Origin of the sequence: Phytohabitans maris, assembly GCF_031085175.1 — a bacterium.
GTDB lineage: Bacteria > Actinomycetota > Actinomycetes > Mycobacteriales > Micromonosporaceae > Phytohabitans > Phytohabitans maris.
Window position 1 is genome coordinate 115,344 of sequence record NZ_JAVHUY010000018.1, and the last position, 56,475, is coordinate 171,818.

Annotated in this window: 52 protein-coding genes and 1 pseudogene (2 of these 53 running past the window's edge); 33 read left to right on the forward strand and 20 right to left on the reverse strand. The window is 72.6% G+C overall.

From position 1 onward, the window contains the following. On the reverse strand, positions 1-95 hold the 5' end (the start) of the coding sequence (locus tag RB614_RS20575; protein WP_308714239.1) for a TetR/AcrR family transcriptional regulator. Its footprint begins 484 nt before the window's first position; 95 of the gene's 579 nt are visible here — the first part of the coding sequence; the start codon lies at positions 93-95; its stop codon lies off the left edge, out of view. 165 nt (positions 96-260) lie between these two features. Next, the gene (locus RB614_RS20580; RefSeq protein ID WP_173057568.1) at positions 261-938 is read right to left on the reverse strand and encodes a Crp/Fnr family transcriptional regulator; all 678 of its coding nucleotides are present in this window, start codon (positions 936-938) and stop codon (positions 261-263) included. A gap of 140 nt (positions 939-1,078) precedes the next feature. Between RB614_RS20580 and RB614_RS20585 the strand changes: the two genes are divergently transcribed. The 6 genes from RB614_RS20585 to RB614_RS20610 all read left to right on the forward strand — a co-directional run bounded on the left by RB614_RS20585 (position 1,079) and on the right by RB614_RS20610 (position 6,263). Next, on the forward strand, positions 1,079-1,744 hold the full coding sequence (locus tag RB614_RS20585) for an adenosylcobinamide amidohydrolase (RefSeq protein WP_308714187.1): 666 nt from the start codon (positions 1,079-1,081) through the stop codon (positions 1,742-1,744). A gap of 129 nt (positions 1,745-1,873) precedes the next feature. Further along, positions 1,874-2,971, forward strand: a complete 1,098-nt coding sequence (locus tag RB614_RS20590; protein ID WP_308714240.1) for a CapA family protein — start codon at positions 1,874-1,876, stop codon at positions 2,969-2,971. A gap of 78 nt (positions 2,972-3,049) precedes the next feature. Next, positions 3,050-3,778, forward strand: a complete 729-nt coding sequence (gene nth, locus RB614_RS20595) for an endonuclease III (protein WP_308714241.1) — start codon at positions 3,050-3,052, stop codon at positions 3,776-3,778. After that, the gene (locus RB614_RS20600; protein ID WP_308714188.1) at positions 3,775-4,368 is read left to right on the forward strand and encodes a TlpA family protein disulfide reductase; all 594 of its coding nucleotides are present in this window, start codon (positions 3,775-3,777) and stop codon (positions 4,366-4,368) included. Before nth ends, RB614_RS20600 begins: the two co-directional genes overlap by 4 nt. Beyond that, the gene (locus RB614_RS20605) at positions 4,365-5,030 is read left to right on the forward strand and encodes an NUDIX hydrolase (protein ID WP_308714189.1); all 666 of its coding nucleotides are present in this window, start codon (positions 4,365-4,367) and stop codon (positions 5,028-5,030) included. The genes RB614_RS20600 and RB614_RS20605 overlap by 4 nt, the downstream gene beginning before the upstream one ends. Before the next feature lie 54 nt (positions 5,031-5,084). Next, the gene (locus tag RB614_RS20610; RefSeq protein WP_308714190.1) at positions 5,085-6,263 is read left to right on the forward strand and encodes a MarP family serine protease; all 1,179 of its coding nucleotides are present in this window, start codon (positions 5,085-5,087) and stop codon (positions 6,261-6,263) included. A 123-nt stretch (positions 6,264-6,386) separates the two neighbouring features. Here the strand turns inward: RB614_RS20610 and mycP are convergent, their stop codons facing one another. Continuing rightward, a complete protein-coding gene (mycP, locus tag RB614_RS20615; RefSeq protein WP_428983071.1) occupies positions 6,387-7,751 on the reverse strand; it encodes a type VII secretion-associated serine protease mycosin in 1,365 nt (454 codons plus the stop codon). Between the two features lie 232 nt (positions 7,752-7,983). After that, complete coding sequence (eccCa, locus tag RB614_RS20620) at positions 7,984-11,814, reverse strand: type VII secretion protein EccCa (protein ID WP_308714192.1); 3,831 nt, start codon at positions 11,812-11,814, stop codon at positions 7,984-7,986. A 70-nt stretch (positions 11,815-11,884) separates the two neighbouring features. On the opposite strand from eccCa, the gene eccD reads away from it, so the two are divergent. Next, positions 11,885-13,225, forward strand: a complete 1,341-nt coding sequence (gene eccD, locus RB614_RS20625) for a type VII secretion integral membrane protein EccD (RefSeq protein ID WP_308714193.1) — start codon at positions 11,885-11,887, stop codon at positions 13,223-13,225. Between the two features lie 22 nt (positions 13,226-13,247). On the opposite strand, the gene RB614_RS20630 is transcribed toward eccD, so the two are convergent. After that, positions 13,248-13,754: an inorganic diphosphatase gene (locus RB614_RS20630; RefSeq protein ID WP_308714194.1), complete on the reverse strand. Its 507-nt coding sequence runs from the start codon at positions 13,752-13,754 to the stop codon at positions 13,248-13,250. 282 nt (positions 13,755-14,036) lie between these two features. On the opposite strand from RB614_RS20630, the gene dacB reads away from it, so the two are divergent. The 4 genes from dacB (at position 14,037) to RB614_RS20650 (ending at position 19,228) form a co-directional block, all read left to right on the forward strand. After that, positions 14,037-15,551, forward strand: coding sequence for a D-alanyl-D-alanine carboxypeptidase/D-alanyl-D-alanine endopeptidase (dacB, locus tag RB614_RS20635; RefSeq protein WP_308714242.1), 1,515 nt, complete (start codon positions 14,037-14,039; stop codon positions 15,549-15,551). Positions 15,552-15,635: 84 nt separating this feature from the next. Next, complete coding sequence (locus tag RB614_RS20640; protein ID WP_308714195.1) at positions 15,636-16,688, forward strand: zinc-dependent metalloprotease; 1,053 nt, start codon at positions 15,636-15,638, stop codon at positions 16,686-16,688. A gap of 3 nt (positions 16,689-16,691) precedes the next feature. Continuing rightward, entirely contained in the window at positions 16,692-17,660 is a 969-nt protein-coding gene (tilS, locus tag RB614_RS20645) for a tRNA lysidine(34) synthetase TilS (RefSeq protein WP_308714196.1), read from the forward strand. Then, the gene (locus tag RB614_RS20650) at positions 17,657-19,228 is read left to right on the forward strand and encodes a gamma-glutamyltransferase family protein (protein ID WP_308714197.1); all 1,572 of its coding nucleotides are present in this window, start codon (positions 17,657-17,659) and stop codon (positions 19,226-19,228) included. The genes tilS and RB614_RS20650 overlap by 4 nt, the downstream gene beginning before the upstream one ends. A gap of 17 nt (positions 19,229-19,245) precedes the next feature. Here RB614_RS20650 and RB614_RS20655 read toward each other — a convergent pair whose 3' ends face one another. Further along, on the reverse strand, positions 19,246-20,208 hold the full coding sequence (locus tag RB614_RS20655) for a GlxA family transcriptional regulator (RefSeq protein ID WP_308714198.1): 963 nt from the start codon (positions 20,206-20,208) through the stop codon (positions 19,246-19,248). 162 nt (positions 20,209-20,370) lie between these two features. On the opposite strand from RB614_RS20655, the gene RB614_RS20660 reads away from it, so the two are divergent. The 4 genes from RB614_RS20660 (at position 20,371) to folE (ending at position 24,179) form a co-directional block, all read left to right on the forward strand. Next, positions 20,371-20,511: a hypothetical protein gene (locus RB614_RS20660; protein WP_308714199.1), complete on the forward strand. Its 141-nt coding sequence runs from the start codon at positions 20,371-20,373 to the stop codon at positions 20,509-20,511. 52 nt (positions 20,512-20,563) lie between these two features. Continuing rightward, on the forward strand, positions 20,564-21,139 hold the full coding sequence (gene hpt / locus RB614_RS20665) for a hypoxanthine phosphoribosyltransferase (RefSeq protein WP_308714200.1): 576 nt from the start codon (positions 20,564-20,566) through the stop codon (positions 21,137-21,139). A 332-nt stretch (positions 21,140-21,471) separates the two neighbouring features. After that, positions 21,472-23,493, forward strand: a complete 2,022-nt coding sequence (gene ftsH / locus RB614_RS20670) for an ATP-dependent zinc metalloprotease FtsH (protein WP_308714201.1) — start codon at positions 21,472-21,474, stop codon at positions 23,491-23,493. A gap of 59 nt (positions 23,494-23,552) precedes the next feature. Continuing rightward, on the forward strand, positions 23,553-24,179 hold the full coding sequence (gene folE, locus RB614_RS20675; protein WP_308714243.1) for a GTP cyclohydrolase I FolE: 627 nt from the start codon (positions 23,553-23,555) through the stop codon (positions 24,177-24,179). Between the two features lie 668 nt (positions 24,180-24,847). Here folE and RB614_RS20680 read toward each other — a convergent pair. The 3 genes from RB614_RS20680 to RB614_RS20690 are packed head-to-tail and all read right to left on the reverse strand — an operon-like array spanning position 24,848 to position 28,286. After that, positions 24,848-25,108 carry a hypothetical protein gene (locus RB614_RS20680; RefSeq protein WP_308714202.1) on the reverse strand — a complete coding sequence of 87 codons (261 nt, stop codon included), beginning with the start codon at positions 25,106-25,108 and terminating at the stop codon, positions 24,848-24,850. 5 nt (positions 25,109-25,113) lie between these two features. Continuing rightward, complete coding sequence (locus RB614_RS20685; protein WP_308714203.1) at positions 25,114-25,758, reverse strand: hypothetical protein; 645 nt, start codon at positions 25,756-25,758, stop codon at positions 25,114-25,116. Continuing rightward, on the reverse strand, positions 25,755-28,286 hold the full coding sequence (locus tag RB614_RS20690) for an FtsK/SpoIIIE domain-containing protein (protein ID WP_308714244.1): 2,532 nt from the start codon (positions 28,284-28,286) through the stop codon (positions 25,755-25,757). The genes RB614_RS20685 and RB614_RS20690 overlap by 4 nt, the downstream gene beginning before the upstream one ends. Positions 28,287-28,580: 294 nt before the next feature. Between RB614_RS20690 and RB614_RS20695 the strand changes: the two genes are divergently transcribed. After that, the gene (locus RB614_RS20695; protein ID WP_308714204.1) at positions 28,581-29,084 is read left to right on the forward strand and encodes a hypothetical protein; all 504 of its coding nucleotides are present in this window, start codon (positions 28,581-28,583) and stop codon (positions 29,082-29,084) included. 5 nt (positions 29,085-29,089) lie between these two features. On the opposite strand, the gene RB614_RS20700 is transcribed toward RB614_RS20695, so the two are convergent. The 7 genes from RB614_RS20700 to RB614_RS20730 form a co-directional block, all read right to left on the reverse strand. Continuing rightward, entirely contained in the window at positions 29,090-29,692 is a 603-nt protein-coding gene (locus RB614_RS20700) for a hypothetical protein (protein ID WP_308714205.1), read from the reverse strand. Further along, entirely contained in the window at positions 29,689-30,813 is a 1,125-nt protein-coding gene (locus RB614_RS20705; protein ID WP_308714206.1) for a M23 family metallopeptidase, read from the reverse strand. The genes RB614_RS20700 and RB614_RS20705 overlap by 4 nt, the downstream gene beginning before the upstream one ends. Further along, complete coding sequence (locus RB614_RS20710; RefSeq protein WP_308714207.1) at positions 30,810-31,358, reverse strand: hypothetical protein; 549 nt, start codon at positions 31,356-31,358, stop codon at positions 30,810-30,812. The genes RB614_RS20705 and RB614_RS20710 overlap by 4 nt, the downstream gene beginning before the upstream one ends. Positions 31,359-31,364: 6 nt before the next feature. Continuing rightward, positions 31,365-33,263, reverse strand: a complete 1,899-nt coding sequence (locus RB614_RS20715; protein ID WP_308714208.1) for an MFS transporter — start codon at positions 33,261-33,263, stop codon at positions 31,365-31,367. A gap of 1 nt (position 33,264) precedes the next feature. Beyond that, complete coding sequence (locus RB614_RS20720; protein ID WP_487379831.1) at positions 33,265-36,585, reverse strand: ATP-binding protein; 3,321 nt, start codon at positions 36,583-36,585, stop codon at positions 33,265-33,267. 88 nt (positions 36,586-36,673) lie between these two features. Continuing rightward, a complete protein-coding gene (locus tag RB614_RS20725) occupies positions 36,674-37,036 on the reverse strand; it encodes a hypothetical protein (protein WP_308714210.1) in 363 nt (120 codons plus the stop codon). 16 nt (positions 37,037-37,052) lie between these two features. Next, the gene (locus tag RB614_RS20730; protein ID WP_308714211.1) at positions 37,053-37,367 is read right to left on the reverse strand and encodes a hypothetical protein; all 315 of its coding nucleotides are present in this window, start codon (positions 37,365-37,367) and stop codon (positions 37,053-37,055) included. A 309-nt stretch (positions 37,368-37,676) separates the two neighbouring features. Here RB614_RS20730 and folP point away from each other — a divergent pair, with 309 nt between their 5' ends. From folP to RB614_RS20765, 7 genes are all read left to right on the forward strand, one after another. Further along, complete coding sequence (gene folP / locus RB614_RS20735; protein WP_308714212.1) at positions 37,677-38,549, forward strand: dihydropteroate synthase; 873 nt, start codon at positions 37,677-37,679, stop codon at positions 38,547-38,549. Next, positions 38,546-38,908, forward strand: coding sequence for a dihydroneopterin aldolase (gene folB / locus RB614_RS20740; RefSeq protein WP_308714213.1), 363 nt, complete (start codon positions 38,546-38,548; stop codon positions 38,906-38,908). Before folP ends, folB begins: the two co-directional genes overlap by 4 nt. Beyond that, complete coding sequence (gene folK / locus RB614_RS20745; RefSeq protein ID WP_308714214.1) at positions 38,905-39,429, forward strand: 2-amino-4-hydroxy-6-hydroxymethyldihydropteridine diphosphokinase; 525 nt, start codon at positions 38,905-38,907, stop codon at positions 39,427-39,429. Before folB ends, folK begins: the two co-directional genes overlap by 4 nt. A gap of 47 nt (positions 39,430-39,476) precedes the next feature. After that, positions 39,477-39,944: a DUF3180 domain-containing protein gene (locus RB614_RS20750; RefSeq protein ID WP_308714245.1), complete on the forward strand. Its 468-nt coding sequence runs from the start codon at positions 39,477-39,479 to the stop codon at positions 39,942-39,944. Positions 39,945-40,088: 144 nt separating this feature from the next. Next, positions 40,089-41,420, forward strand: coding sequence for an ABC transporter permease (locus RB614_RS20755; protein WP_308714215.1), 1,332 nt, complete (start codon positions 40,089-40,091; stop codon positions 41,418-41,420). 9 nt (positions 41,421-41,429) lie between these two features. After that, positions 41,430-41,735: a hypothetical protein gene (locus RB614_RS20760; protein WP_308714216.1), complete on the forward strand. Its 306-nt coding sequence runs from the start codon at positions 41,430-41,432 to the stop codon at positions 41,733-41,735. Between the two features lie 43 nt (positions 41,736-41,778). Then, on the forward strand, positions 41,779-42,276 hold the full coding sequence (locus tag RB614_RS20765) for a hypothetical protein (protein ID WP_308714217.1): 498 nt from the start codon (positions 41,779-41,781) through the stop codon (positions 42,274-42,276). Between the two features lie 45 nt (positions 42,277-42,321). Here RB614_RS20765 and RB614_RS20770 read toward each other — a convergent pair whose 3' ends face one another. Beyond that, positions 42,322-43,323, reverse strand: coding sequence for an ABC transporter ATP-binding protein (locus RB614_RS20770; RefSeq protein ID WP_308714218.1), 1,002 nt, complete (start codon positions 43,321-43,323; stop codon positions 42,322-42,324). Between the two features lie 2 nt (positions 43,324-43,325). Here RB614_RS20770 and RB614_RS20775 point away from each other — a divergent pair, with 2 nt between their 5' ends. From RB614_RS20775 to RB614_RS20790, 4 genes and pseudogenes are all read left to right on the forward strand, one after another. After that, positions 43,326-44,015: an ABC transporter permease gene (locus RB614_RS20775; protein WP_308714219.1), complete on the forward strand. Its 690-nt coding sequence runs from the start codon at positions 43,326-43,328 to the stop codon at positions 44,013-44,015. Further along, complete coding sequence (locus RB614_RS20780; RefSeq protein ID WP_308714220.1) at positions 44,012-44,743, forward strand: ABC transporter permease; 732 nt, start codon at positions 44,012-44,014, stop codon at positions 44,741-44,743. The genes RB614_RS20775 and RB614_RS20780 overlap by 4 nt, the downstream gene beginning before the upstream one ends. Positions 44,744-44,756: 13 nt before the next feature. Further along, positions 44,757-45,906: pseudogene (locus tag RB614_RS20785) on the forward strand (glycine betaine ABC transporter substrate-binding protein). A gap of 222 nt (positions 45,907-46,128) precedes the next feature. Continuing rightward, positions 46,129-47,388 carry a hypothetical protein gene (locus RB614_RS20790; protein WP_308714222.1) on the forward strand — a complete coding sequence of 420 codons (1,260 nt, stop codon included), beginning with the start codon at positions 46,129-46,131 and terminating at the stop codon, positions 47,386-47,388. A gap of 12 nt (positions 47,389-47,400) precedes the next feature. Here the strand turns inward: RB614_RS20790 and RB614_RS20795 are convergent, their stop codons facing one another. Together RB614_RS20795 and RB614_RS20800 are read right to left on the reverse strand one after the other, a co-directional pair. Then, positions 47,401-48,552, reverse strand: coding sequence for an NADH-quinone oxidoreductase subunit D (locus RB614_RS20795; protein ID WP_308714223.1), 1,152 nt, complete (start codon positions 48,550-48,552; stop codon positions 47,401-47,403). Further along, entirely contained in the window at positions 48,549-49,487 is a 939-nt protein-coding gene (locus RB614_RS20800; RefSeq protein WP_308714246.1) for an SAM-dependent methyltransferase, read from the reverse strand. The genes RB614_RS20795 and RB614_RS20800 overlap by 4 nt, the downstream gene beginning before the upstream one ends. Before the next feature lie 173 nt (positions 49,488-49,660). Between RB614_RS20800 and RB614_RS20805 the strand changes: the two genes are divergently transcribed. The 6 genes from RB614_RS20805 to RB614_RS20830 all read left to right on the forward strand — a co-directional run bounded on the left by RB614_RS20805 (position 49,661) and on the right by RB614_RS20830 (position 55,748). After that, positions 49,661-50,527 (forward strand): Rossmann-like and DUF2520 domain-containing protein, encoded by an 867-nt coding sequence (locus tag RB614_RS20805; RefSeq protein WP_308714224.1) that lies wholly within the window; start codon positions 49,661-49,663, stop codon positions 50,525-50,527. Further along, positions 50,527-51,387 carry a pantoate--beta-alanine ligase gene (gene panC / locus RB614_RS20810; RefSeq protein WP_308714225.1) on the forward strand — a complete coding sequence of 287 codons (861 nt, stop codon included), beginning with the start codon at positions 50,527-50,529 and terminating at the stop codon, positions 51,385-51,387. Before RB614_RS20805 ends, panC begins: the two co-directional genes overlap by 1 nt. Before the next feature lie 105 nt (positions 51,388-51,492). After that, on the forward strand, positions 51,493-52,401 hold the full coding sequence (locus RB614_RS20815) for a septum formation family protein (protein WP_308714227.1): 909 nt from the start codon (positions 51,493-51,495) through the stop codon (positions 52,399-52,401). A 74-nt stretch (positions 52,402-52,475) separates the two neighbouring features. Next, entirely contained in the window at positions 52,476-54,107 is a 1,632-nt protein-coding gene (locus RB614_RS20820) for an L-aspartate oxidase (protein ID WP_308714228.1), read from the forward strand. Next, positions 54,104-54,979 carry a carboxylating nicotinate-nucleotide diphosphorylase gene (nadC, locus tag RB614_RS20825; RefSeq protein WP_308714229.1) on the forward strand — a complete coding sequence of 292 codons (876 nt, stop codon included), beginning with the start codon at positions 54,104-54,106 and terminating at the stop codon, positions 54,977-54,979. The genes RB614_RS20820 and nadC overlap by 4 nt, the downstream gene beginning before the upstream one ends. A 10-nt stretch (positions 54,980-54,989) precedes the next feature. Next, complete coding sequence (locus tag RB614_RS20830) at positions 54,990-55,748, forward strand: type III pantothenate kinase (protein ID WP_308714230.1); 759 nt, start codon at positions 54,990-54,992, stop codon at positions 55,746-55,748. On the opposite strand, the gene RB614_RS20835 is transcribed toward RB614_RS20830, so the two are convergent. Continuing rightward, positions 55,730-56,475 carry the 3' portion of a class I SAM-dependent methyltransferase gene (locus RB614_RS20835; protein ID WP_308714231.1) on the reverse strand. Its footprint extends 10 nt past the window's final position, so the window shows 746 of its 756 coding nt (coding positions 11-756); its start codon lies off the right edge, out of view — the gene reads right to left on this strand; the stop codon is at positions 55,730-55,732. The genes RB614_RS20830 and RB614_RS20835 overlap by 19 nt on opposite strands.

Genomic DNA, 56,475 nt, shown 5'->3' on the forward strand with positions numbered 1-56,475 from the left:
GTGGTCGTGCCGGACCAGCCCCGCTCGACGAGACACTCCACAGTGGCTTCGAGAAGGCGGGCCTGGGTGGCGCGACTGCGCTCCTGCTGCGGCATGCGTACCGGCACACCCCCAGCCTGCCCGCTCCCAAACAAACAGTCAAGACTGCTTGTTTTGCAACCCGAGGTTCGTCATGAGAGCGCGCTCGGCCTGTCGAGCATTCAGCCGGTGAGGCTTACGGCGCCAATAAGCCTCTTTGGGGCCCTCGCGTGTGGGTAATTTCAGACGCGGGCGCGGCGGGCCAGGCGCTCCGGGTCGAGGATGATCACGCTCTTGCCGTCGAGGCGCAGCCAGCCGCGGGAGGCGAAGTCGGCGAGGGCCTTGTTGACCGTCTCGCGGGAGGCGCCGACGAGCTGGGCCAGCTCCTCCTGGGTCAGGTCGTGCGTCACCCGCAGCACGCCGCCGTCGCGGGTGCCGAAGCGGCCGGCCATCTGGAGCAGGTTTTTGGCCACGCGGCCCGGGACGTCGGTGAAGATCAGGTCGGCCAGCGCGTCGTTGGTCCGGCGCAGCCTCCGGGCCAGCACCCGCAGCAGCTGCTCGGCGATCTCGGGCCGGTTGTTGAGCCAGGGGCGCAGGGCCTGCTTGCGCAGCCGGGCCAGGCGGGTGTCGGTGACCGCGGTCGCGGTGGCGGTGCGCGGGCCGGGGTCGAAGAGGGAGAGCTCGCCGAGCATGTCGGAGGGGCCCATCACCGAGATGAGGTTTTGCCGGCCGTCGGCGGCGCGGCGACCCAGCTTGATCTTGCCGGACAGCACGATGTAGAGACTGTCGCCGGGCTCGCCCTCGTTGAACACGACCTCGCCCTTGCGGGTCTCGATCGTCTCCATCTCCTTGGCGAGCGCCTCCGCCGCCTCGGGGTCGACACCCTGGAAGATCCCGCTACGGGCCAACACCTCATCCATCGCCGCACCTCCACCTGCGCATATCCCCACTGCGACGCACTCGCCCGCGTGTCGACGCGCGCAGTAAGTCTAGGCCCACCTGGGCGGCGACCGGGCGTCCACCCCCGGAAACTTGATCGGCGAGCCGTAGAGTGCGATGGATGTCCGCAGAGCCTGTGCTGACCGCCCGCCACGAGGACGGGCTGGACGTTCCCCTGCTTGTGTGGCGGCTCGCGGAGCCGCTGCTCGCGATCTCATCCGCTCCGCTGGGCGGCGGGATCGGCCTGCGTCACTGGGTGGTCAACGCGACGGTGCCGATGTCGTACCGCCGGGACGACCCGGACGCCCACCTCGCCGAGATGGCCGCGCGGGCCGGGCTCACCGGCCCCGGCGTCGGGCTGCTCACCGGCGTAGACGTCGCCGAGGTCGTCACCGCGGAGGACGGCGGCGTACAGGCGTGGGCCACCGTCGGGCTCGGCGAACCGATCTGGGCGGCCGCCCCGCCCGCCGCGGCCGTGTCCGGCCCGGGCACGGTCAACATCGTCGTGCGCCTGCCGGTCCGCCTCTCGCCTGCGGCACTGGTCAACGCCGTCGCCACGGCCACCGAGGCGAAGGCGCAGGCGCTGTGGGAGCTCGGCCTCCCGGCCACCGGTACCTCCACCGATGCGGTCTCGGTCCTCTGCCCGGCGGGCGGGCCCGAGGCGTCGTACGGCGGCCCGCGCTCGGCCTGGGGCGCACCGCTCGCCCGAGCGGTCCACGCGGCCGTCCGAACGGGTGGCGGCACCGGCCAAGGGTCCGGAATGCCCTGGTCAGAACGGCCTCGGTAGCTCGTTCCGGCTGGCCCGGGGAAGGTATGGTCCGGGGCGATGCCCCCACGACAGCAGTCCTCCGGTGCCCGCCAGCGGCGGCGAAGCGGCCTCGCGCGGCCGGCCGCCGTCGTGCTCGCGGTCGGGGCCATGCTGCTCGGCGGCGGCGTGGTCGTCCTCGCGGTCACCGACGATCCGCCGGTACTGGCGCGGTGGCGCGACAGCGCGCTCTCCGAGCCCTCCGGCCGGGCGGCCGCACCCCCCACCGGCGTGCCCGGCCGCACCATCTCGCTCTCCGCGACCGGCGACATCATCATGGGCAACGCGCCCGGCAAGCTCCCGCCCGACGGGGGCGATGGCTTCTTCGCCGCGGTGCGCGAGGCGCTCAGGGCCGACCTCGTGATGGGCAACCTCGAAGAGCCGATCACCGACGACACCGGTACCGGCAAGTGCGGCCCCACGTCCAAGAACTGCTTCCAGTACCGGGTGCCGCCGTCGTACGCGGGGCACCTGCGGGACGCCGGGTTCGAGCTGCTCAACCAGGCCAACAACCACGGGCACGACTACGGGCCGGCCGGCTTCCGCAACACCCAGCAGGCGCTGGAGGAGTACGGGCTGAAGCACACCGGCGCGCCCGACGAGATCACCGTGATCGACGTCGAGGGCGTACGGGTGGCGGTCGCCGGCTTCTCCTCGTACCCGTGGTCCAACCCGCTTGTGGACGTGGATGCCGCGGCCGCGGTGGTGGAGGAGGCGGCCGGCCTGGCCGACATCGTGGTCGTCCAAGTGCACATGGGCGCCGAGGGCGCGGCCATGACCCACGTGAAGCCCGGGACCGAGATGTACCTCGGGGAGAACCGGGGCGACCCGATCAAGTTCAGCCACGCCATGGTCGACGCGGGCGCCGACCTGATCGTGGGGCACGGACCGCACGTGCTGCGGGCGATGGAGTTCTACAAGGGGCGGCTGGTGGCGTACAGCCTCGGCAACTTCGCCGGCGGCGCCGGGACGCTCAACAAGGCCGGCGTGCTGGGGCTGGGCGGGGTCCTCAAGGTCTCGCTCGCGGCCGACGGCAGCTGGGGCGGCGGGCAGCTCGTCTCGACGTACCTGGACGCTGGTGGCAAACCCGCCATCGACGGCGACCACCGGGGCGCGGCGGCCGTGCGGCGGCTCAGCAGATCCGACTTCCCGTCGTCCGGGGCGGTCCTCGACGTCACCGGTAAGATCACCGCGCCGGCGACGGCCTGAGCTGTCGGTGGTCCGGCGTAGGCTTCGCGCGTGGCCCGTGTAGAGAGTGACCTTTCGCGCAAGCGTCGTGCGCGCAAGATGGGACGGATCCTGGAGGAGACCCACCCCGACGCGCACTGCGAGCTCGACCACGAGACCCCGCTCCAGCTGGCCGTGGCGACGATCCTCTCCGCCCAGACCACCGACGTCCGGGTCAACGAGGTCACGCCCAAGCTCTTCGCTCGATACAAGACCGCCGCCGACTACGCTGCGGCCGACCGGGCGGAGCTGGAGGATCTGCTCAAGCCGACCGGCTTCTTCCGCAACAAGACCGACTCGGTGATGAAGCTGGGGCAGGCGCTGGTCGAGCGGCACGGCGGCGAGGTGCCCGGCACCCTCGACGAGCTGGTCAAGCTCCCCGGCATCGGGCGCAAGACGGCCAACGTCATCCTTGGCAACGCGTTCGACGTGCCGGGCATCACGGTCGACACGCATTTCCAGCGGCTCGTGCGGCGTTGGGAGTGGACCGCGGAGAGCGACCCGGTCAAGATCGAGCACGCGATCGGCGCGCTCTTCGACAAGCGCGACTGGACGATGCTCTCCCACCGCGTGATCTTTCACGGCCGGCGGGTCTGCCACGCGCGCAAGCCGGCCTGTGGCGCCTGCACGCTGGCCAAGCTCTGCCCGTCGTATGGGACCGGCCCCACCGAGACGGCCGCCGCGGCCAAGCTGCTCAAGGGCCCCCGCGCCCGCGAGCTGGCCGTCGCCGCGGGCGTCGACCCGGATCTCGTGCCGGCCAAGGCGATGGTGGCTCCGGACGCACCGTGATTCGTTCTCTGCGGGCGGTGGCCGTGGTGCTCGTGCTGGCCGCCGCCGGATGTGGTGGGTCGGACGGCGGGCCGTCGCCGAGTCCTGAGCCGCCCGCGCCCTTCACCGACTGCGCCGCGCTCACCGCACCCCCGCCCGCCGCCGAGCCGGTCGCGCTGAGCGGCGAGGGCAAGCCGCTGCCCGAGGTGGCGCTCCCCTGCTTCACCGGCGACCAGGAGGTGACCGTGAGCGCGATCCGCGGCCCGGCGGTCGTCAACCTCTGGGGCTCCTGGTGCCCGCCCTGCCGGGAGGAGCTGCCGGCGTTCCAGCGCTTCGCCGACCGGGCCGCCGGCAAGGTCACGGTCATCGGCGTGGACACCCGCGACAGCCGCTCGGCGGCGGGCAGCCTCGCCGCGGATCTCGGGCTGACGTACCCCAACCTCTTCGACCCCGACGAGCGGCTCCGGGTCAAGGTCGGGGTGAGCGCCCTGCCGGCCACCCTCTTCGTCGACCGCGACGGGCGGGTCCGCCACCTCTACAACTCGACCGCGCTCGACGACGCCACCCTCGCGACGCTGGTCGCCCGCCACCTCGGGGTGACGCTGCCGTGAGTGCGCCTTCCTGGCTGAGACAGCTGCTCGACCGGCTCGGCACCGCCCGGGCCGAAGACTTCACCCGGGTGCCGACGCCGGAGGAGGGGGGCCGGGCCAGCGCGGTGCTCGTGCTCCTCGGCGAGCAGGACGGCGAGCCCGACGTGCTCATGCTGCAGCGCGCCGAGACCCTGCGTAACCACGCCGGCCAGCCGGCGTTCCCGGGCGGGGCGAGCGACCCCGAAGACGTCGACGCCGCCGCGACCGCGCTGCGCGAGGCGGACGAGGAGGTGGGGCTCCAGCCGGAGAGCGTCACGGTGCTCGCCCAGCTTCCGCCGCTGTGGATCCCGGTCAGCGACTTCGTGGTGACGCCGGTGCTCGCCTGGTGGCACGAGCCGCACGAGGTGCACCCCCGCGAGCCGGCCGAGGTGGCCCGGGTGGCCCGCCTGCCGGTGGCCGAGCTTGTCGACCCGGACAACCGGCTCATGGTCCGGCACCCGAGCGGCTGGGTCGGGCCGGCGTTCGAGGTGCGGGGGATGTTCGTCTGGGGCTTCACGGCGGGTGTGCTCTCGGCGTTGCTGGAGATGGGTGGCTGGTCCCGGCCCTGGCCGCGCGATCGGATCGCCGAGCTGCCCAGGCCCGCGCCGCAGCCCACGCCATCGGCGGGTGACGACGTCGGCTGAGCCCCGAGCCGCGAGTCGCACTCGGCGGTGGCCGGGTCCCCGTACCCTTGACGGGTGTCCGCCATCGATGTCGCTCTTGTCCTACTTATGGTGTTGTTCGCGATCAGCGGATACCGACAGGGATTCGTGATTGGCGCACTCTCCTTCGCCGGCTTCTTTGGCGGCGCACTGGTCGGTCTGCAGCTTGGTCCACTGGTGGCCCGGCAGTTCGCCGACGACGCCGTGCGCGTCGTCGTGTCCCTGATCGCCATCTTCGGGCTCGCGGTGCTGGGGCAGGCGCTGGCCGGCTGGCTGGGCACGCACCTGCGGCACGCCATCACCAGCCCGACCGGCCGCAAGCTCGACGACGCGGGCGGTGCCCTCGTCTCGGTGTTCGCGGTGCTGGTCGTCGCCTGGCTCGTGGCGGTGCCGCTCGGTTCGTCGTCGCTGCCGTGGCTGGCCAGCTCGGTGCGTAACAGCGCACTCCTCGACGGCGTCAACCGGGTCATGCCCCAGCAGGCCCAGGCCCTCTCCGACGCGCTGCGTAACACGGTGGACACCCGTGGCTTCCCCGAGGTCTTCGGCAACCTGGCGCCCACCCGCGCCCGCGAGGTCGCCGCGCCCGACCCCCGCCTCGCCAACTCACGCGTCGTGGTCAACTCGCGCCAGTCGGTGGTCAAGGTGCTCGGCTCCGCGCCGAGCTGCTCGCGGCGCATCGAGGGCTCCGGTTTCGTGTACTCACCCGAGCGCGTCATGACCAACGCCCACGTGGTCGCCGGCACCAGGTCGGTGACGGTGGAGCTCGGCGACGAGCGGCTGGACGGCCGGGTCACCGTCTACGACCCGGACCGCGACCTCGCCGTCATCTACGTGCCCGGCCTGGAGGCGCCGGTCATGCCGTTCGCGCCGCGCAAGGCACCGACCAACGCGGACGCCATCGTGCTGGGCTTCCCGCTCGACGGCCCGTACAACGCCCAGTCCGCCCGGGTGCGCGACGTCGGCGACATCACCGGCCCGGACATCTACAACGCCGGCGACGTGACCCGCGAGATCTACACGATCCGGGCACTGGTGCGCAGCGGCAACTCCGGCGGGCCGCTGGTCTCGACCAACGGCCAGGTGCTCGGCGTCATCTTCGCGGCGGCGGCCGACGACCGAAACACCGGCTTCGCGGTGACGGCCCAGGAAGCGGCCCCGGTCGCCACCGCCGGCCAGAGCCGCACCCGCGCCACCACGACCGGCGACTGCACCTGACAGTTCCTTTCTTGAGCTACCGCGACGTCCGCGGTGGTCCGGACCGTTGCGGCAGCCCAAATCTCATTCCGGGGTTGGAACCCCTCCCGGTTTGCGGCCTGGCTCGAGTGGCGGCGGGCGGGGTCAGGCGCGGGAGCGGGTGCGGCGGCGGACCAGGACGGCCGCGGCGGCCGCTACCAGTGTCACCAGCGCGCCGAAGCCGACCGCCCAGCCGCGCTTGGAGTGCTCGGGCTCGCCGGCCGGCTGCGCGGTCCAGTCGGTGTGGATGCCCTGCGCCCGCCCGCCGACCGGCTCGTGGCCGCTCGTCGCCCCCGAGCTTGCGACCGCCACGCCGGGGGCCGCGCCGAAGCCGGCCACGCCGTGCGGGGCGTTCGTGTCGAGGGGGTTGTGCGTCACTGTGGACACGCCGACGGTCAGCGCGGCGACCGGGTCGACCAGCCCGTAGCCGTAGCGGTCGTCGCGGCCCACCGCGCCCAGGTCGGTGGCCGTGGTGATCAGCCGGTTGACGACGGTGGCCGCGGACATCTCGGGCCACTTCGCCCGTACCAGCGCCGCCGTCGCGGTGACCAGCGGGGCGGCGAAGCTGGTGCCCTGCACCTTCCACGTGCCGCCCGGCCGGGCGCCGACCAGGCCGGTCGCCGGGGCGGAGAGCACGGTGGCGGAGCCGGTGATCGAGCCGGACCAGAGGCTCTCGGTCTCGCGGTCGAGGCCGGTGACCGCGAGGACGCCGGGCTCGCGGGCCGGGTACCACACCTCGGTGGCCGGGCTGGGCTGGCCGGCCGCGGGCGCCGGGTCGGAGGAGTGGTTGCCGGTGCAGGCGACCACCACGACGTCGCGGGCGAACGCGTAGTCGAGCGCGGCCGCCAGCGCCGGGCTGGTGCCGCTGCCGCCGAGTGACAGGTTGATCACCCGGGCGCCGTTGTCGACCGCCCAGCGCACGCCCTTGGCCACGATGAGCGCGTCGTCGTACCGGTTTTCCGCGTCCAGCACCCGTACCGGCAGGATCTTGGCGCGCGGGGCGAGCCCCATCACGCCGCTGTCGTCGTCGCTCCGCCCGGCGATCAGGCCGGCCACGGTGGTGCCGTGCCCGACCGGGTCGGTGCGGCCGTCGCCGCCGTCGGAGACCAGGTCGATGCCGGGCAGTACCTGGCCGGCGAGGTCGGGATGGCCGGCGTCCACACCGGAGTCGACCACCGCGACGGTCACGCCGTCGCCGGTTGAGTGCCGCCACGCGTGGGTGGCCCGCAGCTCGTCGAGCTGCCACTGCTCCTCGCGCACCTGGTCGCGGCGGGCCAGGGCGGCGGGGAGACCCCCGCCCGATCCGGCGGGCCGGGCCGGGGAACCGGCCTCGGGCGTCGCGGCCGAGGGACGCTCCACGCTGTCGGGGCTGTCGCCGGGCACGGCCGGGGCCGGGGCCACCAGCGCCGCGACAGTCACCAGCGCCGCCCCGGCCAACCTCGGAGCGGCGCCTCGCTGATGACGCGACAACCTCACAGCCGTCCTCGCTCCGCTGCGGGCGACCGCGAGGCTCCACGCGCACTGAGCCTGTCGATTCGCTCGCTACGCTCGCTCATGGCAGTGTGGCCTCCAGTTGTGGACAACGAGCCAGTCGCCGCTGGGTCGCTGTCCCTCTTCCGGGCGCGTTCGTACGACGCAGGTTACCGCGTCGATGTGTCCACTGGGTCCACCCCGAAAAGTTCGGGCGACTCCTTTGGGGGTTTCACCGAATCCCCGGTAGGTAGGCGAGTTGCACCAGCCGTACTCCCTCCTTGCGGGTCACCAGTCGGCCCCGGCCGGGCGGCAGCGGGCCCGGCCGCACGCTGCCGACCAGGGCACCCTCGTCCTGGTCACCGGACATCACCAGCCCGGGGGAGGCCAGCTCGCGCAGCCGCTGGATCACCGGCTCGTACAGGGCGCGGGAGGCTCCACCTGACCGTCGGGTCAGGACGAGGTGCAGGCCGACGTCGCGCGCCTGAGCCAGGTGCTCGACGAGCGGGAGCAGCGGGTTGACCGGTGCGGCGGCGACCAGGTCGTAGTCGTCGACCAGCACGAAGAGCTCCGGCCCACGCCACCACGACCGGTCGCGGAGCTGCTGCGGCGTGACGTCGGGGCCGGGCAGGCGCCGCCGCATGTACCCGTCGACCGACTCGACCAGCTGCCCGGCGGTGGCGGCGGTCGTGCCGTACCCGATCAGGTGTTCCGAGTCGATCGCGCCGAGCAGGCTGCGCCGGTAGTCGACGAGGATGAGCCGGGCCTGCTCCGGCGTGAAACGACGGGTGACCGACGTCGCGAGCGCCCGCAGAAACGACGACTTGCCGCACTCCGCGTCACCGAAGAGCAGCAGGTGCGGGTCGCTGGCGAAATCGACGTCGACCGGCCGCAGGTCGGCCTCGGCGATCCCGATCGGCAGCCCGAGCCCGCCCTCGCTCCCGACGGCGAGGTCGGCGTAGGGGAGCACCGGCGGCAGCAGCCGTACCCGCTGGGCGGGTGGCCCGGTCCAGCCCGCCGCGACGGCCCGGACCAGCTCGGCCGGGTCGCCGCCGAGCGCGGAAAGCACCGGCAGCGCGGCGAGCAGGTGGCGTCCCTCGGCGGTGATGCCGCGCCCGGGCACCTTCTCCGGGACGGTCAGCGCGGCCCGGCGGGACACGAGCGAGTCGGTCGGGTCGCCGAGCCGCAGCTCGACCCGGGAGCCGAAGAGGTCGCGGATCGCCGGCCGGAAGTCGAGCCAGCGCGAGGCGGCGGCCACCACGTGTACCCCGTAGGAGAGGCCGCGGGTGGCGATGTCGGTGACCATCGGTTCGAGGTCGTCGTAGTCGCCGCGGAGCGTGGCCCACCCGTCCACGACCAGGAAGACGTGCCCGTCGAGCGGCGCGCCCGCCTCCCGCTCGGCGAGGAGGGCGGCGACGTCGCCGACCGTGCGGCGTACCGCCTCGGCGTCCAGCCGCCCGGCCACCCCGCCGACGTGCGGCAGGTCGCGGAGGGTGGCGAGCGTGCCGCCGCCGAAGTCGAGGCAGTAGACCCGTACCTCGGTGGGGGAGTGGGTGAGGGCGAGGCCGCAGATCGCCGTGCGGAGGACCGTCGACTTGCCGCTCTGCGGCCCACCGGCGACCGCGACGTGGCCGGCGGCGCCGTCGAGGGCCAGCCACAGCACGTCGCGGCGCTGCTCGAACGGGTTGTCGATCACCGCTACCGGCACCTGGAGCGCGCCCCGCAGATCGGGGTTGGCGACCGTGAGGCCGCGCTCCGGGAGTGCGGCGACGGGGCCGAGCAGCTCGTCCAGCGCGGGCGGGCGGGACAGCGGTGGCAGCCACACCTGGTGGGCCGGCGGACCCTGGCCGGCGAGCCGCTCGACGAGCAGCTCCAGCAGGCTCGGTCCGTCTGCCGCGGGCGGAGCGGCCGGGCTGGGCGCCGGCACGTAGTGGGTGCCGTACGGCAGCACCCGGGGCCGACCCGCCCGCGCCGCCGGGAGCCGGTCGCCGGGGCGGCGGAACGGGCCGGATACGTACGCCGCCTTGAACCGCACCAGTGGCTCGGTGCCCGCCTTGAGGAAGCCGTGCCCGGGTGAGCGGGGCAGCTCGTACGCGTCGGGCACGCCCAGCACCGCGCGCGACTCCAGCGCCGAGAACGTGCGCAGCCCGATCCGGTACGACAGGTGGGTGTCCAGCCCGCGCAGCCGCCCCTCCTCCAGCCGCTGCGAGGCGAGCAGCAGGTGCACGCCGAGCGAACGCCCCAACCGTCCGATCTGGAGGAACAGCTCGATGAAGTCGGGCTTGGCGGCGAGCAGCTCGGCGAACTCGTCGCACACGATCAGCAGGTACGGCAGCGGGGCCCGCGCCTTGTCGTACTCGCGGATGCTGGAGCAGCCCGCGCGGCGCAGCAGCTCCTGGCGGCGGACGATCTCGCCGTTGAGCGCGTCGGTCATCCGGTCGACGAGCGGCAGCTCGTCGGCGAGGTTGGTGATGACGGCGGCGGTGTGCGGCAGCCGGTCGAGCGCCGCGAACGTGGCGCCGCCCTTGTAGTCGACCAGCACGAAGTTGAGCTCTTCGGAGGAGTGGGTGGCGGCCAGCCCGAGCACGAGCGTGCGCAACAGCTCGGACTTGCCCGATCCGGTGGCGCCGACGAGCAGTCCGTGCGGACCCATGCCGTCCTGCGCCGACTCCTTCAGGTCGAGCTCGACCGGGCGGCCGGCGGGAGTCGACCCGATCGGCACCCGCAGGCGGTCGCGGGCGGCCCTGGGCGGCGGTGCCGTTTCGAGGTCGCCGAGGCCCAGCAGCTCGGCCAGCGCCGGCTCGGCCGCGGCTGCCGGCTCGTCGGTGTCGGCTTGCGCCGCGAGGCGGTACGGCGCGAGCCGCCGGGCCACCGCCTCCGCCTCGACCGGGTCGACCCCGTCGGCACGCCCCACCTCGGCCGGCCCGTCGCCCGAGTCGACCAGCAGGCGTCCCCGCTCGCCGACCGTGAGCACGAGCGTGGACGGGTCGAGCAGGCGCGGCGGCGGGCCGCAGAGGTCCAGGATGGACACTCCGTCGATGCCGCCCTCCTGGCTCCAGGTGGCGGCGTCGAGCACGACCACCACGTGCGGCCCGTCCCGCGCCGGGCCGCCGCCGAAGCGCGGCCGGCTGCCCACCAGGTCACCGAGCAGCCGGTCCAGCTCGGCGCCGGAGCCGGCCACCAGCCGAACCGGGCCGAGCGCGTCGGTGCGCACCGGGTGCTGGGCGTGCGGCAGCCACTTGACCCACTCCCACGCCGCCCGCCGCTCCGGCCCGGCACAGACCGCGATCCGCAGGTCGTCGGGGGCGTGGAAGACCGACAGCTGGGTCAGCATCGCGCGGGCCAGGGCGGGCGCGCCGCCGGGCCCCGGCGGAAATGTGGAGCGAAGCGGAGCATTTTCGTTGGGTGGTTCACCGCGCAGGTGGATACGGGCGAAGCCGCGCAGCGACAGGGCGACCGGCAGGTCGGGCACCACCGAGTACGTGTCGAGGAAGCGCCGCAGCGCGCCGGCCGTCATCGGCTCCAGGTCGCCGGGCGTACCGGTCACCGGCGGCACGAGGGGAGTCGCCAGCGCCTGCGGGCCGGCGCCGACGCGGACCACCCCGAAGTCCGGATCGGTGGCCCGCCGCTCCCAGAGCCGGTGACTGGCCACTGTGGACCAGAGCTGCCCCGGCTCGGGATGGCGGTAGGCGAGCCCGGCCCGCTGGCGGGCGATCGTCTCGCGGGCCCGGCGGCGCAGGCCGGCCAGGTGGCGCAGGTAGTCACGGCGGGCGGCCAGCATCTCCGCCTTCTTCGGCGCGCCCGCGCCGCCCCAGGAGGCCAGCATCGCGAGGGAGGAGACGCCGAAGAGGGCGCCCACCACGTACGAGTACGCCCCGCCGCCGCGGCCCATCAGCATCGCCATCGCGACACCGCCGCCGAGCATCGGCAGCACCACCATGAGCTGCTGCCAGCGGGCGCCGGCGACCTGCGGGATCTCCGGAGGCGGCGCCGGGTGCAGCTCGCCGGAGGGGATCGGGGGCGCCGGCCGCCGGGACGACCGTCGCAAGAGGACCGTGGCCACGATGGGTCACCTCCCAGGCGCACATCGTAGGTAGAGTGCGGCAATCCGCGCTGCCCCGTGGAGGACGACGATGACCACAGGACTCGCCCGGGTCACGATCAGCACGCCGCGCCGGCGGCTCGACGTCGCGCTGCCCGAGCAGGTGCCGGTGGCCGAGCTGCTGCCGGAGGTGTTGCGGCACGCCGGCGACGGGCTCGCCGACGACGGCGAGCGGCACGGCGGGTGGGTGCTGCGCCGCGCGGACGGCGCGGCGTTGTCGGCTGGTCAGGCCCTTTCACCGCAAGGGGTACGCGATGGCGAGCTCCTGTTCCTGCTGCCGGCCCGGATCCGGTGGGCCGAGCCGGAGTACGACGATGTCGTGGAGGCGATCGCCGACGGTGCTCGGCGCCGGGGCGCGTCCTGGTCGCCGGCGGCCACCCGGATCGCCGGCCTGGCGGCGGCCGCCGTGCCGCTCGCCGCGGGGCTCGCCGCCGCGGTCCGCGCCGCTCCACAGTGGAAAGCCGTGCCACCGGTCGCCGCCGCGCTGCTCCTGGCCGCCGGTGTGGTGGCGGCGCGCTCGCGGCGGGACGGCCTGGCCGGTGCGACCCTCGCCGGATACGCCCTGCCGTACGCCTTCGTGGCCGCCGTGCTCCCCGTCACCGCCGGGCGGCCGGCACAGGTCGCGGCCGGCTCGGCGGCGCTGCTCGTCGCGTCCCTCCTCGGCGCGGTCGGTGTCGGCGCCTACCCGCGCGTCTTCGTCGCCGGCGGCGCGGTCGGGCTGCTCGGCGGGCTGGCGGCGCTGGCCGCGCTCGGTGGCCTGACGCCGCACGGCGCCGCCGCCGTCCTGCTGGCGCTGCTCGCCTGCGGCGTCGGGGTCCTCCCGCTGCTCGCGATCCGCCTCGGCCGCCTGCCGCTGCCCCCGGTCGCCCCGCCCTCCGGCGACAGCGGTCCGGTGCCCCGCCCGGAGCCGGCCCGCGTCGACGCCGCCGTCGGCCGCACCGAGGAGGCGCTCACCGGCCTGCTGCTCGGCCACGCCGCGCTCGCCGTCGCGGCGTCCGGGGTGCTGGTCGCCAGCGGCGGCCCGGCCGGGCGGCTGCTGGTCGGTGTGGTGGCGGCCGGCCTGCTGCTGCGCGCCCGGCTCTTCGCCGCGACGCACCACCGGGTGCCCCTGCTCGCCGCCGGGCTGGGCGGCACGGCCGTGCTCGGCGGCGCGCTGCTGGTGACCACCGGCCCGCCGGTGCTCCTCGCCCTCGCCGCCGGCGGCACGCTCGCCGCTCTCGCCGTCGCCGCCGCCGGCGTGGCGTACGCGCATCGGCCGCCCTCGCCCTACCTGGGCCGGGCGGCCGACGTGCTGGATACGGCGCTGGTGGTCTGCGTGGTACCGGTCGCCTGCGCGGTGCTCGACGTGTACGCCGCCGTGCGCGACCTGTGAGGCCGGCGCAGTCGGGTATCCGTCAGTGGGCCGCGTCACCCTCGGCCGCGGCCTCTTCCGCCCGCCGGTACGACGCACGGATCTCCGCCTCCGCCTCGGTGCGCCCCACCCATGTGGCGCCCTCGACCGACTTGCCCGGTTCGAGGTCCTTGTAGACCTCGAAGAAATGCTGGATCTCCAGCCGGTCGAACTCACCCAGGTGGTGGATGTCCCGCAGGTGCTCCTGCCGCGGGTCCTCGAACGGGACGCACAGCACCTTGTCGTCGCCGCCCTTTTCGTCCTTCATCCGAAACATGCCGATGGTGCGGCACCGGATGAGGCATCCTGGGAACGTCGGTTCCTGCACCAGGACCAGGGCGTCCAGCGGGTCACCGTCGGCGCCGAGCGTGCCCTCGATGAAGCCGTAGTCGGCTGGGTACTGCGTCGCGGTGAAGAGCGTCCTGTCCAGCCTGATGCGGCCCGTGGCGTGGTCCACCTCGTACTTGTTTCGGTGACCTTTGGGGATCTCAACCGTTACGTCGAAATCCATCTCGCGCTCCCCAATCTCGCCGCCCAAGTGTCGTGATGTTGCCCCATCAGATTGGGCTGGCGATCGCCGCATAGTGTTCGGACGCAAGTATCGTCGCCTAGACCGGATGACACGAAGAAGGAGGGGCCGGTGGCGAGGCAAGATTCACATCACGGCCCCGGAGACGAGACCATCCGGCTGCCGGTGACGCCGCCCGAGCAGACCCAGACCATCCGGCTGCCCTCCTTCTTCCCGCCGCCGGCCGCGCCGCACAAGCCGCAGCCGGCGCCGCCCGCCCCGCCGCTGGCACCGCCCCCGCCCGCACAGCAGCCACCGGAGCGCAAGCGCCGGCGCGGGCTGGCCGCGGTCATCGTGGTCGTGCTGCTGCTCGCCGGGCTCGTGGCCGGCGCGGCGATCGTCCGTCCCGGACCGGTCGACGACTGGCTGGGTGGCGACGCCAGCGATCCGACACCGACCCAGGCGGCCGTGGAGACGCCCGAGCCGCCGCCCGCGCCGGTGCTGGTCGCCTCGACCGACGACGCGCCCGAGCCGACCGCCGCAGGGGTGAAGGCGGCGCTCGACCCGGTCGTGGCCGCCGCCGGGCTGGGCGGCAGCCTCAACATCTCGGTGGTCGACGTGGCGACCGGCGACCAGCTCTACGCGCGCGGCCCCGAGGTCCCCACCGTGCCCGCCTCGACCACCAAGCTGGTCACCGCGGCCGCCGTGCTCGCCGCGCGCGGCCCGGCGTACCGGATCCCGACCCGGGTCGTCGCCGGCGCCAATCCGGGCGAAGTGGTCATCATCGGTGGCGGCGACGCCACGCTGTCGGCCGGCGCCACCGGCACCTACCCCGGCGCCGCCCGGCTCGACCTGCTCGCCAAGCAGGTCAAGGCCGCGCTCGGCGGCACCGCGCCGACCCGGGTGATCGTGGACTCGACGCTCTTCCCCGGCCCGGCGTTGGAGCCGAGCTGGGACGCGGACGTGCCGACCGGCGGCTTTGGCGCGGCGACGACCGCGCTGATGACCAACGGGGCGCGGGTCAACCCCAAGATCACCCACGGGTACGCCGAGCGCTACCCGCAGCCCGACCTCGCCGCCGGCCAGGCGTTCGCCCGCGCGCTCGGGCTGAAGGCGTCGGCGGTCACCCGCGGCACCGCCCCGGCCGACGTGCCGGTAGCCGCCGGGACGCCCAGCGCCGAAGCCACCCAGCCCGCGGCCGGCGCCGCCCCGGAGCCCGGCACCGAGCTGGGCAAGGTCGAGTCGCCGCCGATCCTCCGCCTCGTCGAGATCATGCTGGTCGACAGCGACAACGTGGTGGCCGAGTCGCTGGCCCGCCAGGTCGCGCTCGCCAAGGACCAGCCCGCGTCGTACGCGGGTGGGGCCGCCGCCACGAAGGCGGTGCTCGCCGATCTCGGCCTGCCGGCCGCGGAGATCACGCTCGCCGACGGCAGCGGCCTGTCCCGAAAGAACCACCTCACCCCGACGATCCTCACCGACGTGCTACGGCTCGCGGCCGGCGGCGAGCACCCGGAGCTCGCCGGGCTGATGGCCGGCCTGCCGGTCGCCGCCTGGTCGGGCACGCTGCGCGAGCGCTACCGCAGCCCCGCCGCCGACAACCGGGTCGGCGCGGGCGTGGTCCGGGCCAAGACCGGCACCCTCGGCGGGGTGAACGCCATCTCCGGCGTGGTGACCACCGCCGACGGCCGCCTGCTGGCGTTCGCCGTGCTGGCCGACAAGGTGCCGGTCGGCAAGGACCGCGCCGAATCCGGCCTCGACAAGATCGCTACGACGCTAGCCGGGTGCGGTTGCAGTACATAACCGGAATGCGGGTCGAGCGCCGTCGTGGTCGCCCGCGGCTCCCAGTCCGATTGGAAGGCGGCTCGGGACGAGTACCTTGGGGTGATGGCGCAGTTCGTGGACTGGGACCTGGCCGCCGCCACCGCGGGCGCGCTGGGCAAGGCGGGCCCGAGAGTCTCGTACGACGAGGCCACCGACGTTGTCGCCGATCTGCGGCGGCTCACTGACGAAGCGGCGGAGATCGTCTCGTCGTACACCGGGCTGCGGTCGCAGGTCGCCCACCCGCCCGTGCAGGTGGTCGACCGCAAGGACTGGGCGGCCATCAACATCGCCGGCCTCCGCGAGGTGGTCACCCCGCTGGTGAGCCGGCTCGCCGGCGACAAGCAGCCGGGCGCGTTGACCGACGCGATCGGCTCGCGCCTCACCGGTGTGCAGGCCGGCACCGTGCTGGCGTACCTGTCCGGTCGGGTCCTCGGGCAGTACGAGGTCTTCTCCGCCGACCCCGGCCAGCTGCTCCTCGTCGCGCCCAACATCGTCGAGGTGGAGCGCAAGCTCCAGGCCGACTCCCGCGACTTCCGGCTCTGGGTCTGCCTGCACGAGGTCACCCACCGCACCCAGTTCACGGCGGTGCCGTGGATGCGCGGCCACTTCTTCGGCGAGGTGCAGGCGTTCGTCGACGCCTCCCAGGCCGGCAGCGAGCACTTCCTGGAGCGGATCCGGCGCAGCGTGGCCACCCTCTCCGACGCCGTGCGCAACCCGGACAGCCGGGTCAGCGTCCTCGACCTGGTGCAGACACCCGGCCAGCGGGCCGTGCTCGACCGGCTGACCGCGCTGATGACGCTGCTGGAGGGGCACGCCGAGTTCGTGATGGACGGAGTGGGCCCCGAGGTGATCCCGAGCGTCGACCAGATCCGGGCCAGGTTCAACCGGCGCCGTGAGGCCGGCACGCCCCTGGAGAAGGCGATCCGCAAGCTCCTCGGCGTCGACGTCAAGATGCGGCAGTACGCGGAGGGGCGCAAGTTCGTCCACGGCGTGGTCGAGCGGGTCGGCATGGCCGGCTTCAACAAGATCTTCAGCTCACCGCTCACCCTGCCCCGGGTCGAGGAGCTCGGCGACCCGGACGCCTGGGTGGCGCGGGTCCACCCGCAGGCCGGCTGAGGCGTGGCCGCGCTCGCGCCGCCGGTCGCCGCCGTGCGTACGGCGGTCCGGCAGGCGTTGCGCGGGCTCGACGGCACCGTACTGGTCGCCTGCTCCGGGGGAGCCGACTCGCTCGCCCTCGCCGCGGCGGTCGCGTTCGTCGCCCCCCGCGCGGGACTCTCCGCCGGGCTGGTGACCGTCGACCACGGGCTGCAGGCGGGTTCGGGCGAGCGGGCCGTGGCCGTGGCGTCCTGGGCGGCCTCGGCCGGGCTGGCGCCGGTGGAGGTCGCGACCGTCGTCGTGTCGCGCGAGGGGAGCCCCGAGGCGGCCGCCCGGGAGGCGCGCTACGCGGCACTCGTCGCCGCGGCCACCCGGCTGGGCGCGAGCGCGGTCCTGCTCGGGCACACCCGCGACGACCAGGCCGAGACCGTGCTGCTCGCGCTGGCGCGCGGGTCCGGTCCGCGCGGGATGGCCGGCATGCCGCCGCGCCGCGTGGTCGAGGGGGTGGCGCTGCTCCGGCCGCTGCTCGACGTCTCCCGCGACGAGACCCGCAAGGCCTGCGCCGCGCTCGGCCTCAGCCCGTGGGACGACCCGCACAACGCCGATCCCGTGTACGCCCGGGCCCGGGTCCGGTCCACCGCACTCCCCGCCCTGGTCGATGCGCTCGGCGCGGGCGTGGTCGACAACCTGGCTCGTACCGCCCGCCTGCTCGCCGCCGACGCCGCCGCGCTGGACGGGATCGCCGCCGCCGCGCTCGATCGGGCCCGGCGCTCGGCGGGCGCGCTCGACGTCACCGAGCTGGAAGGGCTGCCCGACGCCGTGCGTACCCGGGTGCTGCACGCCTGGGCCCGCGAGCGCGGCGCCCCGCCCGCGGCGCTCTCCCACCGCCACGTCGCGGCGCTCGACGCGCTCGTCACCGCCTGGCGCGGCCAGGGTCCGGTGCACCTGCCCGGTGGCCTCCCGGTGGCCCGCCGGGGCAGGCTGATCATGTGACCCTCCACCGCCACAAGCCGCTGTACGCCCCGCGCGGCGCCGTCACCACCAGCCAGCCGCTCGCCGCCTCCGCCGGCCTCGACGTGCTCCGCCGCGGCGGCAACGCCGTCGACGCCGCGATCGCCACCGCCATCGCGCTGACTGTCGTCCAGCCCGGTTCCAACGACATCGGTGGCGACCTCTTCGCGATCGTGTGGGACGGCACCCGCCTGCACGGCCTCAACGCCTCCGGCCGCTCGCCCGCCGCCCTCACGCCCGACCGGGTGCCGGGCGGCATGCCGGAGCGCGGGTGGCTGCCGGTCACCGTCCCCGGCGCCCCGGCCGGCTGGCGTGACCTGCACGTCCGCTTCGGCGCGCTGCCCTTCGCCGACCTCTTCACCGATGCCATCGCGTACGCCGAGCACGGCTACCCGGTCTCCTCCGAGATCGCCCGTGCCTGGGCCGGCTCGGTCACCCAGTACACGCGGCTGACCGGCGAGGAGTACGCCGAGTGGGGCCGGATCTTCACCGTCGACGGTGGGCGGGCGCCGCGGCCGGGCGAGCGCTGGGCCAACCCCGGCGCGGCGCGGACGCTGCGGCTGATCGCCGAGACCGGGGCCGAGGCGTTCTACACCGGCGAGGTCGCTTCCGCGCTGGCCGCGCACGCCGCCCGTACCGGTGGGTTGATCACCGCGGCGGACCTGGCTGGGCACACCTCCAGCTGGGTCGATCCGATCTCGGTCAGCTACCGGGGGCACGAGGTCTGGGAGCTACCGCCCAACGGGCAGGGCGTGGCCGCGCTCGTCGCGCTCGGCATCCTGGACGGCGTCGACCTGTCCGCGATGCCGCCCGCCGAGCGGCTGCACTGGCAGATCGAGGCGATGAAGCTCGGCTTCGCCGACGCCTTCGAGTACGTGGCCGACCCCGACCGGGTCGTCGTGCCGCCGGCCGCGCTGCTCGCCCCGGAGTACCTGGCCGCCCGCCGTGGCGAGATCGGCGAGCGGGCCGCGGCGCCGGCGCCCGGTGACCCGGCCCGGGGCGGCACCGTCTACCTCTGCGCGGCCGACCCGGACGGGCTGATGGTGAGCCTCATCCAATCCAACTACCTGGGCTTCGGGTCCTTCGTCGCGCTGCCCGGCTACGGCTTCGGCCTGCAAAACCGGGGCCTCGGCTTCCGCCCCGAGCCGGAGCACCCGAACGGGATCGGGCCGGGCAGGCGCCCGTTCCACACGATCATCCCGGGCTTCCTGACCCGGGGCGGGGCGCCGGTCGGGCCGTTCGGGGTGATGGGTGGGCATATGCAGCCGCAGGGCCACCTCCAGGTGATCACGTCCACGGTGGACGGGCTGGACCCGCAGGCGGCACTCGGCGCACCCCGCTGGTACTGGCGGTCGGGGCGGGCGGTGCTCGTAGAGGAAGGGCTGGCCGGCGCCGCCACCCTCGCCGACCTGGAGCGCCGCGGCCACGAGCTCACCGTCGGGCGCGAGCCCACCGCCTTCGGGTACGGCCAGGCGATCTGGCGCCTCCCCGGCGGCGGTTATGTGGCCGGCTCGGAGCCGCGGGCCGACGGCTCCGCTGTCGGTTACTGACCACCGCGGACGGTTCCTCAGCCGGCGGGCTCGCGCTCGCGGAACGTCGTCCGGTATGCCTGTGGGGTCGCTCCCACCCGGCGGGTGAAGTGGTGGCGCATGGTGGCCGTGTCGCCGAAGCCGGCCCGGGCGGCGATCGCCTCGACGCCCAGGTCGGTGTCTTCCAGCAGCCGGCGGGCCAGCAGCACCCGCTGGTTGGTCAGCCAGTCGTGTGGCGTCGTGCCGGTCTCGGCCCGGAAGCGGCGGGCGAACGTGCGCGGCGCCATGTGCGCCCGCGCGGCCAGCTCGTCGACCGTGACCGCCTGGTCGAGGTGGGTCATCAGCCAGCTCAGCACCGGCTCCAGCGTGGGCACCTCGGGCGTCTTGGGGATCGGGGCCTCGACGTACTGCCGCTGGCCGCCGTCGCGGTGTGGCGGCACCACCATGCGGCGGGCCAGCTTGGTGGCGAGCGCCGAACCGTGCTCCTGGCGCACCAGGTGCAGGGCGGCGTCGATGCCCGCAGCGGTGCCGGCGCTGGTGAGCAGGTTTCCGTCCTGCACGTACAGCGAGTCGCAGTGCACCTTCGCCTTCGGAAAGCGCTCCTGCAGCTGGTCGACGTAGCGCCAGTGGGTGGTGCAGTCGCGCCCGTCGAGCAGCCCCGCCTCGCCGAGCACGAAGGAGCCGGAGCAGACGCTCATCACGTGCGCCCCGCGTGCGTCGGCCCGGCGCAGCGCGTCGAGCACGTCCGGCGGGATGAGGAACCCCTCCCGGTGCGCCGGGATCGCGACCAGGTCGGCGGTCTCGACCGGGGTCAGGTCGGCGGCGGGCGTGATCTGGAAGCCGGACCTGGTGGCCACCGGCTTGCCGTCCGAACTGCACACGTCGAAGCGGTAGCCGGGGAAACCGTCGTCGGTCCGGTCGGTGCCGAAGACCTCACAGAGCACGCCGAGCTCGAAGGCGGCGACCCCGTCGGACACGATCACAGCGACGTTGCGGAGCATGCCGCCAGCCTACTCCGGGGTTGGCAGGATTTTAAGGGTCAATGGCATTGCTGCCACTGGGCTGGGCGGGATGCCCGGCGGAAACTATCTACAGACGTCCGGTGCGCACCGGCGGCAGACCTCAAAGAGAGCCTCACATCCTTCGGGAAAGGTTGAGCCGCCATGGAAATCTTCGTACTCCTGTTGTTCTTCGTCCTCCTCGCGATCGCCTCGATCTTCGGGTGGACCGCCGACAGCCGCGACTCCGCGGACTGGAAGCCCTCCGAAAGCGGGCGCCGCCGCAGCCGGCCCCGGCTGCTCTGATGGTCATAGACCCCGGCGGCGGGCTGGTCGTCGCGTAGGGCAGTCTTAGGCCATGACCGACGGCTCCTGGTACGACGCCGACATCGATCGAGTGATCATCACCGAGGCACAGATCCGAGAAAAGACCGCAGAGCTGGCCAAGCAGGTGTCCGCCGACCACGCATCGGTCGAAGACGGACTCCTGCTTGTCTGCGTTCTCAAGGGCGCCGTGATGTTCATGGCCGACTTCGCCCGCGCGCTGGGCCGGCACGGTCCCGCCGCCGAGCTCGAGTTCATGGCTGTCTCCTCGTACGGCCAGGGCACCACGTCGTCGGGCGTCGTGCGGATCCTGAAGGATCTCGACCGCGACATCGCCGGGCGGCACGTGATCGTCGTGGAGGACATCGTCGACTCCGGGCTCACCCTCTCCTGGCTGCTCCGCTACCTGGCCTCGCGCAAGGCGGCGAGCGTCGAGGTCGTGACGCTGCTGCGCAAGCCGGAGGCGGTGAAGGTGCCGATCCCGGTCAAGTACGTCGGCTTCGACATCCCGAACGAGTTCGTGGTCGGCTACGGCCTCGACTTCGCCGAGCGCTACCGCGAGCTGCCGTACGTGGGCGTCCTCAAGCCCGAGGTGTACGCGCGCGCATAGCTGGACCGGCCAGATGTCCACCCGGACATGAACGCACAGCCTACTCTCAGGAAACACTTCTACCTGCGAAAATGTCTGCGGGAGCGGCGACGTTGCGCCTTGTTTGCGCAGTTTGCTAGGGCGGCGTCTGATCCGGGAGCCGCAGCGTGCCCTGCGGGGTGTACCTTCGAATGACCGATGGCGTGGCTCGTCGGCGCTGAGGCGAACACCACGAGGTGAGTGTCGCGATCGCCGAGGAGGCGGTCGCGGCGGCCGTGATCTCGCGGCACACGTAATCAGACGGTCAGGACGTCGATCAGGAGGGTCCGGGCGCCGCGGCGCTCGACAACAGTATGGAACGTACGCGTTTCTTCCGCCGCCCGGTGGTCTGGATCATCCTGGTGATCATCGGTGCGATTGCGCTTAGCTCGTTCTTCACCAGCGGCCCGAGCTACCACAAGGTCGACACCTCGGTGGCGCTCCAGCAGCTCAACCAGACGGGCGGCATAAAGAAGGCGGTCTTCAAGGACAAGGAGCAGACGCTCCAGCTCGACCTGCAGAGCCGGGCGAAGTTCGGCGACACCGAGACCGACAAGATCCAGGCGCAGTTCCCGTACGAGGTCGGCGACGACATCTGGAACGACGTCGTCGAGGCGCAGAACGCCGGCCGGATCCAGGGCCCGATCAACACCGAGGTCTCCGAAGACAGCGTCTTCCTCACACTGCTGGTCAACCTGCTGCCGATCGCCGTGCTGGTGATCCTGCTCCTGCTCTTCATGTCGCAGATGCAGGGTGGCGGCTCCCGGGTGCTCAACTTCGGCAAGTCCAAGGCGAAGATGATCACCAAGGACACGCCGAAGACGACGTTCGCGGACGTGGCCGGCGCCGAGGAGGCCGTCGAGGAGCTGCACGAGATCAAGGACTTCCTGCAAAACCCGGCCAAGTACCAGGCGCTCGGCGCCAAGATCCCGAAGGGCGTGCTGCTCTTCGGCCCGCCCGGCACCGGCAAGACGCTGCTGGCCCGCGCGGTGGCCGGTGAGGCGGGCGTGCCGTTCTACTCGATCTCCGGCTCCGACTTCGTCGAGATGTTCGTCGGTGTCGGTGCCTCCCGGGTCCGCGACCTGTTCGAGCAGGCCAAGTCGAACGCGCCGGCGATCGTCTTCGTCGACGAGATCGACGCCGTCGGCCGCCACCGCGGCGCCGGCATGGGCGGCGGTCACGACGAGCGCGAGCAGACGCTCAACCAGCTTCTGGTCGAGATGGACGGCTTCGACACCAAGGGCGGCGTCATCCTGATCGCGGCCACCAACCGGCCGGACATCCTCGACCCGGCCCTGCTGCGCCCCGGCCGCTTCGACCGCCAGATCGCCGTCGACACCCCCGACATGGAGGGCCGCAAGGCGATCCTGCGGGTGCACGCCAAGGGCAAGCCGTTCACGCCCGACGTCGACCTCGACGCGGTGGCCCGCCGCACCCCCGGCTTCACCGGCGCCGACCTGGCCAACGTGATCAACGAGGCCGCCCTGCTGACCGCCCGCCACGACAAGCGCGCGATCACCAACGACAACCTCGAAGAGTCGATCGACCGCGTGGTGGCCGGCCCGCAGCGCCGCACCCGGGTCATGAGCGACCACGAAAAGAAGATCACCGCGTACCACGAGGGTGGCCACGCGCTGGTCGCCTGGGCGCTGCCGCACTCGGCGCCGGTGCACAAGGTGACGATCCTGTCCCGCGGCCGCTCGCTGGGTCACACGCTGGTCCTCCCGACCGAAGACAAGTACACCCAGACCCGCGCCGAGATGATCGACACGCTGGCGTACGCGCTGGGTGGCCGGGCCGCCGAGGAGCTGGTGTTCCACGAGCCGACCACCGGCGCCGGCAACGACATCGAAAAGGCGACCGCTCTCGCCCGCGCCATGATCACGCAGTACGGCATGAGCTCCAAGCTCGGCGCCGTCAAGTACGGCACGAGCGGCGACGAGCCGTTCCTCGGCCGCACGATGGGGCACGAGCGGGACTACTCCGACTCGGTGGCCGCCGAGATCGACGCCGAGGTGCGGGCGCTGATCGAGCTGGCGCACGACGAGGCGTGGGAGATCCTGGTCGAGTACCGCGACGTGCTCGACAGCATCGTCCTGGAGCTGATGGAAAAGGAGACCATCTCCCAGAACGACATGGCCCGCATCTGCGCCCGCGTGGTCAAGCGCCCGCCGATGGCCCCGTACAACGGCTTCGGCAAGCGCCAGCCCTCCAACGAGCCGCCGGTCCTCACGCCGGGCGAAAAGGAGGCGCTGAAGGCGCAGGCCCAGGCCGACGGCGCGCAGGCGACCGTCGGGGGCGGGGCGTCGCCCAACTCCTCGGACGGCACCCACTGAGCAGCGAGCTCCGCACCGGGGCGTCGTCGACCGAGCCAGATGGCGACGGCGACGACGCCCTGGACTATCTTGCGGCCCGGCTGATCGACGGCAAGCTGAGCGGCGGTCCCGTCGAAGAAGCGGTCGACCTCGCCCGGATCGAAAAGGCCGTACGCGAGATCCTGATCGCCGTCGGCGAAGACCCCGACCGCGACGGCCTGCAGCGCACACCCGCCCGGGTCGCGCGGGCGTACGCCGAGCTTTTCGCCGGCCTCCGGGTCGACCCGGCCAAGGTGCTCACCACCGCGTTCGAGGCGAACCACGAGGAGCTTGTGCTGGTGCGCGACATCGAGGTGATGTCGCTCTGCGAGCACCACCTGCTGCCGTTCCGGGGGGTCGCGCACATCGGCTACATCCCCGGCGAAGACGGCCGGATCACCGGCCTGTCCAAGCTCGCCCGGATCGTCGAGGTGTACGCCCGGCGCCCCCAGGTGCAGGAGCGGCTGACCTCGCAGATCGCCGACCTGCTGATGGAAAGACTCCAGCCCCGCGGCGTGATCGCGGTGCTGGAGTGCGAGCACATGTGCATGGCCATGCGCGGCATCCAGAAGGCCGGCGCCAAGACCATCACCTCGGCCGTGCGCGGCCTCTTCCAGTGCGACGCCAAGTCCCGCTCCGAGGCGATGAGCCTCATCATCGCCGGCTGAGCCCCGGCCCGGCCCCTCCCGAATCCGGCGCCGGCCGCAACCTCCGGGGCCGCCAGGTCCGCGCGGCTTCCCGGGCCGGGCGTGTACGCGCGAAGCTCGCGACCTGCACGCACAAACGGGGCACCGAAGGCGAGAGACCAGGCGTGGAGGGTGAGGCCGCAGGAGCCAGCCGACTCCGGACGCCGATCAAGGGGGCGCACGGACCGCCCGTGGTGATCGCGGCCCGGCCAGCCCGGGCCGGTCGACGGCCTGACGCTCCTGAGTGTGCCCAGCCCAACCGCATTGATCGAACTGTGTCTTATTCTGGCGTGCTTTCCTGCGGGCACCGCTACGGCCGTCGGCGATCTGGCGCTCGCCGAGTTCCCCGACCTCCGCTGCCGGCGCCGCGGGACAAGCCCATCCCGGCGCGCCGGCTGGCTGCCGGCGCACGCACAGACGGGGCAGCTCGAGAGCTTCCCGCACGCACACATCCGTCCGGCGGCGGCGCGGTGGTGAGGTGCCGTGGACGCACAGACCGCCAGATGGCCACCGGGCTCCCCGCAGGGGCCGGGGTGACCGCGACCAATCGCGGAGGGTGAGGCTGCGGGAGCGACGGTCTGGACCACGGCGGACGTCGCGGTAGCCCAAATTCTCTTTCGGGGTTGGATCCGCTCGGGACCGCCACCTCTCTAGATGATCGCGCGGAAGCGGTCCGCGGCGTCCATCGCGCCGCGGGCGAGGGTCTGCGCCTCGTCCAGCCGCTGCTTCGCCTGCTCCAGCCGGGAGATCGCGTCGAGCACCGTCGGGTGCACCGCGCCCACCGCGGTCAGCCGCAGCCGTGCGAGCGCCTCGTCGAGCTGGTCGGTCACGCCGCGCAGGCTGGCCATCGCCCGGCTGGTCTGGTCGACCGACGCCGCCACCTGCGACTTGACCTCTTCGACACTCGGCATGGTGCCTATCTCACCAGGTTGAGCAGGCCGACGCCCATGCAGGTGGCGACGACCGGCGCGAAGCACACCGCGATGCCGAAGAGCGGCGTGCGGTCGATCTTTTCGCCCGGCGGGGGCACGAAGGCGAGCCCGATCGTGAGCCAGCCCAGCCCGAACGCGGCCGCCGGCATCGTCAGTCCACAGAGGACGGCGTAGAGCACGAGGTCGTTGTCGGCGGCCAAGTAGAGCGCAACCTGCACGATCAACACCACGACCGCGAACGGCCCGTACACGATCATGTTGCGCAGCCAGGCCGGCGTCTCCCCGCGCGGACCGACCGGCCGCCGGCCGAGCTCGGTCTCATCCGCGGCGTCCGCGGTGGCGCGGGCATGGCGGAGCGCCGCCAGCACCGCCGGCGGTCCACCAGCCATGGCCGCCGCGGCACCGGCCACCTCCGCGGGCGATGGCGTGAGAGCGGCATCTGGTACGCCTTGGGCGAGTAACTTGGCCCGCTGCGGCGCGAGCCGAGCGCGCACGCCGGCCAGTTCCTCGTGCGCGGAGCGCGCCGCCTGTGCCTGCTCACCGGCGGCGGCCGCCACCCCCCGGCGGACCGCGTCGAGCCGCTGCGCGGCGGTCACATACTCGTTCCAGGCTTCGTCGTAGGTCCTCATTCGTCGCGCTCCGGCCGGACGAAGGGGACGATCACCGTGGTGCGGTCGGCGTGGCGGTCGTGCAGCAGCGCGCGGTTGGGGCGCGGCTGCCAGTCGACCTGCTGCCCGAGCAGCAGCGACACCTCGGAACCGGGCACGTTGAGGAAGACCATCCCGGCCACCTCTTCGCGCGCCGCGCTGCCGCCCACCTCCTCGCTGAACCGGCGTAGCCCGCGCCACCAGGAAAGCAGGTGCACGCCCCGCCCCGGCCCCTCGCGCAGGAGGTCTCTCGGCAGCCCGCCGCGGCCGATCGCGTCCATGCCGAAGACGACCAGGTAGGCCGGCTCGTCCCCGGCGAAGGCCTGGGCCAGCCGGCTCGCGGGCACGTGCTCGGCGACCTGGGTCGCGGCCAGGTGGTCGACGAGCGCGCGGGCGGTCGCGTCGCCGTCGGCCACCAGCGACGACACCACGAACCGCGCCGCGCCGGCCGGATGGTGCGCGGCCAGGCTGCGCGCGGCGGCGTCGAGCACGTCCGCGCCATAGGTGCTCGGGCCGAGGATGGCCAGGTGCCGCCCGGGCGAGGCGTCCAGCGGGAAGGCGGCGGTGGAGAGCGGTACGTCGATCACCCGCCCGACCAGCGCGGCCGGCCGGGGCGGGGTGGTGGCGAGCGCGGCCCGGTAGGTGGGGTCCTCTTCGAGGTACTGGTGGGCGTAGCCCTCGAACACCGACGGCGCCTTCGAAGCCTCCGGGCGGGCCTCCCAGAGCCGCCTCCGCACCGAGTCGAGGGTCGCCCGGTCGGCGTGCGGGTCGGGGAAGCGGATGGTCCGCTCGTGCCCCCGCGTCGCGCCGCGCGGGCCGCCCAGGCCGCCGGCGGTGTTGACGACCGCAGTGCCGAGGGGCAGGCCGGCGGCCGCGTCGTTGGTCGGTTCGAGCACGTCACCGCCGCCGGGCAGGGCCACCCGCACCGGAAACTGGCCGAAGATCGAGTCGCGCTTGTCGTACAGCGCCTCGACGCCCAGCGCGGTCTGGCTGGCGAGCACGAGATGGATGCCGTACGACCGGCCCTTGCGGGCCAGCGACTCCAGCAGGCTCACCGCCTCGGTGGTCAGCGGGCCGCTGCCGGTGAGCAGCACCTGAAACTCGTCGATCACGCAGATGATCCGCGGCATGGCCCGCTGCTGGCGGAGGTCGCTGAAGCGGGTGACGCCGGCCCGCTTGTACGCCACTGAGCGGCGGGTCATCTCGGCGTCGAGCTCGCGCAGCACGGCCACGCCGTACTCCCGGTCGGACTCGACGCCGACCGCCCGCGCGTGCGGCAGCCAGGTCTTGTCCCGCGCGCTCGGCACGAACTCGGCGAACGACACGCCTTCCTTGAAGTCGAGCAGGTAGAGGGTCAGCTCGCCGGGCGCGTAGCGGCAGCCCAGGCCGTAGAGCACGTTGATCAGGAACGCGGTCTTGCCGGCGCCGGACCGCCCACCGATCATCCAGTGTGGAGTGAGGTCGTTGAACTGCAACGTGACGGCGGTGTCCCCGTCCTGCCCCACGGTGGTCGCGACCCCCTCGGCCGAGTCTTCGGTCCACAGGTCGCCGTCGGGCAGTACGTCGCCGAGCGTGAGCCGTGAACGCGTCGCCGACATCTCGGCAAGCTCGTGGCAGACCCGCTCGAAGAGGTGCGCCGGCGGGTCCTCGTCCAGGAAGACCGGCGCGTTGAGGCCCTTGTTTTCGACGCTGCTCCCGTATCGGGCGGCCGGTGGATCGCCGATGATCGCGTACGGGTTGCGCAGCGTGATCATCGTGGTCCGCGGCAACGGGGGTTGCGTGGTGTCCTCGGTCAGCGGTGGCGGCGGCCAGCCCGCCACGATCAGGTGCAGGCCCGCCTCCGGCCCGTGCTGCGCCAGCGCGGCGATCCGCGCCAGGTCGGCACCCTCGGTGAGCTCCGGCAGGGAGGCGATGGCGAGCAGCAGGGTACGTTCCCGGCGGGAGTGTCGCGCGGTGGCCGGCCGCGCTGGGCGTACCCACTGCTCTGCTTCGGCCAGGACGGCCCGGAGCCCGCCGCGGTCGGTGACCGGCGGCGGCATCAGGCCGGCGTCCGCGAGCGCCGCGAACGGACCGAAGACCAGCCCCGCGCCCGCCGCGTCCACGGCACGAACCAGCAACGAGCCGGCCGGCGACGCCGCCAGCAACCGGAGCAGGAGCGCCCGCAGCAGCCCGGCCACCCGCGGATCTCGGGCGTCCGCGTCGACGGTCAGGTGGCCGGTGCCCAGCAGCGGAACGACCGCCGGAAAGCGCGCGTCGTCGAGCGGCTGCGCCATCCCGACCCGCACGAACCGCGGCAGGCGCGGCCCGCCGAGCGGGGTGTCCTCAAACTGCGCGTCGAGCGGTGCCCCCAACCACCCCGGCACCAGTGCGGCGGCCGTGGCACGCAGGCGCTCGGCCAACTCGTGCTGCTCGCGCAGGTCCGGCGGCGCCGGCTGAAACCGCTCCAGGGCCCCGGCCGCGGCCGCCACGGTGGCAGCGGCCTGCCGATGCAAGGCGGCGGCGTGGCTCATCCGCGCTTTAGCGTTCGGCACAGCCGCTCACCTCCCTCGGACAGAGACGGTATCCCAGCCACCCCCCTTCCCAACGGACGCGGTTGGGCCTGTTGCCGGGCACGCTCTGGTCGGACAGGTTTCAATGCCCGAATGGTCCGCTCTTGCCGTTTCATGTACTCCCACACCACGCCTTAGGTTCGGCCTCGTCCCGGGGGTCACTGGAGGTCCGGGCCCGCATGTGGTGAGGCCAGCAGTGTGGCGTATCGGTCTCGCGGTCAAGCACCACTGTGGGCGGCCAGCTAACCTCGGTGCGTGGACGCTTCTCGCCCTTCCCCGCCAACAACCCCCTTGGCCGGAAGCACCACCCACATCCACGTCGGCCGGCTGGTGTTGATGTTGGTCGCTGGAGCGCTGGCTCTCTTCTGCACCGGCGGCGCCGGCATAGCCTTCGTCTCCTACCGCGACGCCACCGAACCAGACCGCAGCTCCCCCGACGTCGCCGTCTCAAACTACCTAAGAGCCCTCCTCGTGGAACGCAACGACGTCCGAGTTGACCTCTACGCATGTAGCAGTGACGAAGGATTGGGTGCGATTCGTGCCTTCAAGGAAGAGATAGTGGAGCGCGAGAGGCAGCACGCGATAAGGATCGTTGTCTCGTGGGGTGCTATGACAACTCAAGAATTGTCGGGGCGTGCCATCGTCACCACCGAGATAAGCCGGACCATTTCGGACGGTAGCGAGAAGGACCTTCAGAATTGGCGCTTCGACGTAGTCGACGAGAACGGATGGCGCGTGTGTGGCGCCATGCTCGTTTAATGACGTCACTCCAGCCATAGCAGGCGGGAGGGCACCTCAAGCGTCTTGGCGTGCTGTCCACTCCAGACCCAGCGGTACCATTCGAGCTCTGTGGCGATCCTGATGCAGACCTCACCGTCGCTGCTGGTGTAGGTCTCCGTGACCGCTCGAAGATCGCGACGTTCGACACCATCAATGACCTGAACCAGCCGGCGACCAACGATCCGTTGCACGTGCGTAGCCAGGACCGGGCGTTGCTTAGGCGGAGCATCGAGCGAGACGAGATGGGATCCGCTATCACTAGCTTCGTCGCCCTGGGCAGCGATGGCCAATCTCTCGATCCAAACGCGTTCAACGGGGACGAGCGGAGCGAAGACCTCGACCTGTTCCAGTTCGGCCCGGTACCAATCCTGTTCCGGTATCACGGGAACGTAGGTGCGGCTGCCCTGCACCACCTTCTCGTCGGCCCGAAGATCGTATCGCCAGCCAAGGCCCGGTGCGCCGACGATGACCCGCCGCCCGCGTAGATCGTCTTGGGCCAGTGCCGGTGTCGGTTCGATCGACTTGGGTGGACGCACCGTCCGATCGGGCCTTTCTGCGAACGGGTCGGGCCGGCGCTCACGGCTCATGGATTGCCGCCGAGGGGGGCGCCGACATTTCGCATGAAGATGACCGGATCGATCTTGTCGCCCTTGCTGGAGTCGTAGACCTCGAAGTGTAGGTGCGGGCCGGACGAATGGCCGCTGGTCCCGACGAAGCCGAGTTCCTGGCCGGCCGCGACCATCTGTCCGACCGTCACCTTTGGACGCCTGATCATGTGGCAGTACATGGTCACGAAGTTGCCCGCATGCCGAATCTTGACGTACCAGCCACATCCTGGCGTGGAGGGCGAGCCGTCGTGGTCGCAGAGGCGGCCGGAGCGGTCGACGTCGCAGCGGGACGTGATCACCTGGCCAGCCGCGGCGGCGCGGATCGGTGTGTGCCGGCTGGCGCCCAGGTCGACGCCGTCGTGGTCCGGGCGTTCGGCCGTGCGAAAGCCGGACACGATCAGGGCCCGCACCGGCACGGTCCAGCCGGAGGCGGCTATCTCGGCGCCGGTGGCACAGCGCGCCTTGGTGCTGTTGCCCGCCGCGCGTGCGGCACCGCCGGTCAGTAGGTTGACGATCTGGGTGGCGATCGGCTCGTGCTTCGCGTATGCGTCCGGGTAGGCGCTGACCTGCACCCGCTGTGCGGCGTCCGTCAGCGCCATCTGCTGCCAGCCCTCGATGGTGACCAGCTTCTCGTAGAACTTCCGGGAGGCGTACTTGGGATCCTGCAACTGCTTCGCGGAGCCCCAGCCCTGGCTGGGACGCTGCTGAAACAGGCCGACCGAGTCGTGGTCGTTCCTGGCGCCGAGGTGGGGCAGGTTTGACAGGGCCGACTCCTGCATGGCCGTCGCCACCGCGATGACCCAGCCACGGAACGGCACCTTCATGTCGGAGCCGACGTTTACGACGACCGCCGCGTTGCGGATCTGGGTCTCGCCGTAGGCGCCGACGCTCGGCAGCCGCTTGGAGGCATCGACGATCCCGCCCTCGCCACACCCGAAGGCGCTGTTGAAGAGGCTGTCGTCCGATTCGCCGTCGCCGGTGAGCAGGTAGGACCCCACGCCACCGCCGCAACAGAGCAGCGCGAGCGCGGCCAGGATGGCGACGGCGAGACCGACCCGGCGCGCGGGTCGGCGGCCACCTCCCAGCAACGGATCTGTCATGCGCGTTCCCAGTCGATGCCGTCGACCAACCAGCGACCGTCGACCGCGGTGAGGCGCAGGCGCAGTAGGCCGGAGTCGACCCGGATCGTCGCATCCACGATCTGGTCGGCGTAGGGGATCAGAACCGGCTCGCCGGTGAGGCGGTCAGCCGGTACGCCTGCCGGGTCGACGCCGGCCAGTTTCTCGGCCAGTGTCTCGGTGCAATGCGGGAGGAGACCGGCGTACCACTCCTCTGCTGTCACATCCCGGTGGTTCACCCAGGCACGCCCGAACGCCTTGGCGACGCTGGCCGGGACGGCGGTACCCGGACTGGTTTTCGGCGAAGGCGTCGGCTCCGGCGACGCCAAGCCGTCGTCGGCGATCGTCGCGGAGACGCTCACGATCGGCTGCTCCGGCGCGCCGGTCAGCCCGGGCTCGGCCCCGGCCGAATCCGAGAAGACCTTCGCGACACCCACGATGCCGAGTACGACGACCGCCAGCACCAGCGCCACCCCGACCCGGGAGCGCAGGAGCCCGCGTGCGACAAGCTGGGCGACCCGGCGCACTCCCCGTCACCTCGCCTCGGCGCGTACCCGAGGTGCCGGCGCGGGCGCCGGCTCGGTGCTGGGCTCCCCGCCTGGCCGGTAGATCGTGTAGGACGGCGGCCGCTCGGGCAGGTCCGGTTCGACCCATTCGGTCGTGCGGCGGGGCCGAGACGGTGCCGGCTGCGGCTTGGACGTCTGGGTCGACTCGTCCGCACGCTCCCGGCCATCCGGGCGCGTGGCGCTGGAGTGCGAAGAATCCTCGTCGCGCGCCTCCGGCCGCAGCGTGGTTTGTTCGACCACGACCTGCTTCCGCCTGCCGGCCTGGGGCTCGGCGGTGCCGCCAGGCTCAGACACGTTGAGCTTGGCCGCCTCCCGGACGTCCCGGAAGAACCGGCGGTGCCACGAGCCGGCCGACGTGATCGCCGCGGTGCTGTCCTTGCCGCCGAGCTGGGTGATCCGCCGGTACGGCCGGAGCAGGAGCCAGCCCACCACGCCGCACAGCCAGACCAGCACCACCTGGAGCCAGCCGGGCAGGGTCGGGGTACTCATGATCAGGTCAACGGCGAAGAGGTAGATCGCCGCGCCCGTACCGAAGATCGCGATGTTGAAGACGGCGGCCACGACGGCGTTCGCGAGGCGACGCAGGCCAGCACTCGCCGGACGCATAAGGCCCACCGTGCCCAGGATCGGCGCGGCGATGACCGCCCACCTGAAGATCAGGAATCCGAGGAGGACCAGCAGCGAAGCGGTCAGGTCGAACATCGCGAACAGGAGGGCGGCGAGCACCGCGATGAACCCCGCGCCGATCCGCTCCATGTCTTTGGTGCCCTGAAGGTACTCGTACGCCTCCGGGTCTTCGTTCTTGATCTGTTCAGCGACCCTCATCCACTGGTCGTTCTTCGCGGCAAAGGTGGCGTCCCGATCCTTGGGGTTCGCCCGTAGACGTTCGGCCTCTCGCCAGCTGAGCGACTTTGCGTCGTAGAGGGCCGCGCCGTACTTCTTGGCCGTCTCGCTGTCGGCCGACCCGAGCACCCCGCGCAGCCAGTTTCGGTACAGCATCGTCTCGGTCGCCGTGTCGCTGGCCCGTACCGCCGGCGGACGATGGTCAGTGCACGCCTCCGGGTTGCCCAGCCGGCACCGGCCCGGCGGCCGGTCCTTCGCGCGCGGCCCCACCGCGTCGTGGACCACGCCCAAGGTACCCACGAGGGTCGCGTCCGCGACGTTCGCCGACTTCACCGGCCATGCCGCCAGCGCGGTCACGGCGACCATGACGAGCACCGCCCACCCGGCGGTTGTCATGGCGTTGCTCATGTCCGCTTGGCGGGAACGCCACAGCAGGTAGAGCCCCACCACGCCGAGCGTCACGATGCCGAAGACGCTGAACACCTTCTCGTAGACGGCCTTGGTGGCCTGCTCGACAAGCGGGTCGGCCCAGCCCCACATCGACTCCGGATCCCAGGCCCGCTCACGCAGAGCGTTCGAGGCACCGATGATCGCCGTCGCGATCATGAACTCGCCGTTCGCGATGGTGGTCGTGACCTTGTACTCGGGATGCGTCAGTGTGGCGAGGCAGCCGCTGTCGACGTCGTACGTCGTGTAGCTGTAACCGGCGTAGCCGTAGTCGGTGTAGAGGCCGGTTGGACCGTTCATCTTGGACGCCTCGGGGCGGCTGGCGAACCAGCCCGCGAGCCCGGAGTCCGGTGTGCCCGGGGTCGGCGCCTTCAGGCACTGCTTGCGCTCCGCTGCGACATCGCCGAGCTTGGCCACGCAGGCGCGGAAGTCGGCCTGCCACTCCTGGGTGGTGCAGAGGTCGCCGGGGGCTTGGGCTACCGGGCTAGGTGCTGCCGGCGCCGGCGTCGGCCAGACCAGAGACGTCGCCGCCGCGAGCAGCAGGGTGAGAAGTAGCGCGGTTGCCCGCCGTACCACTTCACACCTCCGTGTCGGGTGCGCCGGTGGGCAGGTTGGACTGGGGCGCCGCGGCGCCTGTCGGTGTGGTGTCCAAGTGGTCGAGCAGCCCCTCCACGTACGACACGTCGACCCGTACCTTCTGCACGCGCCCATCCACGTCTCGCATGACGAACTCCCGGAAGCCCAGCCGGGACGCCGACGATGTGTCCACGTTGGACAGCGATGCCAGCGTCGCCTCGTACCCGTCGTTGACCGGCACCCGCAGCAGCCGCAGGGCCTCGGAGGCGATCTCCACGTCTTCGGCGATCCGGCCGACGAAGACGGTGGAGACGAGGTTTTGCACGTCGAGCCCGAGGATGTCGCGAGGGTTCTGCGAGGCCACGAGCGCCGCCAGGTTCCACTTTCGGGAGTCGCGGGCGAGGCGGACCAGGAACGACCGGCCCGACCGCCAGCCCTCCATGAAGTGCGCCTCGTCCAGGCCGACCATCTTCCGGGACGACATCGAGCCGCCGTAGCAGCGGCGTACCGCCAGCCGGTGCGCGGTGTGCAGCATGGGCAGGGCGAGCGCCTCCTCGGCCGACCAGTACTCGCGCTCGATCTTCAGGTCGGGCAGGCGGAGCCCGGCCATCGTGATCACGGTGAGCGCGGCGTCGGCGCCGAGCAGGCCCTCTGGCGGGCGGCCGAAGAAGAGCAGCGCGAGCGGCATCTCGGCGGTGTCGAGCAGGAGGTTGGCCAGCTCCTTGCCGTTGTCGTCGTCGAGGCTGGCGAGGCAGGCCACGACGTCGTCCAGTGTGGACGTCTCCTCGGCCGGCACCTGCCGCACCGCGTGGCGCAGCAGCGTCGCCGTGGATGCCTCGCGGGCGACCTGCGGCGGCACGAGCATCGAGCAGATGTCCTGTACGAGCATCCGCCGCTCGGCCCGGGAGTTGGACACCGCGATCTCGAACTCGCGGTCGCCGGTCGGCCCGCTCGGAAACTCGGACCGCAGCGGTGTCGGGATCAGCGAGTACGGCGCCAGTGTGCCGTGCTCGGAGCCGGTCAGGTTGAGCACCCGGGAGTACGGCCGCAGCTCCGGCATCGACGCCAGCCGGGCGAGCGGTCCGGACGGGTCGAGGAGCGTGACCTGCACGCCGCGGCGGGCGGCCAGATAGCCGAGGGCACCGAGCAACGTGGACTTGCCACCGCCCGGCTCGGCGACGAAGACGCTGAGGCCGGAGCGCTCGCGTACCTCCATCGGGAAGTGGAGGTCGAGGAAGACCGGGCGGCGGCAGGTGCCGGCGGTACGCCCGATGAGGTCGCCGCGCCGGTCGCCCACTGTGGACGCCGCCTGGGGCAGCGCGGCGGCGAGCAGCTTGACCGGCATGCGGCGGATGTACCCGGTGTTGGCGACCGGCTCGCCGGGGATGAACTCGCGGGCCAGCCAGTCCTGGTTTTTCGGGTGCTGCAGCGAGATGCGCAGCTCGCGGGAGTAGAGCTGGATGAGCCGGCGGGCCCGCTCCAGGCACTCCTCGCGGGTGCGGCCGCCGACGGCGATGCGGTGCCAGCCGTGCGCGCGGGCCGACTCGACGGGCAGCCCGGTGGTCATCTCGTCGCCGATGACCAGGGCGCGCTTGGCCAGCCGCTCCAGCTCCGGCGGGGCGTCGATGCCGTGCTCGGCGTAGTCGAGCTGCTGCGAGCGGATCATCCGCAGCCGGTGCTCGAGGTTTTTGAACGAGTCGCCCGAGCCGAGCACGTCCACTCTGGACGACAGCTCCATCGGCCACGGCAGGCGCTCGTGGAAGTGCAGCCACGGCTCGTGCCGCTCGGGGATCTCCAGCGGCTCCATCCGGCCGACCGCGAGGACGGCGACGTGCCGCTCCTCGCCGGTCATCCGGTTGACCAGCTTTACCGTCGACCCGTACGGCGTGCGGTAGCGCTCGATCTGCTCGGTCAGCGCGAGCAGGTCACCCCGCTCCCACTCGCCGTCGGTGACCGGGGAAAGCGCGGTCGGCGGCGCCATGCAGAGCGCGACCGAGCGGTACAGCAGCCACTCCAGCTCGTGCGGCGTGACCTGCCGCCCCCGCATGCCGAACGCGCCGAGCACCTCGTCGAACTGCTCCACCGTGCGTCCCAGCTTGCGCCGCTCGCCCTCGGCGACACCCCGGCCGAAGGCGCGCAGCAGCCGCTCCACCAGCGAGTCGCCGAGCGAGCGGCGGGCGAACGTCACGCCCAGGTACGTCTGCCCCTCCGCGTGGTTGACCGAGAGGAGGTGGCGCTGGGCGTTGACCAGGTGGTCGCCCCAGGAACTCGCGCCGGGCACGCCGCCGAGCGGGTGCGGGGTGTTCGTGTCGAGCGTGCGGGCCCACTCGTCGGCCGGGAACGGGCGGGTGGTGCGGCGCAGGTGGAGACGGAAACCGGCGAGCCCCGCGTACTGCTCGGAGATCGCGGAGAGCAGCGCCTCGCGCTCGGCGTCCGGCCGGAACGCCCACCGCACCTCGGGCAGCCAGTACCAGGCGGTGACCGTGTTGGGGGTAAAGGTGAGGTGTCCGGCGATCTCGGTGATCGCGAGGTTGACGGCGGGGTCGCGGTCGGCGAACTTGATCTTCGGCGGCCGGACCGGCTTGCTCCGCGGCGCGATCTCCTGCCGCTTCCGGAGCTCCTTGCGCGGGCGCGGCGGCGGCTCCTCGCGCGTCCGCCGCTCCTCCGGCCGGCGTCGCGGCGCCGGCTCGGCCATCGGCCGCCGCGCCGGGGGCTCCGCGGCGGGCTCGCGCACCGCCGGCAGGTTGACCGGCTCGAGCTCCGGATCGAGAGCCGCATGGCGCGGGGGGCGCTCGGCGCGCGCGGGCGACCTCGGCGCGATCGGTGGTCCAGCTTTCTCATCTGGTACGGGCGGGGAGTCACCGCCACGCGAAGGTGGGGCGATCGGCTCGGCCCCGATGCCGTGCCCGCCCATGCCGTTGGCGAACCCCTCGGCGGGCGGGGGCTCGACCGGTCGCCGGGGCGGCTCGGCGGCGGGCGGCTCGACCGGCCGGCGTACGGGCTCGGCGTGCGGCGGCGGCTCCACCGGCCGGCGTACCGGCGGCTCGGCCAGGCGGGCGGTGGGCGGGCGGGTGGCCGAACGGGGCGGCGCGGGGCGCCCGGCGGAGCCGGAGAAGAGGTCGAGGAAGGGCGAGTCGATGTCGGCGTGTTCGCCCTCGGCGCGGCCGGGTGTGCCACCGTGCCGCCGCGGGGTCTGGGGGGCCTGGAACACGGCGACCGCACCGTGGTCGGGGCGGGTGATCAGGTCGTCGGCGTCCTCGTCTGGCTCCGACACTGGGTAGTCAGATGGTCGCGCACCGTTACTACGAGTGTCGGCCGGCATGCCGACCGGACGAGGGGGGCCCGGTGTGGAGGGTGGGGTCATGCCATCGCTCCGCACATGAGGCCGTGGGCGCCGCCGATACCACCGCTCATACCAGCTCCTCCCGGACCCGGATCCGGGTCGCGACCAGGCGCGGGTCGCGCTGCTCGATGGCGGGCTCGCGGGTGCGCCGCCAGTCGGTGAGGGCGGTGCGGACCACCATGCGCGCGGGGCGGTCGGGATCGACGTACCTGAAGATGAAGGACGTCGTCACGACGGCGAGCGCGATCTCCCATGCCGGGAACAGTTCCACGTCGAACGTGAACAGGTAATGAATGAACATGAAGAGCGGGACGAGCAGCATGAACACGCCGTACTGGGCGTACGGAAGGTGGACGGGCAACGTGTATCCGGGCGGGCCCAGGTAGACCAGGCGAGCCCGGTAGATGTCGTCGTCGGTACGCAGCCGCATAAGTGAACCCGCGAACCTACTCGAAGATCAGGTTGATGATGTAGTCACCGACGAAGAACAGCGTTGCCGCACCGGCGATGAACGCGAGACCGACGATCGCGATCGCCGAACTCGTCAACACCTTCGATATTTCGCCCTTGCTCGCTCGGCCGATAAAGATCACGCCGAGCACGGCGAGCAGGATCGGTGCGATGTTGCTGGCGAAGAAGGTGACGACACCCTCGGTGTCGATACCCTTCGGCTCCGGCTCGGCCGCGGGTATGAGAGCGAGCGCGTCGACGGCGTGCGTGACGGTGCTCCACGCCGCTGTGACGAGCTCTGTGGTGTTCATTGGAAGAGACCTCCCCGGTGCGCGTCCGTCGACGGTGGGAGTAGGCGGATCGCCCCATCACTCTGTGTCTGCGTGTCACCACGAACGGGTGAACTTTCCTGGGCGTTTTGTCCTGGTTTAGCCCATCTCCTCAAGCTATGACGTCTGAATGATGCGCAATTGCAAAGCGTACGGGGCACCCCCCTTTCTGCCAAGCTACGAAGGTCGTGGCCCGTGGTGCCGGCGTGGCTGATGCTAACTGCTTTCGAACGCATGTGCTAATCCAGGGCGCCGAGCAGGCGTTCCGTCGCCGGTCGGTACCGTCTATTCGTGACAGAATCACGCCCAGCCGCAGGAGCAGTTGATCTCCTGCGCTCGGCGCGTCCCGTCGTGATCGGGGTTTTGAACGTAACGCCCGACTCTTTCTCCGATGGCGGACGCTATGTGCGCCGTTCCGACGCTGTCCGGCACGGAATCGAGATGCGCGACCAAGGCGCCGATCTGATCGACATCGGCGGCGAGTCGACCCGTCCCGGAGCCGAGCGGGTCGACGCGGATACCGAGGTCAGCCGGGTTGTACCGGTCATTCGGGAGCTGGCCGCGGCGGGCGTGCTGCTGAGTATCGACACGACCCGGGCGAGCGTCGCCGCGGCGGCTCTGGAGGCCGGCGCCGTAGTTGTCAACGACGTGTCGGGGGGACTCGCCGATCCCGCTATGGCGAAAGTGGTCGCCGAGGCCGGCTGCCCCTGGATCCTCATGCACTGGCGGGGGCATTCACGCCGGATGCAGGATCTGGCCGTGTACGACGATGTGGTGGCAGAGGTCCGCGCCGAGCTTGCCCAGCGGGTCGACCAGGCCCTCGCCGCCGGCGTCCGCCCCGACCGCCTGGTGGTCGACCCTGGGCTGGGCTTCGCCAAGCGGCCGGAGCACAACTGGCAGCTGACCCGGCGCCTCGGCGAGCTGCTCACGCTCGCCTACCCGCTGCTGTTCGGGGCCAGCCGCAAGTCGTACCTGGGCGCCCTGCTGGCCGACCCGGACGGCACGCCGCGCCCGCCCGGCGAGCGGGAGGCCGCCACGATCGCCACCAGCGTGCTGGCCGTGGCGGCCGGCGCCTGGGGCGTACGGGTGCACGACGTCCGCGGCACCGTCGACGCGCTCAAGGTCTGGACGGCCTCCGGCGCACCCCGGCTGGCGCCGCCGTGAGCGACCGCATCACCCTCTCCGGCCTGCGGGCGAGGGGACACCACGGGGTGTACGACTTCGAGCGCGAGCGCGGCCAGGACTTCGTGGTCGACGCGGTGCTGGAGGTCGACCTCGCCCCCGCCGCCCGTTCGGACGACGTGGCCGACACCGTCCACTATGGCGAGCTCGCCGAGCGCCTGGTCACGGCCGTGGCTGGCGAGCCGGTCAACCTGATCGAGACGCTCGCCGAGCGGCTGGCCGGGATCTGCCTGGCCGACTCCCGGGTGCGGGCGGTCACCGTCACCGTGCACAAGCCGCAGGCACCGATCCCGCACCAGTTCGCCGACGTGGCGGTCACGATCACCCGGCGGCGGCCATGACCCGGGCGGTGCTCTCGCTCGGCAGCAACCTCGGCGACCGCCTCGGCCACCTGCGGGCGGCGGTCCGCGACCTCGGCGACGTGCTGCTGGTCGCCTCCGGGGTGTACGAGACACCGCCGTGGGGCGACGACGACCAGCCGCCGTACCTGAATGCCGCCCTGCTGGTGCACGACGCGGCCGCGACCCCGCGCGACTGGCTGGACCGGGCGCGGGCCCTGGAGGAGAAGGCCGGCCGGGTCCGCGACCCGGACCGGCGGTTCGGCCCCCGCACGCTGGACGTCGACGTGATCGCGGTCTGGTCCGAAGAGGGTGAGCCGGTGGTCAGCGACGATCCGGAGCTGACCCTGCCGCATCCCCGGGCCCACATGCGGGCGTTCGTCCTGCGGCCGTGGATCGACGTCGAGCCGTACGCCCGGCTGCCCGGCCACGGCTGGCTCACCGACCTGCTCAACGCCGAGCCGCTCGCCTCGGACGCCCTCGCCATCAGCCCTCGCCCCGACCTCCGGTTAGAGTCGAACTGATGGAACCGGAGTCTCCACCGCGCGGCTCCACGCCGCAGGGTCCGCGTATGGGCATGACCCGGCCCGCCACGCTCGTGGTGGCCGGCCTGGCCGCGGCGGCCGTGGCGTGGTGGATGATCAGCAGCTTCTACGGCGACATCCCCAGCCTGCCGTGGCTGCCGACGGTGACGCTGGCGGCGCTCGCCGTGCTGGAGGCGTACGTCGCGATCAACACCCGGCAGCGGATCGAGCGGCGCCCCGGCCGGGAGCCGGTCGACCCGCTCGCGGTGGCCCGATATGTCGTACTCGCCAAGGCCTCCTCGCTCGCCGGCGCGATCTTCGCCGGGTTCTACGCGGGGCTGGTGGGCTGGCTGTTTCTGGAGCGCACCCGCGCGGCCGGCAACGACATACCGGCCGCGTCCGCCGGCCTGGTGGCATCGCTGGCGCTGGTCGGCGCCGCGCTCTGGCTGGAGCGTTCCTGCCGGGTGCCGAAGCGCCCGGATGATGACAACGAATCCGATACGTCAGACCACTAGCGCCACCCTGCCCGGACACGGGGGGTGACTTGCCCCGGTCGACACGAGTACGGTGCGGCTGACTGGCTTCAATCCGCCGTGCGTCCCGATCCGTACAGCTTGGCGGCGCGGAGCCAGGCTGAACGACCACAGGAGGCGCGCGAGATGGCGTACGACGACCCGGCCTACCGTCGGCGTGACACCGGCGGTACGGGCAGCGGCGGCCTGCGGGAGGACGCGCGCTTCGGCTCCGACAACGGCTTCGGCACCACCCCGGCGTACCAGACCGGCAGCTTCCCCGTGGCCGGCGAGTTCCGTGAGCCCGACGCGATGGAGCTGACCCAGCGCCGCGCCGTCTCCCAGGCCGAGCTCGACGACGTCTTCGACGACCCGTCGCACGGCGATCCCGGCCGCGACCGGATGGCCGTTCACGTGGTCTGGGAGGTCCTTCTCCTCCTGGGCGCCGGCGCGATCGGCTTCCTGCTCTACCGGGAGGACTCGGACGCCGTCCGTGGCGCCGCCCTCGACCAGCTCCTCGTGCTCGCCGCCGGCCTCGGCCTGCTCGCCATCGGGGCCAGCCTCACCCTCCGGGCCGGCGCGCCCAACCTCGCCATCGGCCCGATCGCGGTCGGTGCCGCACTGCACTTCGCCGAGCAGGGCGACCGCGGCGTGCTCGTCGCCGCGGCCGAGGCCGTGGTCGCCGCCGGCCTCCTCGGCCTGCTCATGGCGATCGTCGTCGGCGCCTTCCACGTGCCCGGCTGGGCGGTCACGCTCGCCGGCGCGCTGGCCGCGATGGTCTTCATCCAGCAGCGCGGCGGACCGGTCGACCTCCAGGGCGACTACGACCCGACGCGGCAGGCGCTGTACCTCTTCGGCGGGGTCGCGGCGGTCTCCGTGCTCGGGGGGCTCGTCGGCATGATCAAGCCGGTGCGGCGGTCGGTCGGCCGCTTCCGGCCGGTCGGCGACCCCGCCCAGCGCCGGGGTGGGCTGGCCGCGGTGCTCACCGGCGGGGCGCTGGTGGCCTCCAGTTCGCTCGCCGCGGTCGGCGGGATCCTCCTCGTGGCCGGCCAGGACGCGCCGGTGGTGCCGTCGCCCGGCCTGGACTGGACCGCGTTCGCGATCGGCGCCGCGATGCTCGGCGGTGCCAGCGCCTTCGGCCGCCGCGGTGGGATCTTCGGCACGATCCTCGCCGCCGTGCTGGTCACCCTCTTCCTCCGGTACGAGGACGCGATGGGCTGGGACATCTCCCGCCTCGCGATCGCCGGTGGGGTGGTGCTCGCCGGCGTGATCGTGACCCGGATCGTGGAGACCTACGGCCGGCCCCGCTCGCGCGACGACGCCCTGGACGACGACGAGTGGACCGAGCCGGACCCTTCCTCCACGGGCTGGAGCGGCAGCCGCCGCACCGACTCCTGGGCCACGCCCCTCCCGACCCAGTCGACCGCCGCGCGCACGGACCCCTGGGACAGCGACAGGTGGGGTACCGGCGGCCGTTAAGCTCGCGGTATGCCCGAGGCCACGTTCGACGATCTGGATGCCCTGTCCACTGAGGAGCTGCGGGAGCGGGCTTTCGCCCTGGCCCGCCACCGGGTGGACGTGGGCTTCTTCTGGTCCGTGCTGAAGCACCTGCCGGACGCCGACGAGGCCAGCTCCCTGGACGGCGCGCCCAACACCGTCGGCCCGACGATCGACGAGGCCGTGGCCCTGTGGCGGGAGTTCACCGGGCACGGGTACGACCCGGAGTCCGAGCCGCTGCTCCGCGCCGCCTTCATCGACTATTTGCTGAAGCATCCGGACGAAGCAGCGAAATAACGACAGGTTTGAGTGTCCTGGCGCGCAGGGAATTCATGGCGCCATGGCTCTTACCACCACCCGTAACAAGACCGCTACGGGCGCGGGTACTCTCGCGGCGCTCGTACTGGTCCTGGTCTTCGGCAGCCCCTGGTACGGGGACTGGGCCGAGGACAACACCAACGCGAACACGGCGGGCGGCTGGTTCCTGCGACTGCTCGCCTGGCCGGCGTGGCGGTTCGACTCCGACGAGCCGGTGCAGGACCTCCTCTCCGTCAACCTGCGGGCGATCCTGGTGGTCGTCCTGACCGCCCTGTTCCTCTACGCACTGCCCGGCTCGCAGCTGTCCCGGGCTCGCGGCACACTCAGCCAGTTCTTCGCCGGGTGGTCCGCATACATCTTCGCCGGCGCCTTCGCCTCGCTCGTGGCCGCGCTGGTCCACTCCAACCCCACGCTGCTCGGCGCCTTCCAGTCCGCCGGCTCCGGCGCGACGTACGGCCTGTTCGTCGGCTGGATCGTCGGCATCGCCTGCCTCGGCGGCTGGCGCGGTCGAGCGACCTGACCGGTCACGCACCCTGGGCGCCCCACCAGGGGCGCCCCTCGGGCGTCAGAGCTCGGCCGGGTAGTCGATGCTCAGCAGGCGGTGCCGGGTCAGCAGCCCGACCGGCTCGGTGCCGTCGGTGATCCGCAGGTAGTCCGAATTGGTCACCAGCATCGTGGCGAGCGCGTCGTAGAGCGAGGTGCCCAGCTCGGCGGGAGGGTGGGCGGCGTCGTCGCCGGTGAGCGGTTCGAGCATGTCGCGGGTGACCGGTGTGACCGCGAGCCGCCGGATGCCCCGGTCGGCGCCGACGAACTCCCGCACGAACGGGGACGTCGGCCGGCCCAGCAGGTCGGCGGGGGAGTCGTACTGCTCCAGCTTGCCGCCCTGCGACAGCACCGCGATCCGGTCGCCGAGCCGTACCGCCTCGTCGAGGTCGTGCGTGACCAGCACGATCGTCTTGCGCACATCGGCCTGCAGCCGCAGGAACTCCTCTTGCAGCCGGCCGCGCACGATCGGGTCGACGGCCGAGAACGGCTCGTCCATCAGCAGCACGACCGGGTCGGCGGCGAGCGCGCGAGCCACCCCGACCCGCTGCCGCTGGCCGCCGGAGAGCTCCTGCGGGTATCGCCGGCCGAACTTCGCCGGATCGAGCCCGACCAGGTCGAGCAGCTCGTCCGACCGCTGGCGGACCCGCGCCCGCGGCCAGCCGAGCAGCCGCGGCACGGTGCCGACGTTGGCCCGGATCGTCTGGTGGGGAAAGAGCCCGACGTTCTGGATCACGTACCCGATGCGGCGGCGCAACTGGACCGGATCGGCCTTGGTGACGTCTTCGCCGTCGAGCAGGATCGTGCCGGCCGTGGGCTCGATCAGCCGGTTGACCATGCGGAGCACCGTGGACTTGCCGCAGCCCGACGGTCCGATGAGGACGACCAGTTCGCCGGCGGGGACCCGCAGGCTGAGGTCACCCACAGCGACGGTACCGTCGGGGAACTGCTTGCGAATCCCGACAAGCTCTATCGGTGCTGCCTTCTTATCGGCCGAGTCGTCGGCACTCGCGGTAACGTCCACGTATGTCCTTCCGGCTCGCTCTTCAGGAGAGCCCGGGAAACCCCTGGTTTTCCTGGCAGTACGTGCGGGACAACTCCGACACCATCCTCGCCGCGCTGCGCGAGCACGCCACGCTGACGGCCGAGGCGGTGCTGCTCGCGACGGCGGTGGCGGTGCCACTCGCCGTGATCGCGTACTGGTACCGCCCCCTCACCGGGCCGATTCTCGCACTCTCCGGCATCCTCTACACCATCCCCTCGCTGGCCCTGCTCGCCTTCGTCGCGCCGTACGTGGGCACGACCAACCCGGCGTCCGTGCTGATCGCGCTCGTTCTCTACGCGCTGTTGCTGATCGTGCGCAACTCGCTGGCCGGGCTCAACCAGGTGCCGCCGGAGGCGCGCGACGCCGCGCAGGGGATGGGGTACGGCCGGTGGGGCCTGCTGCTCCGGATCGACCTGCCGCTGGCGCTCCCCGGCATCGTCACCGGACTGCGCCTGGCGACGGTGTCGACCGTCGCGCTGGTGACGGTGGGTTCGCTGATCGGGCAGGGCGGCCTGGGCAACCTGATCCTCGGCGGCTTCAACAGCAACTTCTACCGGGCTCAGATCCTCACCGGCACCGTGCTCTGCGTCGGGCTCGCGCTCCTGCTCGACCTGCTGCTGGCCACCGCCGGCCGGTTGCTCACGCCGTGGAGCCGGAGGGCGGCGCGGTGAAGGCGGACAATCCCGTCCAGCAGGCGGTGACCTGGATCAACGACCCGCTCAACTGGACAAACCCGGGCGGCATCGTGGACCGGCTCGGCGAGCACCTGTGGATCTCGGCGGCCGCCGTGGCGCTGGGCTGCCTGGTCGCCTGGCCGATCGGCATGTGGCTGGGGCACGCCGGCCGGGGCGGCAGCGTGGTCGTGATGATCTCGAACCTGACGCTCGCCATCCCCACGATCGCGCTGCTGACGATCCTGCCGCTCACGTTCCTCGGCTTCGGTAAGCCGCCGGTGATCGTGGCGCTGGCCGTCTTCGCGGTGCCGCCGCTGCTGGCCAATGCGTACACGGGTGTCCGCTCCATCGACCCCGAGGCGCGCGACGCGGCACGGGGCATGGGCCTGTCCGGCTGGCAGGTGCTGGCCCGGGTCGAGTTGCCGCTCGCCGTGCCGTACCTGGCGGCCGGTTTCCGTACCGCGTCGGTGCAGGTCGTGGCGACCGCCGCGCTGGCGTCCTTCGTCAACGGCGGCGGGTTGGGCCAGATCATCAGCGCCGGCTTCGGTCTGGGCATATCGGTCGGCGGCGGACAGATCCTCGCCGGTGGCGTCCTCGTCGCGCTGCTCGCGATCCTGGTCGAGGCGATCCTCGCGGTCGTCGAGCGGGCGGTCACGCCCAGGCCGCTGCGCCGCGCCCGGGGCCGGGCCGCCCGCCGCGCGGCGGCTGCCACGGGAAATGCCTGAAGCTTTCAACTCGGTGACAACAGCCGCGGTTTGTTGTCGGTCCCGCCTGTCAGCATGTTGGCTGAATTCGCGGGCGGCACCAGACCGTCGTCCGCCAGACACGCGGCCGGCCCGCAGAGGGTCGCGCCGGGACACGGAAGGCGGGCAGAATCTTGCGCGCACGTTCACGTCTGGTGTTGGGCGCGGTGAGCGCCCTCGCCGGAGGCATGATCCTCGCCGGATGCGGGGATGAAGGATCATCGGGCACCCAGGCGCCGGCCACCGGCGGCGCTGGCGCGGGTGCCGGTTGCGCGCCGGCGGCGGGCAGCCAGCTCGTGGTCCTCGAAGACGACAAGAAGCTGCAAAATACTGACAACGTCGTGCCGGCCATCAATGCCAAGGCATCCAAGCCGGAGCTGGTGGCCGCGCTCGACAAGGTGTCGGCGGCCCTCGACACCACCAAGCTGATCGCGCTCAACAAGGCCGTCGACGTCGACCGCAAGACCTCCAAGGTGGCGGCCGAGGAGTTCGCCGCGGCCAATTCGCTCACCACCGGGATCACCAAGGGCCAGGGCGGGCCGATCACCATCGGCGCGGCCAACTTCCCGGAGAACCAGACGCTTGCCGAGCTCTACAGCATCGCGCTGACGGCGGCGGGCTACCAGCCCAAGGTGCAGCAGATCGGCAACCGCGAGCTCTACGAGCCGGCCCTGGAAAAGGGTGAGATCCAGGTCGTTCCGGAGTACGCGGCGACGCTCGCCGACTTCCTGAACGGCAAGGTCAACGGCGCGAACGCGGCGCCGATCTCCTCGCCCGACCTGGACAAGACGATGGCGGGCCTCAAGGCGGCCGGCGACAAGGTCGGCCTCACCTTCGGCACCCCGTCGGCGGCCCAGGACCAAAACGCGTTCGCGGTCACCAAGGAGTTCGCCGACAAGAATGGTCTGACGACGCTCTCCGACCTCGCCACGAAGTGCTCCGGTACGGCGACGGTGCTGGGCGGGCCGCCGGAGTGCCCGCAGCGGCCGAAGTGCCAGAAGGGCCTGGAGGAGGTCTACAGCTTCAAGGCCGGTTCGTTCAGCTCGCTCGACGCGGGTGGACCGCAGACCAAGACGGCGCTCACCACCGGCACGATCAGCGTCGGCCTGGTGTTCTCGTCGGACGGCGCGCTGGCCGCGGGCTGATCCAGAGGCGTTTACCGGAACGGCGCGGGAACTTGATCCCGCGCCGTTCCGCCGTCTGGACCCTCGATAGTGGTACGAATCGTGGAGTTTCAGACTGACTCGGGGTGATTAGCCCCAGTTCCTCGTTGTGCTCATGTGACCGTTCCGTCCGTGGAGAGCCCGGCCCCGGATTCCGACTCTGGCCGTTCCGATTACCCGGAAGTATCGGTAGGCTCCACAGCCATGCCGGCCTCCGCACCGCCATCCGAGCGGCCGGGGCGGCAGCTGCTCACGGTGGTGTTCTGGGTCGGGGTGGGGCTGGCACCGCTGGCGGCGTTGTTGCTGCTGGTGGGCCAGAGTTCCGGAGTGCTCCGGGTGGCCGCCGTCCTCGCCGTGTTCGCCATCGTGCTCATCGGGGTGTCGATAACCCTGCGGCGCGATACCGAGAGCATGCGCTACGACCTGGAGGAAACGCTCCTCGAAGAGATCGACACGCTGCGCGGCGACGTCCGCAACGACATCGCTACCGCCGCGCGGGCGACCCACCGCGCTTTCGGGGAAAAGCTCCAGGCGCTCCACGAGACCGTGCAGGCGCTCCGCGTCCAGATGCAGCTGGACGCCGCTCGGGGACAGGCAGCGCCGCCACCGCCGCCCGCGCGGGGCGCCGCCGAGCCACCGCCGCAGGTGGGGTTCGCCCGGGTGGGGTACCCGCAGCAGGAGGCGCCGGCCGCCGCCGGGCACGCCTCGATCCCGATGCCGCCGCAGCCGCCCGCGTCGGGTCACGCCGGTGGCCGGGCCCGGGTGCCCGGTGTCGTACGGCACACCGAGACCGTGCAGGTCACGACCCGGCAGACGATCGTCGACCAGGGCGACGACTCGGACGCGGGTGGAAAGGGCTACGGCGGCGGCTCGTACGGCGCGAACGGCTACGGCTCCTCGGCGTCGTACGGCGACTGGCCCGCCTCCGCACCCCCGTCGCCACCCCGGGGCCGGCGCGCCGCCGAGCCGGAGGAGGAGTCCTGGACCGACCAGCGGCTGCGCGGTGGCGGTGACGCTCGCCGCCCCCGGCCGTACGAGCGGGGTGACACCGGCGACGGCGACGACGGCCGCTGGACGGGCGTGCGCGCCGGCGACCGGTGGGCCGCGATGCGCAGCGACGACCGCGGCCGCGAGGTGCACATGGGCGAGCGGCGGGCCGCGATGCACCAGGACGACATGGGCAGCGAGATGCGGATCGAGGACCGCTGGGCCTCGGTGCGCCGCGAGGAGCCCCGCCGCGACGACCACCGCGCCGAGCCCGCGTGGGGTGGTGGCTACCAGGACACCGGCGGGCAGGAGAGCTCGTGGTCGCAGGACCGCTGGGAGCGGCGCGGCTCGGCCGGCGCGCTGCCGGCCGGCGGGATCGAGCCGACCACCTCGTGGGGCCAGCAGTGGAGCACGCCGGAGCGCGAGCCCGCTGGCCGCCGCCGGCGGTACCGCGACGAGGACGACTCGTACCGCTGACCCGGCCCCGGGCTACTTGTCGATGTCGCCGACCACGAAGAACATCGAGCCCAGGATCGCGATCAGATCAGGCACCAGGCACCCCGGGATGAGCGTGCTGAGCGCCTGCACGTTCGCGTACGAGGCGGTGCGCAGCTTCATCCGCCACGGCGTCTTCTCCCCGCGCGACACCAGGTAGTACCCGTTGACGCCGAGCGGGTTTTCGGTCCACGCGTACGTGTGCCCCTCCGGCGCCTTGACCACCTTGGGCAGCCGCACGTTGACCGGACCGGTGACCGTGTCGACCCGTTCCAGGCAGCGCTCGGCGAGGTCCAGCGAGACGTAGACCTGGTCGAGCAGCACCTCGAACCGCGCGTGGCAGTCGCCCGTCGTACGGGTCACCACCGGTACGTCCAGCTCGCCGTAGGCCAGGTAGGGCTCGTCCCGCCGCAGGTCGAAGTCGAGCCCGGACGCCCGCGCCACCGGGCCGGACGCCCCGTAGGCGGCGGCGTCGGCGGCCGGCAGCACGCCCACCCCCACCGTGCGGGCCAGGAAGATCTCGTTGCGGCGGATCAGGTTGTCGAGGTCCGGCAGCCGCCGCCGCACCTGCCCGATCGCCTCCCGGGCCCGGCGCGTCCAGCCGGCCGGCACCTCTTCCTTCAGGCCGCCGACCCGGTTGAACATGTAGTGCATCCGGCCGCCGGAGACCTCCTCCATGACCGCCTGCAGCGTCTCCCGCTCGCGGAACGAGTAGAAGACCGGCGTGATCGCGCCGATCTCCAGCGGGTAGGAGCCGAGGAACATGAGGTGGTTGAGCACCCGGTTGAGCTCGGCCAGCGCGGTGCGCAGCCAGACCGCCCGCTCCGGCACCTCGAGCCCCATCAGCCGCTCGACGGCCAGCACCACTCCGAGTTCGTTGGCGAACGCGGAGAGCCAGTCGTGCCGGTTGGCCAGCACGATGATCTGGCGGTAGTCGCGCACCTCGAAGAGCTTTTCCGCGCCCCGGTGCATGTAGCCGACGATCGGCTCGCAGGAGACCACCCGCTCGCCGTCGAGCACGAGCCTCAACCGCAATACGCCGTGGGTCGACGGATGCTGCGGCCCGATGTTGAGCACCATGTCGGCGGTGTCCAGCCCGCTCCCGGTGCCAACGGTGACCTCGCGCAAGTCGGTCATGCGGGTCATCGTCCCACGTTCCCGAGCGGTGGCGGGTCGACGCCGATCGGGTGGATCAGCCACCAGTGGCCGCCGAGCCCGGCGCGGTCGGTCAGCTCGGCCGCCGCCGACGCCGCGGCCAGCGCCCGCACGTAGCCCGCCGGGTCCGTCGAAGCCCGGGCCAGGGGTGGCCGGGCGCCGTCGACACCGAGCGCATGCAGGGCCTCCCGCTGGGAGACGAGGGTGTACGGCTTGCCGGCCGCCTCGGCCACCGAATCCATCGCCACGTGCGCGGTGATGTCACAGGTCCCGTCCGGCACGGGTGGCACCTGCCGTCCGGCCCGGTACCCGGTCAGCGTCCCGCCCAGCGGCCGCTCCCCGCGCAGGTGGCCGTAGTCGACCGCCAGCGCCAGCCCGCGCTCGACCGTCGCCACCGCCCCGGCCCACGCCCGGTCCCGCGCCGCACCCACCTCGGCGCGCGGCGCCCCCGGCCACCAGCGGGTGAGCCATTCGAGGTCGGCCGCGCAGGCGGGTGCGCCGGGAGACTCCGCGCCGGACCGGTCGACCGCTACGTACCGGCCGCCCTCCACCACGTCCAGCGGCACGTTGTCGAGCCACTCGGTGGCCAGCAGCAGGCCGGTGACCCCCGTGGGCGGCGTGGATGCCCAGGTCACGGGCGTGGGGAGCGAGGGGGGCCGGGGTGCCCGCTCGACGCCGGTCAGCGCGAGCCGCCCGGCCAGCTCCGGTGGCGCGGCGTGCAGCAGCGTGGCCAGCAGCTCGCCCCGGCCCGCGCCCACGTCGACCACGTCCAGCCGCTCCGGGCGGCCCAGCGCGTCGTCCACGTGGCACAGCAGGCGGAGGATCGCCGAGGCGAAGAGCGGCGAGGCGTGCACGCTGGTACGGAAGTGTGCGGCCGGTGCGCCGGTGACGAAGAAGCCGCCCTGGCCGTAGAGGGCGTCCTCCATCGCCTCCCGCCAATTCACGTGCGGTTCAGCCGCCGGCACGATCCACCACCCTACGGTCCCGCGCCCAGTCCGAGGCGCTCGTGAAAACCTTCACACACGCTGTGAGCAGCAGTTAACGCGGACGCATACTGACGTTGACCGGTACCTAACCTCACGAGGACTGGATCAACGCCATGATCGTCGGTGTCATCGGGGCCGGGCGCGTCGGCGCGGTGCTGGGCGCGGCCCTGTCCCGCGCGGGTCACACGGTGGTCGCCGCCTCGGGCTCGTCGCCGGCGTCGGCCGCGCGGATCGCCCGCCTCCTCCCGGAAGCCGCCCGGTTGGCACCTGACGAGGTCGCCCGCGCGGCCACGGACCTGCTGCTCATCGCGGTACCGGACGACGCGATCGGCCCGCTGGTGGCCCGCCTGAGGTTTCACCCCGGGCAGGTGGTGGCGCACACCTCGGGCGCGCGCGGGCTCGCCGTGCTGGAGCCGGCCGCCGCGCAGGGCGCCCGGCCGCTCGCACTGCACCCCGCGATGACGTTCGCCGGCACCGGTGACGACCTGTCCCGGCTGCCCGGGACCGCGTTCGGGGTGACCGCGCCGCCCGATCTCCGCCCGTTCGCCACCCGCCTGGTCGCCGACCTGGGCGGTACCCCGGAGTGGGTCGCCGAGGCCGACCGGCCGCTCTACCACGCGGCCCTCGCGCAGGGGGCGAACCACCTCGTCACGCTCGTCAACGAGGCGGCCGACCGGCTGCGCGACGCCGGTGTCGTACACCCGGAGAGCCTCCTCGGACCGCTGCTGCGAGCCGCCCTCGACAACGCCCTGCGGTACGGCGACGCCGCGCTCACCGGCCCGGTCTCCCGGGGCGACGCCGGTACGGTCGCGCGGCACCTTGAGCGGCTCACGGCGGTCGCACCCGACTCCGTGCCGGCGTACGTCGCGATGGCCCGCCGCACCGCCGACCGGGCGATCGCCGCCGGCCGCCTGCGCCCAGCCGACGCCGAGCGCCTCCTCGACGTGCTCGCCACTCCGCGCCAGGAGGTACAAGCTTGATGCACCTCGAAACAGCGCTCGTGCACACTCGGGACGAGCTGGGCGCGGCCCGGGGTGCGATGGGCGGCTCGGTGGCGGCCGTGATGACCATGGGGGCGCTCCACGACGGGCACCGGGCGCTCCTGCGGGCCGCCCGCGAGCGGGCCGACCACGTGATCACCACCGTCTTCGTCAACCCGCTCCAGTTCGGGCCGAACGAGGACTTCGACCGGTACCCCCGGACCCTCGACGCGGACCTCGCCATCTGCGCGGAGGCCGGCGTCGACCTGGTCTTCGCCCCTGACCGCGCCGAGATGTACCCCTCCGGCGAGCCGATGGTCCGGGTCAACCCGGGCCCGCTGGGCGAGCGGCTGGAGGGGGCGAGCCGGCCTGGGTTCTTCCACGGGGTGCTGACCGTGGTGCTCAAGCTCCTCCAGGTCACCCGCCCTGACCTGGCGTTCTTCGGCGAAAAGGACTACCAGCAGCTCACGCTCGTCCGGCGGATGGTGCGCGACCTCGACGTGCCGGTAGAGATCGTCGGCGTACCGACCGTGCGCGAGCCGGACGGCCTCGCCCTGTCCAGCCGCAACCGGTACCTGGCGCCCGCCGAGCGCCAGGCCGCGCTGACCCTCTCGGCCGCGCTCCGGGCCGGTGTCGAGGCCGCCGCCCAGGGACGCGATGCCGAGGCCGCCGCCCGCGCCAGCTTCGACTCGGGTACCGCCGGCGGCGCGGGCCTGGCCAAGCTCGACTACCTGGTGCTCACCGATCCCGATCTCGGACCGGCCCCGGCGCGGGGCCCCGGCCGGCTCCTGGTCGCCGCCTGGGTGGGCAGCACCCGGCTCATCGACAACGCCGCTGTCGAGGTCGCGCCGGCGACGTAACGTTGAGGAACGTCACTCGCTGGTCGTATCGGGGGAAGTCGGCGGTGGCCGGGGGTGACGTATGCTCGGCCGTCCGGACAGCTGTGCCCTTGGGGAGGACGCACGATGCGCCGCTGGATCGCCGCGATCGCGTTGGGCGGCGCGACCGCTCTCCTGCTCTCCGCGTGCAGCAATCCCGCGGGTGTCGACGGCGACCTGACCGACGACTGGGCGGCGGTGCCCGAGCCCAAGCCGTTCGTGCCGCCGGCCGAGGTCTGCCACAGCGGTGACTTCGCCGAGGTGGCGTACCTCTCCTCATTCAACCCGGTCGACTGCGCGAGCCCGCACCGGCTGGAGACGGTCTACGTCGGCCAGTTCACCGGGGCCGCCGCCAGCGCCTCCGCGCCGCCGGCCAAGGGTTCACCGGAGATCCGCACCGCCTTCGCCGAGTGCGACGCCAAGACGAAGGAGTACCTGGGCGCAGACTGGCGTACCGCCCGGCTGTGGATGGGTGTGGTGTTGCCGTCGCCGCAGGCGTGGGCCGGCGGCTCGCGGTGGTTTCGGTGCGACGTCACCGAGGTGACCAACGCCGAGGACAGCGGCTACACCACCAGCCGCAGCGGCAGCGTCAAGGGCGCGCTCAAGTCGGCTTCACCCCTGTCGCTCGGCTGCTTCCAGGTCACGCTGGCCCGCGACAGCAGCATCGACACGATGCCGGCGACCGCGTGCACCAAGGACCACAACAGCGAGTTCGCCGGCGTCTACAGCGCGCCCGACGGGAGCTACCCGAGCAAGAGCGCCGACTGGGACAAGATGCACAACGAGTGCCGGAAGGTCATCGCGAAGTTCGCGGGCGTGCCCAACGACGGCAACCTCAAGTACCGCACCGGCGTCGTCTCGCTGCCGGCCAACGACGATGACTGGACGAACGGCAACCGCGGCGTCCGCTGCTACCTCTGGCTGAGCGAGCGCAAGGTCAACCGCTCGCTGAAGGGCGCCGGCCCCAACGGCCTCCCCATCCAGTACGCGAGGTAGAGCCGGTACGCGAGGTAGAGCCACCCTGGTCACACTCCGAGCCGCGTTCGGGTATGCGGTGGTTGACTGTTCGGATGGATGTCGCACTGCCTGTGCTGCCGCGGCGGCTCGGTGCGCCGGAGCCGGGCTGGTACGAGACGACCGACGTCGTGGTGGTCGGCTCGGGGATCGCGGGGTTGACCGCGGCCCTGCACCTGCGCGAGGCCGGGCTCCACGTCACCGTCGTCACCAAGGTCAACATCGATGACGGCTCCACCCGCTGGGCCCAGGGCGGTATCGCCGCCGTGCTCGACCCGCTGGACACCCCCGCCGCGCACGCCGCCGACACGCTCGTCGCTGGCGTCGGCCTCTGCGACCCGGCCGCGGTCGGCGTACTCGTCGAAGAGGGGCCGCTGCGGGTCCGCGAGCTGATCCGCCTCGGCGCGGAGTTCGACCGCAACCCGGACGGCTCGCTGATGCTCACCCGCGAGGGCGGCCACCGGGCCAACCGCATCGTGCACGCGGGCGGCGACGCGACCGGCGCCGAGGTGCAGCGGGCCCTGCACGCCGCGGTCGGCCGCGACCCCTGGATCCGCCTGGTCGAGCACGCGCTGGTGCTCGACCTGCTCCGCGCGGCGGACGGCCGGGCCTGCGGCATCACGCTGCACGTGCTCGGCGAGGGGAGCGAAGACGGGGTCGGCGCGATCCTGAGCCGGGCCGTCGTGCTCGCCACCGGCGGGATGGGGCAGATCTACTCGGCCACCACCAACCCCTCGGTCTCCACCGGCGACGGCGTGGCGCTCGCGCTGCGGGCCGGCGCGGTGGTCACCGACGTCGAGTTCGTACAGTTCCACCCGACCTCGTTCGTGGGTGGTGACGTACACGAGACCCAGCGCCCGCTGATCTCCGAGGCGCTGCGCGGTGAGGGGGCGTACCTCGTCGACGGCGACGGCCGGCGTTTCATGGCCGGGCAGCACGAACTGGCCGAGCTCGCCCCGCGCGACGTGGTCGCCAAGGCCATCCACCGGGTGATGCTCGCCACCGGCGCCGACCACGTGTACCTCGACGCCCGCCACCTGCCCGACGTGCCGCACCGCTTCCCGACGATCACCGCCGCCTGCCTGGCCGCCGGCATCGACCCGACCACCGACCTCATCCCGGTCGCGCCGGCCGCGCACTACGCCTCCGGCGGTGTCCGCACCGACCTGCGCGGCCGCAGCTCGATCCCCGGCCTGTACGCGTGCGGCGAGGTGGCCTGCACCGGTGTGCACGGCGCCAACCGGCTGGCCAGCAACTCGCTGCTGGAGGGGCTGGTGTTCGCCCGCCGGATCGCCGAGGACGTGGCCCACGACCTGCCGCCCCAGGCCGAGCCGGCGCCGGTGGAGAGCGCGCCCGGCTGGGTGGTCGGCGAGGAGGCCCGGGCCGCGCTGCAGGAGGCGATGACCCGCGGCGCCGGCGTGCTGCGCTCGGCCGACTCGCTCGCCACGGCCGCGAAGGAGCTGACCCGGCTCGGCGGCACCCGGGGCGCCCCGCGTACCGCCTCGTGGGAGGCGACCAACCTGCTCACGGTGGCGTCCGCGCTGGTGGCGGCCGCCTACGACCGGCAGGAGACGCGCGGCTGCCACTGGCGCGAGGACTTCCCGGCGGCCAGCGACGAGTGGCTGGGCCACCTGCTCGGGGCGATCGGCCCGGACGGCGACGTGGTGGAGAGCTGGGAGAAGCTGTGAACGGACCCACCGTGGCGGCCCTGCGGGTGGCCGGGCTGGACCCCGCCGAGGTGGCGCGCGTCGTACGCACCGCGCTCGACGAGGACCTCGGCCCCGCCCGCCTCGACGTGACGAGTGCCGCCACCATCCCCGAGGACCAGGTGGACACGGCCGACGTGGTGGCCCGCGCGGACGGCGTGGTCGCCGGCTTGGCGGTCGCCGCCGCGGTGTTCGAGGAGACGGACGCCCGTACCCGATGGGAAAGCAAGACCCTCGACGGAGAGCGGGTGGCGCGCGGCGCGGTGCTCGCCACGGTCACCGGCCCGTCCCGGTCTCTGCTCACCGCCGAGCGCACCGCGCTCAACCTGCTCTGCCGCATGTCCGGGGTGGCGACACACACCCGGGCCTGGGCCGACGAGCTGGCCGGCAGCAAGGCGACCGTGCTCGACACCCGCAAGACCACGCCCGGGCTGCGGGCGCTGGAGAAGTACGCGGTGCGGGCCGGCGGCGGCACGAACAAGCGGATGGGCCTCTACGACGTCGCCATGATCAAAGACAACCACAAGCTGGCCGCGGGCGGGCTGACCGCCGCGTACCGGCGGGTGCGCGAGCGCTTCCCCGAGGTGCCGGTGCAGGTCGAGGTGACCACCGTCGCGGAGGCGGTGGAGTCGGTCGAGGCGGGCGCCACCTTCCTGCTCTGCGACAACATGACCCCCGACCTGCTGCGCGAGGTGGTCCTGGCGGTCGGCGACCGGGCCGAGCTGGAGGCCACCGGCGGGCTCACCCTGGAGGTCGCGGCGGAGTACGCGGCGACCGGCGTCGACTACCTCTCGGTGGGGGCACTCACCCATTCCTCGCCTATCTTGGATATCGCCCTGGACCTGCGCCGGTAAGAGGTAGCGCGTGCTGCTCTGCATAGACATCGGTAACACCAACACGGTGCTCGCCACCTTCGACGGAGACAAGCTGGTCCACTCCTGGCGGATCAAGACCGATGCCCGCTCCACCGCCGACGAGCTGGGCCTCAAGCTGCGCGGCCTGCTCGCCGGCGACGCCGTGGAGATCACCGGTGTCGCGGCCTGCTCGACCGTGCCGGCGGCGCTCCGCTCACTCCGTACGATGCTGAGCCGCTACTACGGCGACACGCCGAGCGTGATCGTCGAGCCGGGCGTCAAGACCGGCGTGCAGCTCGCGATCGACAACCCCAAGGAGGTCGGCTCCGACCGGGTGGTCAACACCCTCGCGGCGTACACGATCTACGGCGGGCCATCGATCGTGGTCGACTTCGGCACGACCACCAACTTCGACGTGATCAGCGCGCGGGGCGAGTTTCTCGGCGGGGCCTTCGCGCCCGGCATCGAGATCTCCTTCGACGCGCTCGCCGCCCGTGCCGCCCAGCTCCGCAAGGTCGAGCCGACCAGGCCCCGCTCGGTGATCGGTAAGAACACGGTCGAGTGCCTCCAGTCCGGCATGTACTTCGGCTTCGCCGGGCAGGTGGACCGGATCGTGGAGCGGATGTCGGAGGAGCTGGGGCCGCTGCGGGCGGTGATCGCCACCGGTGGACTGGCGCCGGTCGTGATCGAGGAGTGCCGCACGATCACCCACCACGAGCCGATGATCACCCTCATCGGCCTGCGGATGGTCTACGAGCGCAACACCTGAGACCTAAAGACGATCACGCGGTACGGCACGTCGAAGCTCTCCCGCCCGGCCAGGTCGGGGTGGGTGGCGGTGAGCTCGCGCACCCCCGCCACGATCTCCGCCCGCTTCTCCGCGCTGGCGGTGAGGAAGTACGACCGGGTCGAGATCATCGCCACGAGGCTCTCCGGCGTCCGCGGCTCGCGATGGGTGAACTCCTTGCGCTCGACCGGCCCGAACGAGTCGCCCAGCTCCAGCGACACGGTCGGCTCGGGGTCGAAGTGCCCCCGGTTTTCCGCGACGTCGTGCGTGATGCGGGAAAGCTCGGCGACCCACGGCTCGCGGTCGTCGCGATGGTTCCAGATCGCGCCGAAGTGGCCGCCGTCACGCAGCAGCCGGGCGATCTCCGGGTGGGCGCGCTCCCGGTCGAACCAGTGGTACGCCTGCCCGGCGACGACCGCCTCGGCGGCCCCGTCCGGCAGCGGTACGGCCTCGGCGAAGCCCGCCAGCGCGGTCACGCCCCCGGTCGAGGCCGCGAGCTGGTCGCGCATGCCCGCATCCGGCTCGACCGGCGTGACCTGGTAACCGGCCGAAAGGAGCACCCGGGTCAGCTTGCCCGTGCCGGCGCCCAGGTCGACGACCTCGGCCGGCGGCGGTGTGCCGACCGCCCACCGCACCGCCTCGACGGGATAGCTGGGCCGAAACCGGTCGTACTCCGCGGCGGCGGCCCCGAAGGAGAGGGCCTGGGTCT

Excerpts from the sequence above, each read along its gene's own strand:
- RB614_RS20580 (WP_173057568.1), bottom strand. The coding sequence starts at position 938 with ATGGATGAGGTGTTGGCCCGTAGCGGGATCTTCCAGGGTGTCGACCCC.
- RB614_RS20585 (WP_308714187.1), top strand. The coding sequence starts at position 1,079 with ATGTCCGCAGAGCCTGTGCTGACCGCCCGCCACGAGGACGGGCTGGAC.
- RB614_RS20590 (WP_308714240.1), top strand. The coding sequence starts at position 1,874 with ATGCTGCTCGGCGGCGGCGTGGTCGTCCTCGCGGTCACCGACGATCCG.
- nth (WP_308714241.1), top strand. The coding sequence starts at position 3,050 with ATGGGACGGATCCTGGAGGAGACCCACCCCGACGCGCACTGCGAGCTC.
- eccD (WP_308714193.1), top strand. The coding sequence starts at position 11,885 with ATGACCACAGGACTCGCCCGGGTCACGATCAGCACGCCGCGCCGGCGG.
- RB614_RS20630 (WP_308714194.1), bottom strand. The coding sequence starts at position 13,754 with ATGGATTTCGACGTAACGGTTGAGATCCCCAAAGGTCACCGAAACAAG.
- RB614_RS20640 (WP_308714195.1), top strand. The coding sequence starts at position 15,636 with ATGGCGCAGTTCGTGGACTGGGACCTGGCCGCCGCCACCGCGGGCGCG.
- RB614_RS20655 (WP_308714198.1), bottom strand. The coding sequence starts at position 20,208 with ATGCTCCGCAACGTCGCTGTGATCGTGTCCGACGGGGTCGCCGCCTTC.
- RB614_RS20660 (WP_308714199.1), top strand. The coding sequence starts at position 20,371 with ATGGAAATCTTCGTACTCCTGTTGTTCTTCGTCCTCCTCGCGATCGCC.
- hpt (WP_308714200.1), top strand. The coding sequence starts at position 20,564 with ATGACCGACGGCTCCTGGTACGACGCCGACATCGATCGAGTGATCATC.
- ftsH (WP_308714201.1), top strand. The coding sequence starts at position 21,472 with ATGGAACGTACGCGTTTCTTCCGCCGCCCGGTGGTCTGGATCATCCTG.
- RB614_RS20680 (WP_308714202.1), bottom strand. The coding sequence starts at position 25,108 with ATGCCGAGTGTCGAAGAGGTCAAGTCGCAGGTGGCGGCGTCGGTCGAC.
- RB614_RS20685 (WP_308714203.1), bottom strand. The coding sequence starts at position 25,758 with ATGAGGACCTACGACGAAGCCTGGAACGAGTATGTGACCGCCGCGCAG.
- RB614_RS20690 (WP_308714244.1), bottom strand. The coding sequence starts at position 28,286 with ATGAGCCACGCCGCCGCCTTGCATCGGCAGGCCGCTGCCACCGTGGCG.
- RB614_RS20700 (WP_308714205.1), bottom strand. The coding sequence starts at position 29,692 with ATGAGCCGTGAGCGCCGGCCCGACCCGTTCGCAGAAAGGCCCGATCGG.
- RB614_RS20705 (WP_308714206.1), bottom strand. The coding sequence starts at position 30,813 with ATGACAGATCCGTTGCTGGGAGGTGGCCGCCGACCCGCGCGCCGGGTC.
- RB614_RS20720 (WP_487379831.1), bottom strand. The coding sequence starts at position 36,585 with ATGCCGGCCGACACTCGTAGTAACGGTGCGCGACCATCTGACTACCCA.
- RB614_RS20725 (WP_308714210.1), bottom strand. The coding sequence starts at position 37,036 with ATGCGGCTGCGTACCGACGACGACATCTACCGGGCTCGCCTGGTCTAC.
- RB614_RS20730 (WP_308714211.1), bottom strand. The coding sequence starts at position 37,367 with ATGAACACCACAGAGCTCGTCACAGCGGCGTGGAGCACCGTCACGCAC.
- folK (WP_308714214.1), top strand. The coding sequence starts at position 38,905 with ATGACCCGGGCGGTGCTCTCGCTCGGCAGCAACCTCGGCGACCGCCTC.
- RB614_RS20750 (WP_308714245.1), top strand. The coding sequence starts at position 39,477 with ATGGGCATGACCCGGCCCGCCACGCTCGTGGTGGCCGGCCTGGCCGCG.
- RB614_RS20755 (WP_308714215.1), top strand. The coding sequence starts at position 40,089 with ATGGCGTACGACGACCCGGCCTACCGTCGGCGTGACACCGGCGGTACG.
- RB614_RS20760 (WP_308714216.1), top strand. The coding sequence starts at position 41,430 with ATGCCCGAGGCCACGTTCGACGATCTGGATGCCCTGTCCACTGAGGAG.
- RB614_RS20765 (WP_308714217.1), top strand. The coding sequence starts at position 41,779 with ATGGCTCTTACCACCACCCGTAACAAGACCGCTACGGGCGCGGGTACT.
- RB614_RS20775 (WP_308714219.1), top strand. The coding sequence starts at position 43,326 with ATGTCCTTCCGGCTCGCTCTTCAGGAGAGCCCGGGAAACCCCTGGTTT.
- RB614_RS20790 (WP_308714222.1), top strand. The coding sequence starts at position 46,129 with ATGCCGGCCTCCGCACCGCCATCCGAGCGGCCGGGGCGGCAGCTGCTC.
- RB614_RS20795 (WP_308714223.1), bottom strand. The coding sequence starts at position 48,552 with ATGACCCGCATGACCGACTTGCGCGAGGTCACCGTTGGCACCGGGAGC.
- RB614_RS20800 (WP_308714246.1), bottom strand. The coding sequence starts at position 49,487 with ATGGAGGACGCCCTCTACGGCCAGGGCGGCTTCTTCGTCACCGGCGCA.
- RB614_RS20805 (WP_308714224.1), top strand. The coding sequence starts at position 49,661 with ATGATCGTCGGTGTCATCGGGGCCGGGCGCGTCGGCGCGGTGCTGGGC.
- panC (WP_308714225.1), top strand. The coding sequence starts at position 50,527 with ATGCACCTCGAAACAGCGCTCGTGCACACTCGGGACGAGCTGGGCGCG.
- RB614_RS20815 (WP_308714227.1), top strand. The coding sequence starts at position 51,493 with ATGCGCCGCTGGATCGCCGCGATCGCGTTGGGCGGCGCGACCGCTCTC.
- RB614_RS20820 (WP_308714228.1), top strand. The coding sequence starts at position 52,476 with ATGGATGTCGCACTGCCTGTGCTGCCGCGGCGGCTCGGTGCGCCGGAG.